The sequence below is a fragment of the Duganella sp. GW821-FHT01E12 genome (genome assembly GCF_059422325.1).
Genome location: NZ_JBWKWR010000020.1, coordinates 1 through 42765 on the forward strand (window position 1 = coordinate 1; position 42765 = coordinate 42765).

At 65.1% G+C, this 42765-nt stretch carries 35 protein-coding genes and 4 tRNA genes; 19 read left to right on the forward strand and 20 right to left on the reverse strand.

Annotation, left to right across the window (positions count from 1 at the left end):
• Nucleotides 1-245 precede the first annotated feature (245 nt).
• Nucleotides 246-330: transfer RNA gene (locus AC07WS_RS29655), tRNA-Leu, on the reverse strand.
• Nucleotides 331-625: 295 nt separating this feature from the next.
• On the opposite strand from AC07WS_RS29655, the gene AC07WS_RS29660 reads away from it, so the two are divergent.
• Nucleotides 626-2137, forward strand: a complete 1512-nt coding sequence (locus AC07WS_RS29660; RefSeq protein ID WP_494732522.1) for an ATP-binding protein — start codon at nt 626-628, stop codon at nt 2135-2137.
• A 14-nt stretch (nt 2138-2151) separates the two neighbouring features.
• On the opposite strand, the gene AC07WS_RS29665 is transcribed toward AC07WS_RS29660, so the two are convergent.
• From AC07WS_RS29665 to AC07WS_RS29675, 3 genes are all read right to left on the reverse strand, one after another.
• Nucleotides 2152-3123 carry a retron system putative HNH endonuclease gene (locus AC07WS_RS29665; protein WP_494732523.1) on the reverse strand — a complete coding sequence of 324 codons (972 nt, stop codon included), beginning with the start codon at nt 3121-3123 and terminating at the stop codon, nt 2152-2154.
• Entirely contained in the window at nt 3116-5248 is a 2133-nt protein-coding gene (locus tag AC07WS_RS29670; protein ID WP_494732524.1) for an AAA family ATPase, read from the reverse strand. The genes AC07WS_RS29665 and AC07WS_RS29670 overlap by 8 nt, the downstream gene beginning before the upstream one ends.
• 156 nt (nt 5249-5404) lie before the next feature.
• Nucleotides 5405-5489 (reverse strand) — tRNA-Leu (locus AC07WS_RS29675).
• Between the two features lie 342 nt (nt 5490-5831).
• On the opposite strand from AC07WS_RS29675, the gene rnr reads away from it, so the two are divergent.
• From rnr to AC07WS_RS29695, 4 genes are all read left to right on the forward strand, one after another.
• On the forward strand, nt 5832-8288 hold the full coding sequence (gene rnr / locus AC07WS_RS29680; RefSeq protein WP_494732525.1) for a ribonuclease R: 2457 nt from the start codon (nt 5832-5834) through the stop codon (nt 8286-8288).
• On the forward strand, nt 8289-9035 hold the full coding sequence (gene rlmB, locus AC07WS_RS29685) for a 23S rRNA (guanosine(2251)-2'-O)-methyltransferase RlmB (RefSeq protein WP_494732526.1): 747 nt from the start codon (nt 8289-8291) through the stop codon (nt 9033-9035). It begins immediately after the preceding gene.
• Nucleotides 9036-9176: 141 nt separating this feature from the next.
• A complete protein-coding gene (cysE, locus tag AC07WS_RS29690) occupies nt 9177-9923 on the forward strand; it encodes a serine O-acetyltransferase (RefSeq protein WP_494732527.1) in 747 nt (248 codons plus the stop codon).
• Nucleotides 9924-9934: 11 nt separating this feature from the next.
• Nucleotides 9935-10612, forward strand: a complete 678-nt coding sequence (locus AC07WS_RS29695; RefSeq protein ID WP_494732528.1) for a YceH family protein — start codon at nt 9935-9937, stop codon at nt 10610-10612.
• A gap of 187 nt (nt 10613-10799) precedes the next feature.
• Here the strand turns inward: AC07WS_RS29695 and AC07WS_RS29700 are convergent, their stop codons facing one another.
• From AC07WS_RS29700 to AC07WS_RS29710, 3 genes are read right to left on the reverse strand one after another with little or no spacing between them, the layout of a single operon-like run.
• Nucleotides 10800-11753, reverse strand: coding sequence for a hypothetical protein (locus AC07WS_RS29700; RefSeq protein ID WP_494732529.1), 954 nt, complete (start codon nt 11751-11753; stop codon nt 10800-10802).
• Entirely contained in the window at nt 11750-12607 is an 858-nt protein-coding gene (locus tag AC07WS_RS29705; RefSeq protein ID WP_494732530.1) for an ABC transporter ATP-binding protein, read from the reverse strand. Before AC07WS_RS29705 ends, AC07WS_RS29700 begins: the two co-directional genes overlap by 4 nt.
• Nucleotides 12604-12975, reverse strand: a complete 372-nt coding sequence (locus AC07WS_RS29710; protein WP_494732531.1) for a GntR family transcriptional regulator — start codon at nt 12973-12975, stop codon at nt 12604-12606. The genes AC07WS_RS29705 and AC07WS_RS29710 overlap by 4 nt, the downstream gene beginning before the upstream one ends.
• A 172-nt stretch (nt 12976-13147) precedes the next feature.
• Here AC07WS_RS29710 and AC07WS_RS29715 point away from each other — a divergent pair, with 172 nt between their 5' ends.
• The gene (locus tag AC07WS_RS29715; RefSeq protein WP_494732532.1) at nt 13148-13705 is read left to right on the forward strand and encodes a DUF1439 domain-containing protein; all 558 of its coding nucleotides are present in this window, start codon (nt 13148-13150) and stop codon (nt 13703-13705) included.
• A 3-nt stretch (nt 13706-13708) separates the two neighbouring features.
• Here the strand turns inward: AC07WS_RS29715 and AC07WS_RS29720 are convergent, their stop codons facing one another.
• Nucleotides 13709-15097 (reverse strand): DUF1501 domain-containing protein, encoded by a 1389-nt coding sequence (locus AC07WS_RS29720; protein ID WP_494732533.1) that lies wholly within the window; start codon nt 15095-15097, stop codon nt 13709-13711.
• Nucleotides 15098-15106: 9 nt separating this feature from the next.
• Nucleotides 15107-16648 (reverse strand): DUF1800 domain-containing protein, encoded by a 1542-nt coding sequence (locus AC07WS_RS29725; protein WP_494732534.1) that lies wholly within the window; start codon nt 16646-16648, stop codon nt 15107-15109.
• A 245-nt stretch (nt 16649-16893) separates the two neighbouring features.
• Here AC07WS_RS29725 and AC07WS_RS29730 point away from each other — a divergent pair, with 245 nt between their 5' ends.
• Together AC07WS_RS29730 and AC07WS_RS29735 are read left to right on the forward strand one after the other, a co-directional pair.
• Entirely contained in the window at nt 16894-17403 is a 510-nt protein-coding gene (locus tag AC07WS_RS29730) for a DUF6622 family protein (protein ID WP_494732535.1), read from the forward strand.
• A 79-nt stretch (nt 17404-17482) separates the two neighbouring features.
• Nucleotides 17483-18235, forward strand: coding sequence for a tetratricopeptide repeat protein (locus tag AC07WS_RS29735; RefSeq protein ID WP_494732536.1), 753 nt, complete (start codon nt 17483-17485; stop codon nt 18233-18235).
• Here AC07WS_RS29735 and AC07WS_RS29740 read toward each other — a convergent pair whose 3' ends face one another.
• Complete coding sequence (locus AC07WS_RS29740; RefSeq protein ID WP_494732537.1) at nt 18236-19012, reverse strand: transporter substrate-binding domain-containing protein; 777 nt, start codon at nt 19010-19012, stop codon at nt 18236-18238.
• Between the two features lie 78 nt (nt 19013-19090).
• Here AC07WS_RS29740 and AC07WS_RS29745 point away from each other — a divergent pair, with 78 nt between their 5' ends.
• Nucleotides 19091-19699, forward strand: coding sequence for a transglutaminase-like domain-containing protein (locus tag AC07WS_RS29745; protein WP_494732538.1), 609 nt, complete (start codon nt 19091-19093; stop codon nt 19697-19699).
• Here the strand turns inward: AC07WS_RS29745 and AC07WS_RS29750 are convergent.
• Genes AC07WS_RS29750 through AC07WS_RS29760 form a run of 3 tightly spaced genes read right to left on the reverse strand, consistent with a single transcriptional unit; the run spans nt 19686 to nt 21620 of the window.
• Nucleotides 19686-20462, reverse strand: a complete 777-nt coding sequence (locus AC07WS_RS29750) for a UDP-2,3-diacylglucosamine diphosphatase (protein WP_494732539.1) — start codon at nt 20460-20462, stop codon at nt 19686-19688. The two genes, AC07WS_RS29745 and AC07WS_RS29750, sit on opposite strands and share 14 nt — an antisense overlap.
• Entirely contained in the window at nt 20462-20956 is a 495-nt protein-coding gene (locus tag AC07WS_RS29755; protein WP_494732540.1) for a peptidylprolyl isomerase, read from the reverse strand. Before AC07WS_RS29755 ends, AC07WS_RS29750 begins: the two co-directional genes overlap by 1 nt.
• Nucleotides 20957-20999: 43 nt before the next feature.
• Nucleotides 21000-21620: a peptidylprolyl isomerase gene (locus tag AC07WS_RS29760; RefSeq protein ID WP_494732541.1), complete on the reverse strand. Its 621-nt coding sequence runs from the start codon at nt 21618-21620 to the stop codon at nt 21000-21002.
• 251 nt (nt 21621-21871) lie between these two features.
• Between AC07WS_RS29760 and cysS the strand changes: the two genes are divergently transcribed.
• From cysS to AC07WS_RS29790, 6 genes are all read left to right on the forward strand, one after another.
• Nucleotides 21872-23263 (forward strand): cysteine--tRNA ligase, encoded by a 1392-nt coding sequence (gene cysS / locus AC07WS_RS29765; protein WP_494732542.1) that lies wholly within the window; start codon nt 21872-21874, stop codon nt 23261-23263.
• On the forward strand, nt 23263-23922 hold the full coding sequence (locus tag AC07WS_RS29770; RefSeq protein ID WP_494732543.1) for a DNA-3-methyladenine glycosylase family protein: 660 nt from the start codon (nt 23263-23265) through the stop codon (nt 23920-23922). The genes cysS and AC07WS_RS29770 overlap by 1 nt, the downstream gene beginning before the upstream one ends.
• Before the next feature lie 64 nt (nt 23923-23986).
• Nucleotides 23987-24961 carry an acetyl-CoA carboxylase carboxyltransferase subunit alpha gene (locus AC07WS_RS29775; RefSeq protein WP_117009956.1) on the forward strand — a complete coding sequence of 325 codons (975 nt, stop codon included), beginning with the start codon at nt 23987-23989 and terminating at the stop codon, nt 24959-24961.
• Between the two features lie 61 nt (nt 24962-25022).
• The gene (gene tilS / locus AC07WS_RS29780; RefSeq protein ID WP_494732544.1) at nt 25023-26432 is read left to right on the forward strand and encodes a tRNA lysidine(34) synthetase TilS; all 1410 of its coding nucleotides are present in this window, start codon (nt 25023-25025) and stop codon (nt 26430-26432) included.
• Nucleotides 26433-26575: 143 nt separating this feature from the next.
• Nucleotides 26576-27823, forward strand: a complete 1248-nt coding sequence (locus AC07WS_RS29785) for an aspartate kinase (RefSeq protein ID WP_494732545.1) — start codon at nt 26576-26578, stop codon at nt 27821-27823.
• Nucleotides 27824-27937: 114 nt separating this feature from the next.
• A tRNA-Ser gene (locus AC07WS_RS29790) sits at nt 27938-28030 on the forward strand.
• Nucleotides 28031-28121: 91 nt separating this feature from the next.
• Here AC07WS_RS29790 and AC07WS_RS29795 read toward each other — a convergent pair.
• The 5 genes from AC07WS_RS29795 to AC07WS_RS29815 all read right to left on the reverse strand — a co-directional run bounded on the left by AC07WS_RS29795 (nt 28122) and on the right by AC07WS_RS29815 (nt 35594).
• Nucleotides 28122-28400, reverse strand: coding sequence for a high-potential iron-sulfur protein (locus tag AC07WS_RS29795; RefSeq protein ID WP_494732546.1), 279 nt, complete (start codon nt 28398-28400; stop codon nt 28122-28124).
• A gap of 30 nt (nt 28401-28430) precedes the next feature.
• On the reverse strand, nt 28431-29705 hold the full coding sequence (locus AC07WS_RS29800) for a cytochrome C (RefSeq protein WP_494732547.1): 1275 nt from the start codon (nt 29703-29705) through the stop codon (nt 28431-28433).
• Between the two features lie 419 nt (nt 29706-30124).
• Nucleotides 30125-30808, reverse strand: a complete 684-nt coding sequence (locus tag AC07WS_RS29805; protein WP_494732548.1) for a hypothetical protein — start codon at nt 30806-30808, stop codon at nt 30125-30127.
• A 26-nt stretch (nt 30809-30834) separates the two neighbouring features.
• Nucleotides 30835-34662: a hypothetical protein gene (locus AC07WS_RS29810; protein WP_494732549.1), complete on the reverse strand. Its 3828-nt coding sequence runs from the start codon at nt 34660-34662 to the stop codon at nt 30835-30837.
• 122 nt (nt 34663-34784) lie between these two features.
• Nucleotides 34785-35594, reverse strand: a complete 810-nt coding sequence (locus tag AC07WS_RS29815) for an oxidoreductase (RefSeq protein WP_494732550.1) — start codon at nt 35592-35594, stop codon at nt 34785-34787.
• Nucleotides 35595-35695: 101 nt separating this feature from the next.
• Here AC07WS_RS29815 and AC07WS_RS29820 point away from each other — a divergent pair, with 101 nt between their 5' ends.
• The 4 genes from AC07WS_RS29820 (at nt 35696) to AC07WS_RS29835 (ending at nt 41955) form a co-directional block, all read left to right on the forward strand.
• Nucleotides 35696-36283, forward strand: coding sequence for a TetR/AcrR family transcriptional regulator (locus AC07WS_RS29820; RefSeq protein ID WP_494732551.1), 588 nt, complete (start codon nt 35696-35698; stop codon nt 36281-36283).
• 70 nt (nt 36284-36353) lie between these two features.
• Nucleotides 36354-37451, forward strand: a complete 1098-nt coding sequence (locus AC07WS_RS29825) for an efflux RND transporter periplasmic adaptor subunit (protein ID WP_494732552.1) — start codon at nt 36354-36356, stop codon at nt 37449-37451.
• Complete coding sequence (locus tag AC07WS_RS29830) at nt 37448-40546, forward strand: efflux RND transporter permease subunit (protein ID WP_494732553.1); 3099 nt, start codon at nt 37448-37450, stop codon at nt 40544-40546. The genes AC07WS_RS29825 and AC07WS_RS29830 overlap by 4 nt, the downstream gene beginning before the upstream one ends.
• Nucleotides 40543-41955 carry an efflux transporter outer membrane subunit gene (locus AC07WS_RS29835; RefSeq protein ID WP_494732554.1) on the forward strand — a complete coding sequence of 471 codons (1413 nt, stop codon included), beginning with the start codon at nt 40543-40545 and terminating at the stop codon, nt 41953-41955. The genes AC07WS_RS29830 and AC07WS_RS29835 overlap by 4 nt, the downstream gene beginning before the upstream one ends.
• A 23-nt stretch (nt 41956-41978) precedes the next feature.
• Here AC07WS_RS29835 and AC07WS_RS29840 read toward each other — a convergent pair whose 3' ends face one another.
• Nucleotides 41979-42611: a TetR/AcrR family transcriptional regulator gene (locus tag AC07WS_RS29840; protein WP_494732555.1), complete on the reverse strand. Its 633-nt coding sequence runs from the start codon at nt 42609-42611 to the stop codon at nt 41979-41981.
• A gap of 77 nt (nt 42612-42688) precedes the next feature.
• Nucleotides 42689-42764: transfer RNA gene (locus AC07WS_RS29845), tRNA-Glu, on the reverse strand.
• Nucleotide 42765 lies beyond the last annotated feature (1 nt).

The following is a 42765-nucleotide window of genomic DNA, read 5'->3' on the forward strand; positions in this document are numbered from 1 at the left end:
GGGACTCGAACCCCCACACCTTGCGGCACATGGACCTGAACCATGCGCGTCTACCAATTCCGCCACGTGGGCACTGTACTGCTTGCTACTCTCTGCCGCGTGTTCTGCAACAGAGGCAGCATCATGCCGCATGGCGGCGCTGCCGTCAAGGGCGGATTGCGAAACTGTGCCGCAGGGGCCGGCCGCGCAATGAAAAAAGCCCCCATCTGCTTTTCAGCTCGATGGAGGCTTTTTGCGGAATTCTGTGGTGCCCACGGAGGGACTCGAACCCCCACACCTTGCGGCACATGGACCTGAACCATGCGCGTCTACCAATTCCGCCACGTGGGCACTGTTACTGCTTTGCTGCTTTCCGCTGCGGCGTGTGCTGCAACAGAGGCCAGAATCATAGGGGAGCGACGCGCCCGCGTCAAGGGCGAAATGCTGATTTTTGAGAAAGATTGCACAAAGCCGCACCGCAGATTTGTTGCTTGCTTGTTTGCTCACACTTTCGTAAGCTCCTGAGTGCTGGCCCCATCATCTGAGGCAAAGGAGGTAGGCAATGGACACGTTGAGCAACTGGTTCGGAAGCCAGGGCTTTATGCCGCACGGGCACTGTTTTTTATGGACGCCGTCCATCCTTTGGATGAGTGTGATCTCCGACGCGCTGATCGCGCTGGCCTACCTGACCATCCCTGTCACGCTGCTGTACTTCATCCGCAAACGCCGCGACATGCCGTTCGACTGGATGTTCATCGCCTTTGGTGTTTTTATCCTGGCCTGCGGCGGCACCCACCTGGCCGACATATGGGTGATCTGGCGCCCCGATTACTGGCTGTCGGTGATCCTCAAGGCGATCACCGCCGGCGCCTCGGTGGTCACGGCCGTGGTGCTGGTGCGGCTGGTGCCGCTGGCGCTGCGCATACCCAGTCCGGCGCAGCTGGCGGCGGTCAACGCCGAGCTGCAGCAGGCCAATAACGACCTGCGCGCCGCCATGGAGCGGGCCGAGGTGGCCAATCGCGCCAAGAGCGCCTTCCTGGCTTCGATGAGCCACGAACTGCGCACGCCGCTCAACGCCATCCTGGGCTACACCCAAATCCTCAAGCGCGACAAGGGTTTGACGCCGTCGCAGCGATCCGGCGTCGGCACGATACAGCAGGGCGGCCAGCACTTGCTGGCCCTGATCAACGACGTGCTCGACCTGTCGCGTGTGGAGGCGGGCAAGATGGAATTCCACCCCAAGCCGGTACTGCTGGGCGACCTGCTGTCGGTGGTGGCCGACATCATGCGCGTGCGCGCCGAGCAGAAGCAGCTGCACTTCGAGCTGGAGCTGGTGGCCGGCCTGCCGGTGGCGATCAGCATCGACGAAACCCGCCTGCGCCAGGTGCTGCTGAATTTGTTGGGCAACGCCGTCAAGTTCACCGATCGCGGCACCGTGCGGCTGCGTGTCGCGCCCTTGCCGGATGCGCCGCCGGACCAGGCGCGGCTACGTTTCGAGGTGCGCGACGACGGCATCGGCATCGCGCCCGATCATGTGGACGCCATCTTCCGGCCCTTCGAGCAGGTGGGCGAGGCATCGCGCCGTGCCGGCGGCACCGGGCTGGGCCTGGCGATCAGCCGCCAGCTGGTGCGCCTGATGGGCGGCGAACTCAAGGTGGAAAGCACGCTGGGGCGGGGGAGCCGCTTCTGGTTCGATGTTTGCGTGCCGCTGGCGGAGGCGCCGGCGCCGGCCGGCAGCGACGGCCACAACGCCACCGGCTATCTGGGTCCGCGCAAAACCATCATGGTGGTGGACGATGTCGCCGCCAACCGCGCCTTGCTGCGCGATCTGCTGGGTGCGCTGGATTTCCGCATGCTGGAGGCCGACAGCGGCGTGGCCGCCCTGCGCCAGATGCAGGCCGGGCTGCCGGATCTGGTGTTGCTGGACATGGTGATGCCGGACATGGATGGCATCGAAACCACGCGCCGCCTGCGCGCCGACGCCCGCACCACCCACATGCCGGTGCTGATGATTTCCGCCAGCTCGACGCCGGAAGAGGAGGAGCGCTCACTGCAGGTGGGCGCCAACGCCTTCCTCAGCAAGCCGGTCGACGAGCACGAACTGCTGCGCGAAATCGGCGGCTGGCTCAAGGTGGAATGGGTGCATGAGCTATCCTGAGCGGCGCCCCGGCCTTATTGGATGGCGCCGGCCGGCAGGTGGAGCGACTTGCCGCCCAAGAGTTTTTTCAGGCTCAGGCCGGCCTTTTGCAGTTCGAGATCCAGGCATTTCATCGACGCGTGCAAGTACTCCTTGTCGTCGGCGCAGAGGTAGTCGTGATAAATCTCGTTCCAGCGGTCCTTGACCATCTTCCTGCTGAATCTCAGCAGCGGCATGAACGCCTTGTCCGCCGACACCTTCTGGTGCAGCCGCGCGGCGTCCAGAAATGCCTTGATGGCCGACCTGAGCTTCCTCAGGTGGGCGTTGCGGCGGTTGACCAGGCCGGGGCGGTTCAAGCCGAGGATGTCGATCGTATCGTCGGCGCGTTGGGATGATGCCGGGCTGGACTTCGCGTGATCCGCCGTGCAGACCGCGGATTCGCCGCGCAGTGTTTTAAAGGTCAGGAAATCGGCGGGCTCGTCGATCCTGGGATTGATCAGAGAGGGGAGTTCGGTGCCCTGCTGCCCCGGGATGGTCGCGCGCGGGCTGCCCGGCAGCAGGGGGAAGTGGTTGCCCTTGCCTGACTTGTAGTGCACCCCGCTCGCATGGTCGATGCCTGGCGAGCGATTGCAATGTATGCAGGCCGGCAGCAGGTTGTCCCAATCCGCGGCCAGCCACCAGTAGCCGCTCTGGTCGGGATTCTTCGCCAGCGTGACTTCCGCCTTGGGGCGATAGTGTTCGGTGTGCAGATCCTGCGTGCCGAGCGACGACTCGCAATAGGCGCATTTGTTGCCGAACAATTGGCTCAAGCCCTTCTTCACCTGCGCGTCGCCGGGCTTGGCGCGGTAAAGGTCGAATGCCAGGATCTTTCGAAAGCTCGGCCAGGCGTGGCCGGCGACCAGATGGTTCTGGACGACGAAGTGGTTATAGTTGTACTCGTTGATATAAGCCTGGCTGGCGGGGTTCAGCGGGGCAGGCGTGGCCACGGTCTTTTTGCTTTTAATCATGGGCGTCCCCTGCGCCGTCGGCCAGGCTCGCCTGCACCTGTTCGGCCAGTTGTTTGACGATGTCCTCATCCCAGACGTCGATTTCCTGCGGCGCCGAGGCCAGTATCTGTTCCATCACGGCCAGCATCAGCTGCTCGCGGCGGCTCTCGCCCAGCATGCGGTGCCGGTTCAGACTGAGCTCCAGGGCGGTCAGCTGGCTCATGTCGGCTGCGCTCAGCGCACCGCTGTCCTCCTTGCGCAGCAGGGCGATATAGTCGGCGAACTCGCGCTCCCACTCGGGCGGATGGGTGCTCAACATGCCAAAGCTGTTCGAGGTCAGCACTTGATCGATGCTCTGCGAATCGGCGTAGGTGCTGGCCCTTTGTCTGAGGTCGCCATTTTCGCCGCGGTAGAGTATGCGCACCTGATCGGCCTCGAGTCCGCGCAAGGTCAACGGGTCATGCGTGCTGAAAATGATCTGGGCTTGGGGGAAGGCTTTCCCGAGACGTTCGACTATGCCGATGCGCCAGCTTGGGTGCAAGTGGGCGTCGAGTTCATCGATGATGATCACGTAGCCGTTTCCCAGGACGCTCTCGGCCGATTCGTACAGCGCCTCCATCAGGTCGGTGCACAGCGACGTGACGCTTTGCATGCCCGATGACAGGGAGTCGATCGGGTGCGGCCTGCCGTTCGTGGTGATCGTCAGCGTGGTGGTGTTGACGGTCACCTTGCTGTCGGCCGACGCCAGCAGTAGTTGCAGCACTTCCGCCAGGTCGTTTTTTTGGTTCGGGTTCAGCCCGGCCAGCCAGCCGTGATGGCCGTTCAGCAGGCAGGTGTCGTCGAACAGCGAGCACAGGCGGATGTTTGCGTCGCGCTTGGACTTGCCCTGTTCCCGCTTGGCCAGCAGGCGATACGGGCCGTAGCCGAACACCTTCGGGTGCACCTGTGTCTGGCCGCCGTAGCGCGCGGCATCCCGGCTAAAGCTGACCCGGTTGTATTCGTCCGTTCCCCAGAAGCGGACCATAATTTCGCCGCTGTCCGCTTTTTCGGCCAGCAAGCCCGCTGGCCTGCCCGCGAGCGCAGTGGCATGGCGGTGGCCTGCAAGACCCAGCGCGATGGCCTGCAGCACGCAGGTTTTCCCGGTGGCGTTTTCGCCGATCAGGGCAAAAGTTGAAGACTCCGGAAACTCTATTGTGAGCGCCTCTATGCCTTTGAAATTCCGGATCTGGATTTGCCGGATCTTGTGGAACGGCTCTGCTGCCGTGATGGCCGGCGCTGCAATTTCTTTCGCTTTGCGCAGGGCGCGGTGGATGTCTTCCTCGCCAATCGGGCCCAGGTCTGCGAGCAGGCGCTCGAGTTCGATTGGCTCGAGCGCGCCGCCCATCATCTGGCGCAGGATTTTTCGCGTAGCGGGCGGCGACACCTGCCACAGGCAAAGGTAGAGGGAGCCGACGTATGGGGAGTCAGCGTGCAGCAGGCTAGCCAGGTGGCTCACCAACAGGTCCGACTTCGTGCTTCCGGGGGAGCATGTCAGATTCCACGCGTAGAGAAATTGTTTCAGCCTGGCCTCGCGCGCATGCAGCAGATCCATCCTATTCAACTGGAACATGTCGATGGTGACGGCGCCCTCGGTGCTGACCGCCAGCAGGCGGGCGTCGGCATCCATGAGGAAGTGTTTTTCCGGCCGGTCGTGGCAAGGGTCCAGCAACTTGGCTTCTTTCTCGCGGCGCAGCTGGTTGATGGACATCCCGTACCGAGCTTGAAAGTGGACGGGGAAACGGTTCGATTTGTAGTTGTTGCAGGCCTTGCAGCTGAGGTAGATGTTGTCCCATTGCGCGATCAGCCAGTGATAGTGGTGCTGGTCTATGCTGCCATCTTCCCGGGCGGCGCCGAAAATGGGGCGGAACCAGTCGGCATCGCCCCGCACGGCCTCCAGCGGGCTCTCGCAATATGCGCATTTTTGCTGGAACTGCGCGTTCAGGGCGGGCTGCAAGGTGCGGCGTATCGACGATCGCAAATGGTAGAGCGCATCGCGTACTTGCTGGCCTTGGTCCATGCTGGTGCGGATGTGTTTGACCGCCGCTTTCGTATCGGGGGCGCTCAGGATGGGCGGCGCCAAGGCGGGATCGCGCTGGATGAATCGCATGATTGCTTCCGTTTGCCTAAATGGGGGAGAGGCCCATCATAATCCCATGATTGTATTTTGGAAAGATGGCCGCTTTGGCAAAGCCGGAACGGGGAGGGGAATGAAAAAAGCCCCCATCTGCTTTTCAGCTCGATGGAGGCTTTTTTGCGGAATTTGTGGTGCCCACGGAGGGACTCGAACCCCCACACCTTGCGGCACATGGACCTGAACCATGCGCGTCTACCAATTCCGCCACGTGGGCACTGATGCTTCTTAACAACTCTGCTATTATAGCGACGGGGAGAGTTTCGCGCCAGATGAACTTTCGTTCCATACTGCACATCAACCCTGTCTAGCAATTCCCGCTTTGCCGCCGTTTTTCAACGTTGTCGCTGCGAGAGACCAAGATTATAGAGGAATTTTGCGGGATGTCAAATGCCCCAACTTAAAAAATCCGTTTGAATTCGCAACGCTGGCCGCAAATTAGTCAATCAGGGCGTTTCCAAGTACACTACGCCTGTCGTCATGCCATATATATGCACCTGACGATTTTGCCAGGCCGGATTTCCTCTGAACACTGTCAATAATAACTACAGAAATACTTTTGAACCAATCTACCCATACCATTCCCAGCCGGGAGGAAATTCTCGGCATCTTCCGCAGCGCCAAGGCGCCGCTCGATCTGCGCGCACTTTCGAAGGCGCTGAAGGTCGCGACCGAGGCCCAGGCCGTGTTGTCGCGCCGCCTGAACGCCATGCAGCGCGACGGCCAGATCGTCTCCGACGACAGCGGCCACTTCTCGCTGGCCACCGAAACGGGCTTCATCTCCGGCCGCGTCAGCAGCCACAAGGATGGCTTCGGCTTCGTGATCCCGGACGAGCCGGGCGAAGACCTGTTCCTGCCTGAGAAGGAAATGCAGAAAGTGCTGCATGGCGACCGCGTGCTGGCCAAGGTGGTCGGCGTCGACCGCCGCGGCCGCTCGGAAGGCACCATCGTCGAGGTGGTGCAGCGGGCCAATACCCACATCATCGGCCGCCTGCTCAACGAAAACGGCGCCTGGATCGTCGCGCCGGAAGACCAGCGCATCGCCCAGGACATCCTGGTCGAGGGCTCGGTCGGCAAGGCCAAGTCGGGCCAGGTGGTCAGCGTCGAATTGACCGAGCAGCCGATGCGCTTCAAGCAGCCGGTCGGCAAGATCGTTGAAATCCTGGGCTCGCTGGACGATCCCGGCATGGAGATCGAAATCGCCGTGCGCAAGTTCGGCGTGCCGCACGTGTTCTCGGACGCCGCGCTCAAGCAGGCCAACAAGCTGCCCGACCACGTGCGCGATGCCGACCTGGGCGAGCGCGTCGACCTGCGCGACGTGCCGATGGTCACCATCGACGGCGAGGACGCGCGCGACTTCGACGACGCGGTCTACTGTGAACCGGTCAAGATCGGCCGCACCAACGCCTACCGCCTGATCGTCGCGATCGCCGACGTCAGCCACTACGTCAAGCCGAACGACGCGCTGGACGCCGACGCGCTCGAGCGCAGCACCTCGGTCTACTTCCCGCGCCGCGTGATTCCGATGCTGCCCGAGAAGCTGTCCAACGGCCTGTGCTCGCTGAACCCTGCGGTCGACCGTCTGACCCTGGTGTGCGACGCCGTCGTCACCGCCAAGGGCGAGATCAAGGCCTACCAGTTCTATCCGGCCGTGATCCACTCGGCCGCGCGCCTGACCTACACCGAAGTGGCCGACATCCTCGGCAACACCAAGGGCCCCGAGGCGGCACGCCGTCCCGGCATCGTGCCGCACCTGCTGAACCTGTACGAGGTGTACCACGCGCTGCTCAAGGCGCGCACCGAGCGCGGCGCGATCGACTTCGAAACCACCGAGACCTACATCGTCTGCAACCCGTCCGGCAAGATCGAGAAGATCATCCCGCGCACCCGCAACGACGCCCACCGGCTGATCGAGGAATGCATGTTGACCGCCAATGTCTGCGCGGCAGACCTGCTGATCCGCCACAAGCATCCCGGCACCTACCGCATCCACGCCAGCCCGACCGCTGAAAAGCTCAAGCAGGTACGCACCTTCCTCAAGCAGGTGGGCCTGAACCTGAACGGCGGCGACAAGCCGACCGCCGGCGACTACGCCGCGCTGATGAAGCAGGTCAAGGAGCGTCCGGACGCGTCGCTGCTGCAGACCATGCTGCTGCGCTCGATGCAGCAGGCGGTCTACTCGCCCGACAACATCGGCCACTTCGGCCTGGCGTACGAGGCCTATGCCCACTTCACCAGCCCGATCCGCCGCTATCCGGACCTGCTGACGCACCGCGCCATCAAGGCCATCCTGCTGGGTAAAAAGTACGAGCCGAAAGTGGCCAGCACCAGCGTGCTGAACACCAACGTCTCGAACGCCACCCGCAAGCAGCAGGCCAAGGACAAGGCCGAAGGCAAAGAGAAAAAAACCGCCGACCTGACCGTGTGGGACGCGCTGGGCGTGCACTGCTCGGCCAACGAGCGCCGCGCCGACGAGGCGTCGCGCGATGTCGAGGCCTGGCTCAAGTGCTACTTCATGCAGGACAAGCTGGGCGAGGAATTCACCGGCATCATCACCGGCGTGACCACTTTCGGCATCTTCGTGCAGCTGGACCAGCTGTTCGTTGAAGGCCTGGTGCACGTGACCGACCTCGGCGCGGACTACTTCCAGTACGACGACGCCCGCCACGAACTGCGCGGCGAGCGCACCGGCAAGAAGTTCCAGCTGACCGACCGCGTCAGCGTGCAGGTGGTGCGCGTGGACCTGGAGGCGCGCAAGATCGACCTGCGCCTGGCCGGGGCCGACGCGCCGCCGCCACGCGCCGAGAAAGGCGACGCGCCGTCCAAGGACCGCAAGACCAACATCAAGCCTGGTCCGGCCGTGCCGAAGGCGCAGCCCGCCAAGCCTGCCGCCAAGCCGGCTGCGGCCAAGCCCGCCGCCAAGGCGCGCGGCGGACGCAAGACTAATGCCGGGGCGGCTGCCCCGGTAGCACCCCGAGCAGCGAAGACTGTCTCAAAAAGTAAAAAGAAGCGATAAATGAGTAAGAATAAAATGATTTTTGGTTTCCACGCCGTGACCTCGCGTTTGCGTCATGAGGCCTCGTCCGTGGAAGAGATTTTTGTCGACATGGGGCGCGATGACCGCCGCATGAAGGACCTGATCGCCAACGCCAAGGCGGCCGGCGTGCGCGTGATGCCGGTCGATTCCGGCCGCCTCGACAAGATCGTCGGCACCCGCCGCCACCAGGGCGTGATCGCGTTCGCCTCGCAGCTGGCGCTGGCGCGCAACCTGGACGAGCTGCTGGACGCCATCGAGGGCCCGCCGCTGCTGCTGGTCCTGGACGGCATCACCGATCCGCACAACCTGGGCGCCTGCCTGCGCGTGGCCGACGGCGTCGGCGCGCACGCGGTGATCGTGCCGAAGGACCGCGCGGTGGGCTTGAACGCCACCGCCGCCAAGGTCGCCAGCGGCGCGGCCGAGACCGTGCCTTACATCACCGTCACCAACCTGGCGCGCACCTTGCGCGACCTGAAGGACCGCGACATCTGGCTGATCGGCACCTCCGACGACGGCGAGAAGGGCCTGTACGAAGCCGACTTCACCGGCCCGACCGCGCTGGTCATGGGTTCGGAAGGCGAGGGCATGCGCCGCCTGACGCGCGAGACCTGCGACATGCTGGTCAGCATTCCGATGTTCGGTTCGGTCGAGAGCCTGAACGTTTCCGTCGCATCCGGCGTCTGTCTGTACGAGGCACGCCGCCAGCGTATCGCCAAGGAAGGCTAACCCCGCGGCGTTCCGCCGTCAGGGTCAGACCCCGTGCGGGGTCTGACCCTCTTCCTTACGGGTTAAGGCCGCCAGGCCTCTCCAGCAACCCCCGACCGAATACGCTACCATTAGCGTTTCCATTGCAATACCGTACACCCCATGTTCCATCACCTGCGCCAAGACATCAACAGCATCATCGAACGCGATCCCGCGGCCCGCAACGCCTGGGAGGTGCTGACCTGCTACCCCGGCCTGCAGGCCATCGTCATGCACCGCTGGGCGCACTGGTGCTGGACGCACAAGATGAAATGGCTGGGCCGCTTCATCTCCTACCTGGCGCGCATCGTCACCGGCATCGAGATCCACCCCGGCGCCACCATCGGCCGGCGCGTCTTCATCGACCACGGCTTCGGCGTGGTGATCGGCGAGACCGCCGAGGTGGGCGACGACTGCACCATCTACCAGGGCGTGACTCTGGGCGGCACCTCGCTGCACACCGGCACCAAGCGCCATCCGACCTTGGCACGCGGCGTCATCGTCGGCGCCGGCGCCAAGGTGCTGGGCGGCTTCACGGTGGGCGAGTACGCCAAGGTCGGCTCCAACGCCGTGCTGTTGAAGCCGGTGCCACCGGGCGCCACGGCGGTCGGCAACCCGGCCCACATCGTGCAGAAGGAGCCGGCCTCGGCGGCCAGCGCCACGGCCAACCTGTTCAGCGCCTACGGCGTCACGCCGAACGGCGACGATCCGCTGTCGAAGGCCTTGCACGGCCTGATCAACCACGCGGTGAAACAGGAAGAGCAGATCGAGCGCATCCTCGCCACCATGAAGGCGGCGGGCTTGCACTGTCAGGGCGTACCCGATTGTGATAAATTGAATTCAGACCAACTCAACAAGCTCGTTGAATAAGGATGCCGCATATGGAATCGTCGCCCGATGGCGCAGAAGTGCTGGACCCGTTTGAAATCCGCGTGCTGGCCGTGCTGGCCGAGAAGGAGGCGCTGACGCCGGATAACTATCCGCTGTCGCTGAACGCGCTGGTCAACGGCTGCAACCAGTTGTCGAGCCGCGATCCGGTGATGGCGCTGTCGGAGGAGACGGTGGCCGACGTGCTGCAGCGGCTGATGCAGCGCAAGTACGTCAACGGCATCACGCAGGCCGGCGCGCGCGTGACCAAGTACGAGCACCGCATGCGCATCAAGTGGTCGCTGGAGCAGGACAAGCTGGCGGTGCTGACCATCCTGATGCTGCGCGGCCTGCAGACCGCCGGCGAGATCCGCACCCGCACCGGCCGGCTGCACGACTTCAAGAGCGTGGGCGACGTCGAGCAGGCGCTGCAATTTTTGATCGACAAATATCCGCCGTTGGTATCGAAGCTGGCGCTGGCGCCCGGCACCAAGGAGCCGCGCTACGGCCAGCTGCTCGGCGGCGAGGACGCGCTGGCGCGGGAAGAGACCGCCGCCAGCCTGGGCGGCTCGGTCAGCGCGGCGGGGCAGGGCGGCCGCGTCGCAGCCTTGGAGCAGGAAGTGCAGCAACTGCGCCAGCAAGTCGAAGACCTGAGCGCGCAGTTCGCCGAATTCCGCAAGCAGTTCGAATAATAAATTTGGGGTCAAGTCTGACATTCGGACACGGCCTGCGCCGTGGGCTGGGGGTCAAGTCTGACATTCGGACACGAGCTCAACCGTAGGCCGCGCCTACGGTTGAGCTCGTGTCCGAATGTCAGACTTGACCCCCGTGCGACAGCTGGGCTCGTGTCCGAATGTCAGACTTGACCCCCGCTGGTTTTTAGCCTTCTTCGCGGCGGCGGCGCATCCAGACCGCGGTGGCGATCATCGCCACGCCGGCCACGGCGCCCAGCCACACGCTGATGCCGCCCAGCGTGCCCCATGAGGCGCTGAAGATGGTCTCGGGCACCGCCATCCGGTGCACCTCATGTTGCAGCGCCACGTGGTCCGCTTCGAACATGATCCACGAACCTGGAATCGCGCCCAGCAGGATGCGGTCGACGATGCGGGTGACGAACCAGCTGGCGTCAAAGCCGAAGTGCAGCATCTTTTCCGCCCACACCAGCAGCAGCGACGTCACCAGCGGCGTACCCACCGCCCACAGGAACACCTTGGAGCGCGCCATGCTCGACACCATCAGCAGCCAGCCCACCGTCGGCAAGGCCCACAGGATGTAGACCGGCAGCAGTCCCACCAGGCGCAGCGGCGTCAGGTAGAGGTCCGGGGCCGTCAGCATGGCGCCGAACAGGTTGGTGCCGTGCGCCATCACCGCGCCGCACGCGGCGAACAGGATCAGCAGCGACAGCACGGTGCCGATTCCCAGCGTGATCAGCGGCGCCACCACCAGCGCCAGCGTGGCCTTGGACAGCACGGTCGACAGGTCGGACACCGGCAGCGATTTCCAGAACAGGATGCTGCGGTCGCGCCGCTCGTCGTTGAGCGCGCCCAGGCAGTAGAAGAACACCACAAAGCTCAGCACCATCAGCACCGGCATGGCCGACACCATATAGGCCTGCGACATGGTCTCGACGATGCGCATGCGCGCCGTGCCTTCGATGGTGACCGAGCCGATCGACATGGTCTGGTCGCCGTCGTTGAAGTTGAGCTGGTTCCCCATGATGATGGAACCGAGCGCCAGCGCCGCGATCAGCGTGGCGATGACGGCGGGCGCCCAGACCAGCATGCCCTTGTGCTCCCACAGTTCGCGCCTGATCAGCCATTTCATCGTTTTCATGCGTAGGTTCCTTTCATCGATGCGACAAACAGGTCGGCGACGCTGGGCGTGCGCAATTCCCCGAAGGTCGACAGTTGCAGGCGCGGCACGCCATCGAACAGCATGATGGGCTTGCCGAACACGGTGCGCTGGCTCATCGGCTGCAGCGCGTTGGCGGCCGCCACGAATTGCGGCTCGACCATGACCTCGGTGAAGCGCTCGCCCACCTCGTCCATCGACGCCGCCAGCGAGATCTTGCCGTCCTGGATGAACATCAGGTCGGTGAGGATGTGCTCGACCTCCTCGATCTGGTGGGTGGTGATCAGGATGGTCTTGTGCTCGTCGAAGTAGTCTTCCAGCAGGTTCTGGTAGAACTGCTTGCGGTACAGGATGTCCAGGCCCAGCGTCGGCTCGTCCAGCACCAGCAGCTTGGCGTCGATCGCCATCACCAGCGCCAGGTGCAGCTGCACCACCATGCCCTTGGACATGGCCTTGACCTTCATGTCCGGCGTCAGCTTGGTGTTGGCCAGGTATTTCTCGGCCTTGCTGCGGTCGAAGCGCGGATGCACGCCTTCGACAAAGGCGATCGCGTCCTTGACCTTGAGCCACTTCGGCAGGATGGCGACGTCGGCGATGAAGCAGACCTCGTTCATCAGCGCCTCGCGCTGGCTGCGCGGGTCCATGCCCAGCACCGTCAGCTCGCCTTCGAACTGGGTCAGGCCCAGGATGGCCTTGAGGGTGGTGGTCTTGCCCGAACCGTTGGGGCCGATCAGGCCGACGATGCGGCCTGCCTCGACCGTGAAGGTGGCGCCGTTCAGCGCGGCCTGCTTGCCGTAGTTCTTGCTGAGCTTGGACGCGGTGATGACGGCGCTCATGACGCACCTCCGGTGGCGATCGGTTTGAGCAGGGTTTCCAGCTCCAGGCCCAGGCGGCGGATACGTTCGAGCATCAGCGGCCATTCCTCGTTCAGGAAGCGTTCGCGTTCAGTGGCCAGCAGTTTGTCGCGGGCGCCGTCAGTTACGTACATACCTAGTCCCCTTCTTTTTTCTACGAGCGTTTCGTCCACCAGTTCCTGGTAGGCGCGAGATACGGTGATCGGATTGAGTTGGTAATCGGCGGCCACCTGCCTTACGGAGGGCAGGGCGTCGCCGGGCTTGAGCAGGCCGTCGAGCACCATGCCGATGACCTTGTCCTTGAGCTGCCGATAAATCGGCGCGTTGTCATTCCAGCCTATCGTGGACATACATGTGGTCCCCTTGATGTGTGTTGATGGAGTGGTGTTGTAGTTAACTATAACACTGAGATCGAAAAAGGCAAGCGTTTCTTGTTATTTTCGATATTTTTTGTCGGTGGCGAGGCTGGCGGCGCGCCTGGGTCATAATGGCGGCGTTACGGTTTTTACGGAAAGATCCCCGATGTCGATATCACGCCCCCTCAAACTGGCCGCGCCGCTGATGCTGGCGGCCCTGCTGGCCGCTTGTTCCACGCTGATCGGCCCGCGCCAGGTGGAGCTGCCGCAGGCGCGCATGCAGCAGAACCTGGACCGCAAGTTCCCCGTGCGCCACCGCGTGCTGGGCGTGTTCGAAGTGGAGCTGAGCCATCCGCAGCTGGACATCCTGGCCGAGAACGACCGCGTGGCGCTGACCTTGGACGTGAACGTGTCGCCGCTGCTGGCGCGCCAGTCTTGGCACGGCAGCATGGCGGTGTCGGGCCGCCTGAAGGTGGACAATGTGCGCAACACCATCTACATCAGCGATGCGCATGTGGACCGCTTCGTGGTCGACGGCATGGACGAGGGCAAGCAGAACCAGATCGCCAGCGTGGCCAATCTGCTGGGCGAGAACACGCTCAAGGATGTACCGGTACACACCTTCCGCCCGGAAGACCTGCGCTACGCCGGCGTGCAGTTCGTGCTGACCGGGATCAGCACCCGGCCCGGCGCGCTGGTCGCCAATCTGCAGCCGGCGCAGTAGGCGTCAGACGAAGCCGAGGTTGCGCGCGCTGGCGTTGTAGTTGGCCAGGTTGGGCAGCATGGCCAGCAGGTCGGTGTTCGACACGCCCAGCCAGCTGCCCAGCGTGGCCGCGTATTGCTCGATCGACGTGGTCGGCAGCAGCCGGCCCTGGCCGACATCGTCCGGGCCGTCGCTGGCCACCACCGGCGCCTTGCCGTAGTAGCGGCCGCCCTTGACGGCGCCGCCCAGCATGAAGTGCATGCTGCCCCAGCCGTGATCCGATCCGTCGTTGTTGCCGCTCAGCGTGCGGCCGAAGTCGGACGCGGTGAAGGCCGTCACCTGGTTGGCCACGCCCAGTTCCACCGTGCTCTGGTAGAAAGCCGCCACCGCGTCGGCCACGCTCTTCAGCAGGCCCGGATGCACCTTGACCAGGCCGTCGTGCGTATCGAAGCCGCCCATCGACACAAAGAACACCTGCCGCTTGGCGCCCAGCGTCGAGGCGCAGGAGATCATGCGGGCCACCATCTTCAGCTGGTCGCCCAGATTGTTATTGGCGGGGAAGGCCGTGTTGATGGCCGGCGCGCCCGCCAGCGCCGAGGTCAGCACGTCGTTGGCGGAGATCGCCCGCTGCGTCACGCGCGCATAGTCGGACTGCATCAGGTTGCTGTGCTGCTGCGTGATCAGCGTGCGCAGCGCGCTGCTGCAGCTGGCCGAGCCGAACAGCGGACTCTGGAACGCGCTGAACGGCACCGAGCCCTTGGTCGACACCTGGTACTGCACCGCCTCCTTGCCGGACAAGTACACCGCGTTGCCGGAGACGTTGACGCAGGTGAAGGTGGCGTTGCCGTTGCCCGCTTCGAACAGGTCGCCCATGCGGCCGCCCCAGCCCGAGGTCGCGCCTTCCGGCATCGACGATTGCCACTCGGACTGCTGGTCGTTGTGCGAGAACAGCTTGGACGGCAGCGGCACCGACCTGGCCAGATACTGGGCCTTGCTGGTCGGCTGCACCAGCGTGCCGACGTTGAGCAGCACGCCCATCTTGCCGGCGTTGAAGATCGGCAGCAGCGGCGCCAGTTCCGGCGCCAGCGCGTACTGATGCGCCACGCCGTTGACGTCGACCGGAGCCGCGGCCGCGTTGAGCACCGTGCCCGACAGCGCGCTCTGCTGGTAGGCCAGCGTGGAGCGCAGCGCGTAGTAGGCGTTGTAGCTGGCGGCGTCGTACGGCACCAGCGTGTTGGCGTAGTCGTTGCCGCCGTACAGGAACACGCAGACGATGGCCTTGTAGTCGCTGGCGGTGGCGGCCGAGGCTTCGGCCATCGCCGCCAGGTTGACGGCCAGCGGCGCGGCCACGCCGCTCATGGCCAGCATCGAGGCGCGTTGCAGGAAGGCGCGGCGGGAAGTATTGGTGGTCATGGCGGCTCCCTAGAGTTGAACGAGGTATTCCGGCGCGGCCATGGCCAGGGTCAGCGCGGCGTAGATGCGGTTGAGCAGCGCGACGTCGGTCTTGGCGGGCATGGTGTCGATGGCGCCGCGTATCAGGCCGACGGTGGCGCTGCTCAGCTGGCCCGCCGCCAGCACCACGTTGATTTCATCGACCAGCGCCTGGCCGTTGGCGGCCAGCGGCAGCAGGCTGCCGTAGTAGGGCAGCACGTCGCCGACGCCCTTGCTGACCGCGCGCTGCATGTAGTTGACATAGCCGACCACCGAAGTCTCGTTGGTCAGCTGGAACTCGGGCGCCACCAGTCCGGCCTTGGAGACGGCGCTGTTGGGCGGCACGTAGCCGGGCCGGTAGAAATTGAACACCGACGGCGAGCGCAGCGGACTCTGGCCCAGGCGGCTCGACGCGTCGCTGGTGTTGCCGATGGCCCAGGCGTCCGAGGCGGAGGCGGCGTTGTAGGCGCGCGCCCAGCCGATGAAGCGCAGCATCGGCTCGCGCAGCTTGCCGGCGCCGGGGACGTTCACGTTCAGGCCGTCGGTGCGCGCCTCGGGATCGAGCAGCAGCGCCCGCACCACCGCCGCCAGGTTGCCCTTGACGCCACGGCTGTCGCCGTTGAACACGGCCGCCACGCGCGCCACGTAGGCCGGCGACGGATTGCTGGTCACCAGTTTCTGGATCAGCTGGCGGCTGATGAAGGGCGCCACGTTGGGATGGGCGTAGATGATGTCCAGCGCAGTCTTCAGCGCGTCGGCGCCGGGCAGGCCGGCCGGCACGGTGCTGCCGAGGAAGGTGGAGGCGCCGGTCTCGTGCCGCTTGGCCACCTGTATCATCGGCCGGCGCAGGAAGTCGGGCGTGCTGCCGTCCTGGCCGGCCATGTCGAAGTCCCAGCCGGTGAACACGCGGGCCAGGCCGGTGATGTCGGCGAGGCCGTAGGTCTCCCTGGGCACGCCGTTGCTCAGCTTGGGCGTGCCGTCGATGTTCAGCTGCACCAGGCCGATGCTGAACAGCTGCATCAGCTCGCGCGCATAGTTTTCGTCGGGCAGGGCGCCGGTGGTGGGGTTTTGCTTGACGTTGCCGCGGAAGGTCAGGTACTGGCCCATCGGCGCGCTGGTCGAGATCGCGCCCAGCAGCGCGCGGTAATTGCCGAAGGCGTAGTCCTCCAGCAGGTCCAGGTAGGCCGCCGCCGAAAACGAACGCCAGCCGGCCCCGACCAGTCCATCGATAGACACCACGCAGATTTCCGACAGCGCCAGCGTGACGCGCTGGCGCAGCGTGTCCGGCGCGCTGATCAGCTTGCGCCAGGCGCAGGCGTCGAAGCCGTTCTCGGAGTTGCGGTTGGTGGCGGCGTTGTAGCCTTTGGCGATCAGCCAGTCCCAGCGGGTGCCGGAGCGGGGCGCGGCCAGCTGGGCGTCGATCCAGCCGGCGTAGCCCAGCGACTGCACTTTGGCGATCTCGGCGCGGTTGGCTCCCATCGAGGCTTGCGCCAGGAAGCGGGCGGCGGCGGCCGCGGTCGGTGTTGGGGTCATGACTGGTATCTCCGGAAAAGGGGCTCAGGCATTGCTGTGTGGTAATTTATGCCGAGTCCGCTTGCCTTGCCACCGAAAATTTGTAACGAACCATTTCGCTGCAACGCCTGGCCGATGGAATGCGCGCGCTTTGCGCCGCACGCTTGCATTTCGCGCCGTTTTGCTGCATTTCGTCGCATCGCGAACCATGGCGGCGCCGCGCCCGGCATAGTGGCTACACCTTAACCAGTCACGCGGAGCAGATCATGATTGTGCAAATTGTCAGCCATACACCGACCTACGTCTGGGCCTTGCTGGCCTTCCTGCTATACCGTGGCGCGCTGGCCAGCCGCGACCGCGAGATCGCGCTGCGGGCGCTGTTCGTCATCCCGGCGGTGATGATAGGGCTGTCGCTGTCGAGCATGAGCGGGCGGGGCGCGCTGGGCGGCGGCATCTGGGCGATGTGGCTGCTGGGCGTGCTGGCCGGCGTGGCGCTCACCTGGCGGCTCGGCAGCGGCGTCCCCGTCGTGGTCGACCGCGCCGCCGGCACCGTGCTCCAGCGCGGCAGCTGGGCGCCGCTGGTGCTGATGATCGCCATCTTCTGCACCAAGTACGCGGTGGCGGTGACGACGGCCATGCATCCCGAGCTGCAGCAGAATCCGCTGTTCGCCACGATGGTCACCCTGCTGTTCGGCCTGTTCAACGGCGTGTTCGTCGGCCGCCTGGCGCGCTATGTGGCCGCCTGGTTCAGCCAGCCGGAACCCATCGCGGCTTAATGGATTTGCAAGTTTCCTTGTGGCGCAGGTCAAGAGCTTCTACAATTCGCGGCATTGATGAAATGTTGGAGCTCGCCTCATGACCATATTTGGAATTGGATTGCACGTGCTGGTGGCGATATTCTTCGCCATCCACGTGATCCGCAGCGGACAGCAGATGTACTGGCTGATGATCTTGTTCATGTTTCCCGGTCTGGGCAGCATTGTCTACTTCATCGCCATCTACCTGCCCGATTCGAAACTGAACCACGGCGCCCGCAAGGTGGTGACGGCGGCGGCCCGCACGCTCGATCCCGGCCGCGAGCTGCGCGAGGCGCGCGACGCCTACGCCTACACCCCGACCGCGCAGAACCAGATGCGCCTGGCCAGCGCGCTGCTGGAGGCCGGCGATGCCGGCGAGGCGGCGGCCACCTACGAAGCCTGCCTGCAAGGGCCGTTCTCCGGCGACCTGGAAATCCGCTACGGCGCCGCGCGCGCCACGCTGGCCTGCGGCCGCGCCGCCGCCGCGGTCGCGCATCTGCAAACCATCCGCGCCGCCGACGCCAATTTCCGTGGCGAGCAAGTGTCGCTGCTGCTGGCCCAGGCCCTGGCCGCGGCCGGCCGCCAGGATGAGGCGAGGGCGGAATTCGAATTCGCGCTGGGGCGCTACAACAGCTTCACCGCGCAGGCCGAGTTCGCGATCTGGGCGGCCGGCGCCGGCGACGCGGCGCGCGCCAACCAGCTGTACGCCGAGCTGCAGCGCACGATGGAGCGCTGGACCCGCCACACCCGCGACCTGAACCAGGAATTGATACGCCGCCTGAACGCGGCGATGGCCGGCCTCAAGCGCTGATCATTTCGGCCGCGCGCTGTGGCCGGGGTTGCTGCTGCCGCCGGTCGCTGCGATGGCTTGGTTGAGCTTGGCCATGGTCTCGGCCGGCACGTCCTTGCTGCACAGGATGTAGCGCTTCATCCCCGGCGGCATGTCGGGGAAATCGCGGCGCACCGCCGTCTGCGGCGCGGTTTCGCGCGCGCGGAAATACTCCCAGTCCTCGCGGTCCACGAACATGAACGAGGCGCGGCCCACCGTGAGCATGCGCATCATCAGCGTCGCTTCCACCGTGCGGCTCATGATGCGGTTCTTGCTGCCCTTGATCATCTGGTCCAGCGCCGGCCCGTAGGACACGCCGTCGACCAAGCCCAGCGTCAGCTGGGGATCGTCCAGCAGCGAGCTCAGGGTCGGATGCGCCATCACCTTGTCCACATAGGCCGGCGCGATCAGCACGCTGTGCGGCAGGTCTTCGTGGATGGCCGCCGTGAACTGCGCGACCGCCTCGCGCTCCGGCAGGCGGTACCAGCTGATCGAGCAGTAGTTTTTGGCGCCGTGCCGGAAGTTGGCCCAGATGCGTTTCTGCGGTTCGGTGATGAACTGCGCGGGGATGCCGGCGACGGTGAAGATGTTTTTCACGCGGTCCAGCAAAAAGCCTTTGGGTTCGCCGTTTTCCTGGTAGTGGTAGGGCGGCTTGTCGCGCCAGACCACGGTCAGCGGCTGCGGTGCGCACCAGGCGCTGCCGACCGAAAGCACAGCGGCGACAAGGAGACTGCTTTGAAAAAAGATGCGGAAGGTCATGCGCCGATTATAGGGCCATCCGCTGTGCCAAAACCATAAGTGTGGCAAACTGTTGCTCCTTTGATAAATGGGAGAGCCATGAACGCCTTGTTGCCCGCATTTGTCGCCGCCAGCGACGTCATCGATTTTCACCATCCCGACGTGGAGCGCCTGGCGCGCTCGCTGCAGGCCGCCACGCCGCGCGCGACGGCGCAGCGCTGCTTCGAATGGGTGCGCGACCGCATCGAGCACAGCATCGATTACCGGCGCGACGAGGTCAGCTGCGACGCCTCCCAGGCGCTGGCGCTGGGCACCGGCCTGTGCACGGCCAAGAGCCATCTGCTGGTGGCGCTGTTGCGGGCCAACGGCATCCCGTCCGGCTTCTGCTATCAGCGTTTGACGCTGCGCGACGCCGGTTCGCCGTTCTGCACGCACGGCCTGGTGGCGGTGTGGCTGGAGGAGGGCGGCTGGTACCGCTGCGATGCGCGCGGCAACAAGGCCACCGTGCATTGCGAGTTCACGCCGGGCGCGGAAAACCTGGCCTTCCCGGTGCTGACGCCGGGCGAGCAGCTGTATCCGCAGGTGTGGGCGCAACCGTGGCCCGAGCTGGTGCGGCGCATGCGCGAGCTGCCGTCGATCGCGGCCTATTGCGAGGCGCCGATCGACGCCGCGCCGCCGGAAGACGGCGTGGCGATTACGCTGGAATGACCGCGCCGTCGAGCGCGTGGCGCGTGATGGCGCCGTGGCTGTCGATGGCGATCCAGCCGCCGCGCGGCGGGCTGGCGTCCGGTTCCCAGTCCGGCAGCACGTAGCGGCGCTTGCCGTCCACCACATGCAGGGCGGGGCGGTGGGTGTGGCCGTGGATCATGACGTCGGCGCCGGTGGCGTCGAACACGTCGCGGATCGCCTGCGGCGTCACGTCCATGATCTCGTAGGATTTTGTGCCGTGGTCCTTGCGGCTGTTCTCGCGCATGCCGGCGATGATGGCCTTGCGCTGCGCCAGCGGCATCGCCACGAACTGCTGCTGCCACGCGGGCTGGCGCACCATGGCGCGGAACTCCATGTACTTGACGTCCTCGGTGCACTGGGCGTCGCCGTGCAGCACCACCAGGCGCTGGCCGCCGATCTCGGTCACATAGGTTTCCGGCAGCAGGGTCAGGCCCGCCGCCGCCGCGAGCTGCGGGCCGACCAGGAAATCGCGGTTGCCGGCGATCCAGTAGACGGCCACGCCCGCGTCGCTCACGCTGCGCAGCGCGGCGATGATCCGTTGGTGAAAGGGATCGCTGATGTCGTCGTCGCCGGCCCAGTATTCGAACAGGTCGCCGAGCAGGTACAACTGCTGCGCGCGCCGCGCGTGCCGCTCCAGGAAGTCGAAGAACGCCGTGCCGGTGGCGGGATGCGCGGGCTGCAGGTGCAGGTCGGAGATGAACAGCGCGCAGGCTTGGCCCGCGCGCATGTTGGCGTCGCTCATTAAGCAGCCAGTTCGATCTTCTCGATGATGATGTCTTCGGCAGGCACGTCGGCGAACATGCCGCTGCGGGTGGTCTTGACCTTCTTGATGGCGTCAACCACTTCGGTGCCTTCGATGACCTTGCCGAACACGGCGTAGCCCCAGCCGTCCTGGCCTGGGTAGTCCAGGAAGGAGTTGTTCTTCACGTTGATGAAGAACTGGGCCGATGCCGAGTGCGGCGCCGAGGTGCGGGCCATGGCCAGCGTGTAGGTGTCGTTCTTGAGGCCGTTCTTGGCTTCGTTCTCGACGGTCTCGTCGGCCGGCTTCTGCTTCATGCCTGGCTCGAAACCGCCGCCCTGGATCATGAAGCCGTCGATCACGCGGTGGAAGATGGTGTTGGCGTAGTGGCCGGCTTCCATGTACTTCAGGAAGTTGGCTACCGATTTAGGCGCTTTCTCGTCGTTCAGTTCGACGGTCATGTTGCCCTTGTTGGTGGTGATGATTACGTTGGTCATGTTGTTATCCTGAGGTAGTTAAAAAATACGGCAGGCCGCTATTTTACAGTTTTGGCTGGATTGGGGTCTTCAAAATCGTCGCCGACTTGATCACGACCGGGATCACCGGGATGTTCTGGAAGATGCCCTTGTCGTCGACCAGCACGCCCTTGATCTTGTCGACCACCTCCTGGCCCTTGATGACCTTGCCGAACACCGTGTAGCCGAAGCCGTCGCGGCCGGGGTAGTTCAGGGCGTCGTTGTCGGCCACGTTGATGAAGAACTGCGAGGTGGCGGAATTAGGATCGCCGCTGCGGGCCATGGCCAGCGTGTAGGTGTTGTTGGTCAGGCCGTTCTGCGATTCGATCGGCACCGGCGGGTTGGTTTTCTTTTGCTTGAGCTTTTCGTCGAAGCCGCCGCCCTGGATCATGAAGCCGTCGATCACGCGGTGGAAGATGGTGCCCTTGTAGAAGCCGGCCTTCACATAGGTCAGGAAGTTGTCGACCGACTTGGGCGCCTTCTCGTGGTTCAGTTCGACCACGATGTCGCCCATCGAGGTCTTGATTTCCACTTGCGGCGTGGGGTTGGCGGCGGCCGGGGTGGCCGCCAGCGCGGCGCCGGACAGGGCGACGCCGGCAAACAAGGTCATCAGTTTGGCGAACAGCGATGGCTGGGTTTGGTGCATTGTTGCTTCCTCGTGGTGGTTTAAACTGGCCGACTTGCCAAAAATCCTCAGTCAGATTGGGTCTCTGCTGTTTTTATCAATGCTATACTTGTTCATTCTACCCCTTAGAAGGTGGAAAGAATAACTACCGAGTGTCAGCTGGTCTCCAATGCGATACGACGAATGCCAGGTGCGCGCCTACCGCGCCGCGCCCGGTTCTCGTATTGCCTTGGGCCGCGGCACCCGCTTAAAAGAGAACAAGCAAGAGCCCGATGAGCAATTTAAAGATTTACAACACGCTGGCGCGTGACAAGCAGACATTCGTTCCCATCGAGGCAGGCAAAGTCCGCATGTACGTCTGCGGCATGACCATCTACGACTACTGCCACATCGGCCACGCCCGCATGATGATGGCGTTCGACGTCATGTACCGCTGGCTGATGGCCTCCGGCTACCAGGTCACGTATGCGCGCAACATCACGGACATCGACGACAAGATCATCAAGCGCGCGGTCGAGAACGGCGAAACCATCTCGCAGCTGACCACCCGCTTCACCCGCTACATGGACGAGGACACCGGCGCGCTGGGCATCCTGCCGGCCACGCTGGTGCCGCGCGCCACCGAATACGTGCCGCAGATGCTGGCGCTGATCGAGACGCTGGAATCGAAGGACCTGGCCTATCAGGGCGCGGACGGCGACGTCAACTACGCGGTGCGCAACTTCCCCAACTACGGCAAGCTGTCCGGCAAGTCGCTCGACGACCTGCGCGCCGGTGAGCGCGTCGACGTCAACACCGGCAAGCGCGATCCGCTGGACTTCGTGCTGTGGAAGGCGTCCAAGGACTCCGAGCCGGACGAGGTCAAGTGGGACTCCAAGTGGGGCAAGGGCCGTCCGGGTTGGCACATCGAGTGCTCGGCCATGTGCTCGGCGCTGCTGGGCGAACACTTCGACATCCACGGCGGCGGCGCGGACCTGCAGTTCCCGCACCACGAAAACGAGATCGCGCAGTCGGAAGGCGCGTTCGGCCACACCATGGTCAACTACTGGGTGCACAACGGCTTCGTGCGCGTCGACAACGAGAAGATGTCCAAATCGCTGGGCAACTTCTTCACCATCCGCGACGTGCTCAAGAAGTACGACGCCGAAGTGGTGCGCTTCTTCATCCTGCGCGCCCACTACCGCAGCCCGCTGAACTACTCGGACGCCCACCTGGACGACGCCCGCGTCGCGCTGACCCGCCTGTACACCGCGCTGGACGGCGTGGAGGGCGACGGCCTGCCATTGGACTGGAGCGAGCCGCACGCGGTGCGCTTCTCCGAGGCCATGGACGACGACTTCAACACGCCGGTCGCGCTGGCCGTGCTGTTCGACCTGGTGAGCGAGCTCAACAAGTCGAAAGCGCCGGCCGTGGCGCGCCAGCTCAAGTCGCTGGCCGGCGTGATCGGCCTGCTGGCCCGCACGCCGCAGCAGTTCCGCCAGGCCGCCGTGGGCGACACCGACGCTTCCGGCGACGCCGCCATCGACGAACAGATCGCCAAGCGCATCGAAGCCAAGAAGGCGCGCAACTTCGCCGAATCGGACAAGATCCGCGCCGAGCTGCTGGCGGCCGGCATCATCCTCGAAGACAAGCCTGACGGCACGACCAACTGGCGCCGCGCATAATGGTCACCGCCAAGGATAACGAGGGCGCAGGCGGCCCGGTATCGGCCGTGCCGCCGTACTGGGAACAGGCCAAGATCGAGCTCATGAAGCGGGACCGCATCATGAAAAAGCTGATCCCGCAGTTTGGCGACCTGCACCTGGTCGGCCATGACGACCCGTTCACCACCTTGGCGCGTTCCATCGTCGGCCAGCAAGTGACCACCAAGGCGGCCGACACCGCCTGGAAAAAACTGCTCCAGGTCAGCCCGAAGTGCACGCCGGCCCAGATCATCAAGGCCGGCGCCGAGCAATTGTCGGCCTGCGGCCTGTCCAAGCGCAAGACCGAATACATCCTCGACCTGGCCGACCACTTCAAGAACAAGCGCGTCCACACCAGCCAGTGGGACCAGATGGACGACGAGGCCGTCATCGCTGAACTGGTGCAGATCCGCGGCATCGGCCGCTGGACAGCCGAGATGTTTTTGATATTTAATCTGCTGCGGCCGAATGTTTTGCCGCTCGATGACCCCGGTTTGATCCAGGGCATCAGCCAGAATTATTTTTCGGGCGAACCTGTGTCCCGCAGCGATGCGCGCGAGGTTTCGGCCAACTGGGAGCCGTGGCGCACCGTCGCCACCTGGTACTTATGGCGTAGCCTGGACCCGGTTGCTGTAGAATAGATGCTCTAATCGCTGTGCGAGGCGTTTTTGTGCCCGCATGGCTGAGAATAATCACGGAGGTACAATGACCAAAACGACTTTCCTCAACTTTGAGCAACCGATCGCCGAACTCGATGGCAAAATCGAAGAGCTGCGTTTCGTTCAGGACGATTCGGCTGTCGACATCTCTGAGGAGATCGACCGTCTGGCCAAAAAGAGCCAGCAACTGACCAAGGACATCTATGCCAAGCTGACCCCTTGGCAGGTCGCGCAGATCGCGCGCCACCCGCAGCGTCCATACACGATGGACTACGTGAACGAAATCTTCACCGACTTCCACGAACTGCACGGCGACCGCAGCTACGCGGACGACCTGTCCGTGGTCGGCGGCCTGGCGCGCTTCAACGGCCAGGCCTGCATGGTCATCGGCCACCAGAAGGGCCGCGACACCAAGGAACGCGCGATGCGCAACTTCGGCATGCCGAAGCCGGAAGGCTATCGCAAGGCCATGCGCCTGATGAAGCTGGCAGAAAAGTTCGGCATCCCGATCTTCACCTTTGTCGACACGCCGGGCGCGTTCCCCGGCATCGACGCGGAAGAGCGCGGCCAGTCCGAAGCGATCGGCCACAACCTGTATGTGATGGCGGAACTGAAAGTGCCGCTGATCGCCACCATCATCGGCGAAGGCGGCTCCGGCGGCGCGCTGGCGATCGCCGTGGGCGACGCGGTGCTGATGCTGCAATACGCGACCTACTCGGTGATCTCGCCGGAAGGCTGCGCCTCGATCCTGTGGAAGACCTCCGAGCGCGCCGCCGACGCGGCCGAAGCGCTGGGCCTGACCGCGCACCGCCTGAAGGCCATGGGCCTGATCGACAAGATCGTCAGCGAGCCGCTGGGCGGCGCGCACCGCGATCCGAAGCAGATGGCCACGCTGCTCAAGCGCGCGCTGGCCGATTCGCTGCGCCAGTTCCACGGCATGAAGACCAAGGACCTGCTGGAAGCGCGTCACGAAAAGCTGATGAGCTACGGTAAGTTCAAAGAAACCACGCCGCAAGAGTAAGCGCGCGGCACGACACCACGACCGGGGGCGCTTGCCCCCGGTTTGCATTTTGGAGCAGCAATTGAAGAAGCAACAGATCCCGACCTTGTCCTCAACCTTCGAACAGGCCGTCACGGCGGCGCTGGCGCAGCGGCAGGGTGCTCCGCGCATGGCAGTGGCCCTCAGCGGCGGCCTCGACTCGTCGGCGCTGCTCCACCTGGCGCACGCCTACGCGCAGGCGCATGGCGTGGCCTTGTACGCCTTCCACGTCCACCACGGCATCAGCGCCAACGCCGACGCCTGGCTGGCGCACTGCGAGCAAGCCTGCGCCGCGCTGGGCGTCACCTTCGAGGCGCGCCGCGTGCAGCTGGCCAACCAGCAGAAGAGCGGCACCGAGGCGGCCGCCCGCAAGGCGCGCTACGCCGCGCTGGGCGCGCTGTGCGCCGCGCACGGGGTCGAGCTGCTGCTGACCGCGCACCACCTCGACGACCAGGCCGAGACCGTGCTGCTGCAGTTGCTGCGCGGCTCCGGCCCGGCCGGCCTGTCCGGCATGGACGCCGCCAACGCCGCGCCCGAGCTGCTGGCCAATCCCGGTCTGGTGATGGCGCGTCCATTGCTGCCGGCCTCGCGCAAGCAGCTGGCCGCGTATGTGGCCGCGCACGACATCGCCTACATCAATGACGAGTCCAACGACGACCCGCGCTTCGCCCGCAACGCGCTGCGCCACAAGGTCATGCCGGCGCTGGACGAAGCCTTCCCCGGCTTCCAGGAACGCTTCGCGCGCAGCGCCCAGCACGCGCAATCGGCCCAGCGCCTGCTGACCGAGCTGGCGCAGCAGGACCTGGCCCTGTGCCTGGTCGACGACTGCATCGACATCGCCAAGCTGCGCATGCTGAGCCTGGACCGCAGCTACAACATGCTGCGCTACTGGTTCGGCACGCGCCAGCTGCGCATGCCGAGCGCGGCGTGGCTGTCCGAGATGCTGGCCCAGCTGCTGGAGGCGCGCGACGGCGCCCAGCCGCTGGTGACGCATCCCGATTGCCACGTCCGGCGCCACCGCGACCGCCTGCACATCACGCCCAAGCTGGCCGACCTGGAGGGCACGCGCGAAGACGAGTTCGACAAAACGCCGGGCACCACCTTCCACTGGAACGGCGAAACCGAGCTGGCCTTCCCGGCCTACGGCGGCGTGTTGCATTTTGACCCCGCCGGCGCGGGCGAGGGTGGGCTGGATGCGGACTGGCTGCGCGGCCAGCCGCTGCTGATCGAATTCCGCAAGGGCGGCGAGCGCCTCAAGCCGGCCCACAACCGGCCAACGCGCGGGCTCAAGTATCATTACCAGGCGCTGGACATCCCGGCCTGGGAGCGTTCGCGCCTGCCGGTGGTGAGCGCCGGCAGGCAGGTGTTGTTCGCGGCCGGGGTTGGCATGGATTGCAATCATCTGGTGGATGAAGGGGCTTCACGCTGGCGCCTGCGTTGGCAGGCTGTATAGACAATCGGGCGCATCTGCCGAATTTTGTATGTAGATATGTCTATTCGGTATGACATTATGAGTTTTTTGACTTGTTATTTTGCAGTGCGGCATGTAGAGTTAAGGGTTCCATTTACCTTTATTTGAGCGGAAAACTCACTGTTATGGCTTTAATCGTGCACAAATATGGCGGTACGTCGATGGGTTCGACGGACCGTATCAAGAACGTGGCGCAGCGTGTCGCCAAGTGGCATGACGCCGGGCACCGCATCGTGGTCGTGCCATCGGCAATGTCCGGCGAGACCAATCGCCTGATCGCGCTGGCCAAGGAAATCCAGGCCCAGCCCGACCCGCGCGAACTGGACATGATCGCCTCCACCGGCGAGCAGGTGTCGGTCGGCCTGCTGTCGATGGCGCTGCTGGCGATCGGCAAGAAGGCCGTGTCCTACGCCGGCTGGCAAGTCGCGATTAAAACCGATTCCGCTTTCACCAAAGCCCGCATCCAGTCGATCGACAGCGAGAAGGTCAACCGCGACCTGGACGACGGCAAGATCGTCATCATCACCGGCTTCCAGGGCGTGGACGAGGGCGGCAACATCTCGACCCTCGGCCGCGGCGGCTCGGACACCTCCGCCGTGGCGATCGCCGCCGCGATGAAGGCCGACGAATGCCTGATCTTCACCGACGTCGACGGCGTCTACACGACCGACCCGCGCGTGGTGTCGGAAGCGCGCCGCCTGAAGGCGATCACGTTCGAGGAAATGCTGGAACTGGCGTCGCTGGGCTCGAAAGTGCTGCAGACCCGTTCGGTGGAATTCGCCGGCAACTACCGCGTGCCGACCCGCGTTCTGTCGTCGCTGACCGACCCTATGCTGGACCTGGAAGTAGAAGCCAACTCGGGCACCCTGATTTCGTTTGAGGAAGACACACACATGGAACAAGCAGTCATCTCCGGTATCGCGTTCAACCGCGATGAGGCCAAAATCACCGTGCTGGGCGTGCCAGACCGTCCAGGCGTGGCGTACCACATCCTGGGCCCGGTGGCCGACGCCAACATCGAAGTCGACATGATCATACAGAATCAGTCGGTCGACGGTAAAACCGACTTCACCTTCACCGTGTCGCGCAACGACTACCAGCGCGCCATCGACGTGCTCAACAGCACCAAGGCGGAACTGGGCGCGGCCAGCATCACCGGCGACGCCAAGGTCTCGAAGATCTCGGTGGTGGGCGTAGGCATGCGCTCGCACGTGGGCGTGGCCTCGCAGATGTTCCGCACCTTGTCGGAAGAGGGCATCAACATCATGATGATCTCGACGTCGGAGATCAAAATCTCCGTGCTGATCGACGAAAAATACATGGAACTGGCCGTCCGCGCGCTGCACAAAGCGTTCGAGTTGGAGAAGGCATAATTTTTTCAAAAAATATCGTCATGTAGCCTTGACCAAAGTGGTCTCGCTCTATACTATGACGGTCGTCTGCTCTAGCGCAGTTTGGTAGAAAAGACATAGTTGAGTAATCGACTAGGAGACGTGGCCGAGTGGCCGAAGGCACATCCCTGCTAAGGATGCATACGGCTTATACCTGTATCGTGGGTTCGAATCCCACCGTCTCCGCCAGAACAAGAGAAGGAGCCCCAGTGATGGGGCTCTTTTTTTTTTTTGATTGAAATGCGGAGCCGGGAGCCGTCAGGGCAATGTTGAATGGTGGTCAATCCGGTGTTTTGGCCGTAAATGCCATGCACCAGCCGTTTGCGTTGATCTCGCCAGCGACGATCCGGCAGTTGCCGGAATGACGGCCTGCATCCGGTGCGATAAACTGCACGCAGTCCGCGCAACGCTGACCGTCTTTTGGTTGATCTTGGTAGTGCAAAGCGTCCTTGGTTGCCGCGCCGGCACGGGCAAGGGTTGCTCCGCCTAGCGCGCTTAATGTCAGTGTGGCGGCAGACACGCCGAGCAGGCGTCGTCGGGCCGTATCGTGTGCGTTCATGATGATCTCTGCTTGAAAAGTGCCGGACGGTCAGAACATGAACCAGCCCAGCAGATATATGGTGTCGTTGGCGCTTGCGGCGCGGCCGAAGCCGTCATAGTTTCGCTTCGCTCCGTTGAACTTGTCGTAGTGCGTGAGCTGGAGCATCAGGCGAATGTCGCGGCGGGGGAGGTAGTTGAACTCCAGGATGCAGCCAGAACTGTCAGGACTGCCGCTGGCGCTGCCTGTGATCGGGTCGCCCGTGCTGTAAAGGCCACTGTCGATGCTGCCGTGGATGTCGAAGCGTGACAGGTTAATGCCGTACTTTTTTTCAAAATAGTAGGTCGCTTTTGCCCGGAATTCATACAGCTTGTCCCTGCTGTTGCTGGTCTGGGCGCCGGCGTTCCAGACCACTGATTCACGCACAAAATTAAGCTGGCCCGTAAGGCGGTGTCGATCCGTGATGTACTGGTATTGCGCATCGGCGCCGATATCGCGGAAGTGATCAGTCGGGCCGGTGAGCACTTTGTTGTCCGGGAAGACATCGGCGACCAGGCCAAAGGTCCCCACCATGGCCGAATGTTTGCCGCCATCCCAGTCATGTTGTAGCGCGAGCCGCCAGTAGGGGTTGTAGCCATCAAGGGCCGCCGCCGTGTCACGCGGGACCCCAAGCCGCAATGGCGAGAACAGCCGATTGCTGGTGCGGTATGCCGTCAGTTCGGCATATAGCGTGTTGCGCCATAAAATGTTTGCGCCCATGCCTGCCACTTGCTGGCCCAGATTGCTCACCAGGGGCGAGGCGGCGGGCGCGTTTGCGGTTGGCGACGACGCGAAGGGAAAGCCCCAGGCGCTCACCGTGTTGTAAACGTCTTGAACTTGTGGGTTGTTATGGAGGGTGAATCCATAGAGCAGGTCGTGCTTGCCGATGTCGATGTGGTTTGCGTAGCGCAGGTCGACGTTATCGATGCTGGTGCGATGCTCAACGCCGTCATAAGTGAACTGTGAAAAGACCCCCATGTGGTCGCTCAGCTTTCCGCTGAAAAATACGCTCGCTGCTTGCAGCACCGCATTCCGATCCTTGGGAAAACCCTGCGCGAAATCTGGTCCAGTGGTTCGTGTTTCCGAGTACGACAGCTGGACCATCCCGGCCACGGGAAACTTCAGGCGCGGCCCCAATGTATAGCCATTTAACTTGAATTGCCGCCCGGTGGGAGTCAGCTCAGGCCAGCTCACGTGGCAGACGAAACAATCTAGCTGGGTTTGACGTGCGAAGCTCGGAACGGCCCTGGCGGAGATCGAAGATAAAGCCAGGATGATGGCTAACAATGTACGCCAGGTGTATCTGCAGGAGCACCTCATGATGATCTCCTCGTGCTGCTTCTGGGTGGATTGAGAAATTTCGCGACCGTGAATGCCTGGCCAGATTCGCCAGGTTCAATCGTACATGCCGTTGTTTCGGATGATGCTGAGGGGCCGCTCGCCTCCGACCCGGCAGACTACTCTGAATGCTTCACGATGGCTCTTGGCTCTATGTCAGGCGATCCCGTAACTCGGCTGGCATTCGAGAGTAACAGGGGAGTCGGAACCAGTCCATGGCAACCCGGCGCGGATTTGATCTGTGTCGTTGTTGCTCCACGCCGGCGAGTAAAGGTCGCTGCTTATGCGGCTTAGTCGTCGCGGCGATTTACAAGGTGGCGCAGCGAGCCGGATGCCCTAAAAGCGGCAGCACAGCTCGCAACGTCGCCCTACTGGTTCTTCGGCACGGCCGGCAGCTGCTCGGCCCACAGACGCGCTGAAGCATCCAGCGCCTGGCGGCGTTCCGCCGCGACCAACGGCATCAGGCGCGCCCGCGCAGCGCGCCCGGAAGCACAACCGGCAGCGCGGTCGCGCCGCCCGAACTGGCGCTTAAGCACGCAGTCGTATTCGTACACGGCCGCCGCGTCCTCATAGGCCGTTTCCAACTGCTGCGGCAGGTCGGTGGCGTAACGCACGACCAGCTCCGCCGCCGCGCCCTTGAGCCCGACGTCGAAGGCGCCTGCCTGATGCCCATACTTCGCGGCCTGGTTCAGCGCGCGCCAGGCGGCCGGCTGCTTGCGGATATTGGCGATGCCGGAAGGCTGGCGCGTTTCCGAGCTGCCGTCCGACGAAGTCATGGTGACGCCCCAGCCATCGTCGCCGGTGAGCTTTTCCTCGTAACAGGCCAGGCGGTTGTGCGCTTCGATCGCGCGCTGGCGAATCGCGTCGCGGTCGCCCGCTTCGGCTGCCTTCTGATTGTCCTTGAGCCAGTCCTTGTAGGCGGCGTTGGATTTCTTGCCGATCAGGATGTCGCAATCGCTCAACTCCAGACTGGCGGCATGCGCGCTGGCGCTGCCCAGGGCGGCCAGAACAAGGGCGCACAGCAAACGGCTGGTGGTTTTTGTGGTCATCATTTTCTCTTTCGTCTTTCTTCAATCAATCAGTGTTTTTCGAATTGCATATCGCGTCCATCGCGTTCCAGTATCAGCTTGCCGTCCCGCGCCTCAAGCGTGAAGTTGAAGCTCGACTGCGGGGCCGCCGGCGCCTCGAAGTCCAGCTGGTAGCTGCCGCGCTGCGCGTCCGCCGCCGGCACGGTGTACACCATCCATTTGTTTTCGTTCACTTCCGGATGGCTGACCGCGATCTGGCGCACCGGTGCGCCGAACGGCGTGCGCCAGCCATGGGCGCTGGTGCGGCCTTCCACCTTGAGTGGCGCGTCGCCCAGCAGCGCGACCTTGAAGCCGGGGATGCTCTTGCCGTGATAACGCATCTCCACCAGCACCTGGCCGGCAGCCACGGTGGCAGGCGGCGCTTCGCTCGAAGGCCGCATCGACGCCGCCTTCACCGGGCCGCTTTCGGAACGGAACACCACTTGCCGGTTCCAGACCTTCCAGCTGCCCTGGGCGAATTCGTCGACCGCGCCGTAGGCCATCGAGTACTGGAATTTGCCGTTCGGGCGCAGCAGGAGCTCGGCGCCAACTTCCGTGACGCCGGTCAGGTAGTAGTGGCCCGGCAGCGTGGCTTGCAGCGCCAGATCGGCGGCCTTGTCCTGTTGCGGGGCCATCTCCTCGGCCGCAGCCTGGCTGGCCGGCGCCTTCCAGCCGGCCTTGGCCAGCAGGCCCGCCAGCGGATCGTTCTTGCTCGCGGCGATGGCTGCCCAGGTGTCGGCGTCGAAGGTTGCGCGGGCCGCTCCAAGCTGCGGCAGACGTTCCACCAGTTGCTGGCCCGGCCAGCCTTCCAGCAGCAGGTCCGGCGTCACGGACAGGTACAGCGCCAGTCTTTGCTGATTGCCGTCGCAGCCGCTGCCCAGGCCATGTTCGCGCAATAGCGTCCAGTAGCTGGCCGGCGACTCCAGCACGACCTTGGCCAGGTGGACCGGGGCCTTGAGGCAGACTTGTTTCAACGGCAGGCTGAAATCCTTGCTCACCAGTCGCAGCATGTCGGCGTTGAGCGAAGCGACGGCCCGGTCCAGCGCCGTGCCCCAGGGTTGGACGGTGCTTGTGTCGATCGTGCCGCCATGAGCCAGCAGCACTTTCAGCGCCTCCATATTCCCCTGCGAGATCGCATAGTCCACCGCGCTGGGCTGCACGCTGCCGTTGTCCAGCTGGTTGCGCCGATTCGGATCCGCGCCATGCGCCAGGATCGAAGGCAGCAGGTCGGCCCGGTTCAGGCGGATGGCGAAGAACAGGAAGCGCGGCTCGCCCGGCGTGCTGCCGTCGGCTTCGGCCGACGCGGTGGCGTTGCCCAGCAAGCCCCGCTGGATCAGCAGGACCGCCAAGGCGCGATCCGGCGCGGAGAACGCTGCGTCGATGGCGTTTCTGCTCAAGCCCTGCACGGAGGCGCCGGCATCGAGCAGCTTGCGCAGGCGCGGCATGTCGATCTTGTCCGCTCCCGCCAGCACTTCTTCCAGCGGCGAGTTGTGCAGGTCCGCCAGCGATTTTTTTTGCACCAGCACGATATGGTCGAGCAGCAGATCGAGTATCGCGTCCTGGCCGCCGGGCGCGGCCAGCGCCAGCGACAGCGCGGATTGGTAGCCGTTCAAGGGGTCTGCGCCCTGTGCCAGCAAGGCTTGCACGCCGTCGGCATCGTTATCGCGCACGGCGTTGGCCAGGTCCTGCTCGCTGCCGCCGGTGTTGACGGGCGCGCCCAGCGCGGCCAGTTTCGGTATCCATTCGAAGCGGTGCGCGCGGGTGGCGTGGTTCAGCAGCGTGCCGTTTTCCACGCGCGCGCTGCCGGCGTAGAGGGTGCGGTAGTTGCGGCTGAAACTATCGTCCTGCGGCCCCTCCACCTTCCAGTTCGTCTTCTTGTCCAGCAGTTGCTGCAGCACTTTGTCGCGCTCCGGAGCGTTGCTGTACATGGCCAGCATGGCGGCATCGAGCCATTGGTCGCGCTTGTCCTTATCGTAGCGTGGCAGACGGCGCTTGAGCCAGGCGATGGCGTCGGCGTTGCCCGCTTCGGCCGCATAGCCGAAGGCGGTTTTTCCGCCTTCGCTGTCGGCCGGGCTGGTGCCGGTTTTCAGCAATGCGTCCAGCACCGCCGTGCCGCGCGTCTGCGACAGCACGGCGGGCCACAGCATATAGTCGGCGAAGGGGCGCGGGAGCTTCTCTTCGCCGGCCTTCTTGCGGCGATTGTCGATGTCGTAGCGGATGTAAGGCCGCAGCGCGCCCGCCTGCAGCAGCGCCAGGATATTCCCGGTGCGCTGCTCCGGCGTGATCAGCTCCGGCATGCCGCGGCCGTGCTCCTTTTGCTCCAGCGCGAATTCCAGCGGCGCCAGCCGGCTGTTCTGGCCGCCGTACTGACGCGGATCGGCGCCATGCTGGAGCAGCAGCCGCACCATGTCGGGCGTGCCGAACATGGCGGCCAGGTGCAGCGGCGCGGCGCTGTCGCGCTCAGTGCCTTCGTCGACGCCGGCGCCGCGCTGCAAGGCCAGCTCCAGCATGCGGGTCTTGGCCGGCAGCAGCGCGGCATGGCGGGCCTGCAGCGCTTGCCAGTGGGCGGTGTCGCGCGGGTTCTTTTCCGCCTTGCGCCAGGCGTCCGCTTCCGCGCGCAGGCTGGCGGCCGGCAGCAGCAGGGCGTGCAGCAGTTTTTCGTGCTCGACCACGTAGTCGTCGATGTGCTCCACCCCGGCCAGCAAGCGCTTGAATTCCGCTTCATCGCCTTCGCTGGCGGCTTTGAACAGGTCCAGCACTTCCGGCGTCGGCGCCAGCTTGCCGCGCCCGCTCTCGACGTAATTGACCTTGCGCTGCATGCCGTAGCGGGACGCCTGGGGCAGGGCGTCGCCCTTCTTCCATTTGCCGATCAGGGCGTTTGCCTCGTTCAGCTGCTGTGCGGTCAGGGTATCGTCCCAGGCGTCCTTGCGCTGCTGCGCGTCCTTGCTGCCGCCGCGGACGGCCAGGCTGTGCAGGAGATACGCCAGCACATAATCCTTCGGCACGCCGTATCCCATGGCGTAAAACTGGCTGAGCTGATACTGGGCATCGGCGATGCCGCCTTGCGCGGCCTTGCGCAGCCAGAGCGCGGCCAGTTCGGGTTCCGCCGTCAGGCCGTAGTCGAATTTCCAGTACAGCGTCCCCAGCTTGTAGGCGGCGTCAAGATCGCCGGCTTCGGCTGCGCCCTGGTACCATGCGCGCGGATCGCGCTTGCCGGTGACGGAGGTGGCAGGCAGCGGCGTGCCCACCTTCCACGCGGACGCCATGCTTTCGGCCTCGGCCAGCTGTTCCGGCGACATTTCCGCCGCGCTGCGCGCCAGTATCGTGGCCAGTTGTCCGCCATCGTCCTTGTCCATGCGCCGGCTGGCCAGCAGATTGAAGGCATGGGCCAGCACGCGGTCGTACGGCACGCCTTCGGCGCGTTGCTGGCGCGTGGCCAGTTCGGCCAGGTCGCTGGCGTCGCCCAGCGCCGCCAGGCTGGCGATCCACATGGTGGACTGCACCCGGTCCTTCTCGATGAAGTCGTAGTCGTAGATGCCGATCAACTGGCGCTGCGCCGCCGGATTGCCCGAGCGGGCCGCCAGCAAATACCAGGGCTCCGCTTTGCGCGGATTGCGCGCCATGCCCTGGCAGTGGCGATCCTGGTCCAGATAAAGGTCGCCCAGCGCGGTCTGCGCCGCGGCGTCGCCCGCTTCGGCCAGCGGCGTGAGCGCATTGATCGCTTCGTCGCAGCGGCCGTCCTCATAAGCGGCCAAGCCGCCCGCCAGATCGGCGCGGGCGGCGCCGGCCAGGCCGATACCCATGCCCAGCAAGGCCAACGCAAGGACTTTTTGTTTCATAGATGCTTTCATAGTGCTGCGGCCAGGCCGCGAAGGGCGCTATGATAAGCTGGAAACGTATATTTATGGCAACACCATTGAAATCTGCCGGCAGTGCAGGGGGAGGGCGGCGCCAGTCCGGTTCAGGTCTTCATGCTCAGTTCTTTCCTGATCGCGGAGTCCACCGGCCCGGCCGGCATGAAGCGGCGCAGCTTGCTCAGCAGCGATGCCTGGCCTTTGGGCGTGCGGCGCATTTTCCACGCACTGAACGCGGCCGCGACGATTGTTTCCGCCACGCCGTCCGGGGTGGGGGCGTTGGAGACATGTCCCGTGACCGCGCGCATGACCGTCTCGCGCTCGGCATCGTAGGCGGCGAGCTTGCCGGCCGCCACGGGCGCATTGGTGTCCAGGCTGGTCCTGGTGTAGGACGGCTCGACCAGTACCACGCGCACGCCGAACTGGCGGGTCTCGTGGTCCAGGCTTTCCGACATGCCTTCGACCGCGTGCTTGGAGGCGGCGTACCAGCCCATGTAGGGCGCCGGCAGGAAGCCCAGAACCGAGCTCAGGTTGACGATCCAGCCCGCGCCCTGCTTGCGCATCTGCGGCAGCACGGCCTGGACGGTGCGCAGCAGGCCGAAGACGTTCACCTCGAACAGCGACTGCGCCTCGGCCACCGAGGTCTCTTCCACCGCGCCCACCAGCGCCAGGCTGGCGTTGTTGACCAGCACGTCGATGCGCTGAGCGCGCACGATGATCGACTGCATCGCCTGCGTCACCGACTCGCCGTTGCGCACGTCCATCTCAACCAGCGTCACGCCGGGGATGGGCGCCATGCCGGCGGCACTGCGCACCGTGCCGTATACCTCGCAACCGCGCGCGGCGAATTTCTGCGCCGCCGCCCGTCCTATTCCCGATGAAACGCCGGTGACGACCACTACCCATGGCTTGGACATTCTGCTTCTCCTTAGTTTATAGAGTTCAATTAAACGCTAAAAATAGATTATACTAAAACTCTAAATATGGCAAGAAGAATGGCAAGACAGGAGCGACAAGCATGAAAAAGTCAAGAAGCGAAACGATCGACACGCGCAGGCGCATCGTGGCGGCCGCGACCAGGATGTTTTTGGAGCAAGGGCTGGCCGAGACCGGCATCGCCAGCATCATGGCCGCCGCCGGACTGACCCAGGGTGGCTTCTACCGCCATTTCCGCTCCAAGGAGCAATTGATCGTCGAGGCCAGCATCGCCGCCAGCGACCGCATGCGCGAGGTTTTCAGCGAGGCGATCCGCGGCAAGGCCGGGGCCGAAGCGCTCGACATCGCGGTGGCCCTGTACCTCGCCCAGTCGGGGCAGCAGGACCGCGAGAGCCTGTGTCCGCTGCCCAATCTGGGGAGCGAACTAGGCCGTTCAGACAGGCAGGTCAGGGATGCCGCCATGGCCGGCTATCAGCGGATGGTGCGGTTCTTTGCCGCGCTCACCAGGCAGGCGGGCTACGCCGAGCCGGACAAGCTGGCGGACGCCATCGTCGCCACCATGGTCGGCGCGGTGATGCTGGCCAGGCTCGCGCCCGATTCCGATGCGGCCGGCCGCATCCTGCTCAACGCCAGGCAGGCGATCCGCCTGATGCTGCCGGCGCAAAAATAGCTTGAATTTTTTAGATTGCAGATGTACTCTATTTTTAGCGTTTGTTAAAACTCTAAATTACGAGGGCCATATGAAAACAATATTCCGCAGATTCCCCCGGCGCACAGCCGTCGCCGCCGCGCTGCTGCTTGGGCTGGCCGCATGCAGCCACCCGGCGCCGCCGCAGGACACGGTGGCCAGGGTCGCCTGGTTCACCGCCCAGCCGGCCGCGTCCGGCGTGGCCAGCTTCACCGGCGTCGTGCACGCGCGCACCGAAAGCACACTGGGCTTCCGGGTGGCCGGCAAGATCGTCGAGCGCCTGGTGGACCCCGGCCAGACGGTGCGCAAGGGCCAGCCCCTGATGCGCATCGACGCGGTCGATTACGACCTGGCGCTGGCCGCAGCGCGCTCGGCGGTCGACGCCGCGCAGGCGCGACAGGTGCAGGCGGTGGCGGAAGAGGCGCGCCTGCGCAATCTGCTGGCCCACGGCGCCACCTCGAACCAGGCCTACGAACAGGCCAAGGCCGCCGCCGACGCCGCCATCGCGCAGACCCGCGCCGAGAGCGCCCGGGCGCGCGAGTCCGAGCACCAGCGCGACTATGCGGTCCTGCTGGCCGATATGGATGGCGTGGTGCTGGAGGTGCCGGCCGATGTCGGGCAGGTGGTGGCGGCCGGCCAGAGCGTCGTCAAGCTGGCGCGCCAGGGCGCGCGCGAGGCCCAGGTCTACCTGCCCGAACAGGAGCTGGCCCTGGCCAGGCGTCCGGCCAGCGCCTCCCTGTACAGCGAGCCGGGCAGCGCAGCGCCGGCCACCTTGCGCGAGCTGGCCGCCGTCGCCGATCCGCAGACCCGCACCTACCTGGCGCGCTACACGCTGGGCGGCGCCGCCAGCCAGGCGCCGCTGGGCGCCACGGTGACGATCCGCATCGCCACGACATCCGCCGCCGCGATCAGCGTGCCGGTCAGCGCCTTGACCGACCAGGGCAACGGCCCGGCCGTCTGGGTGATCGACAACAAGACTTCCACCGTCAGCCTGCGTCCGGTGACGGTGGCGCAACTGGGCGAAGAGCAGGCCAGCCTGTCGCAGGGCCTGGCCGCCGGCGAGCGGGCGGTGGCGGTCGGCGGCCATCTGCTGAAGGCCGGCCAGAAGGTCCGCCTGCTGGCTGAGACCAGGACCGGGAGCGGATCATGAGCGGCTTCAACCTGTCCGCCTTTGGCGTGCGCGAGCGCGCCATCACGCTGTTCCTGATCATCGCCATCAGCGCGGCCGGCCTGTTCGCGTTCTTCCGGCTGGGGCGGGCGGAAGATCCCAGCTTCGTGGTCAAGGTCTTGACCGTGGCCGTCAGCTGGCCGGGCGCGACCGCCACCGAGATGCAGGAGCAGGTCGCCGACCGCCTGGAAAAGCGCCTGCAGGAACTGGAGGCCTACGACCGCGTGGAAACCAGCGCGCGGCCGGGACTGGCGACCATGAAGGTCTACCTGAAGGACGACGCCACGGCCAAGACGGTGGAGGAGCAGTTCTACCAGGTGCGCAAGAAGCTGGGCGACGAGGCGATCAACCTGCCGCGCGGCGTCATCGGCCCCTTCGTCAACGACGAATTCTCGGACGTGTATTTTTCGCTGTTCTCGTTGAGCGGCAAGCAGCTGCCGCACCGCCAGCTGGTGCTGAAGGCGGAGCAGGTCCGCCAGCGCCTGCTGCATGTGCCGGGTGTGCAGAAGGTGAACATCCTGGGCGAGCAGCAGCAGCGGATCTTCGTCGAGATTTCGCATGAGCGCCTGGCCACGCTGGGCATCAAGGCGCAGGCCGTGATCGACGCGCTGGGCCGGCAGAACACCGTCACCTCGGCCGGCTTCGTCGAGACGCGCGGCCCGCGCGTGCAGCTGCGCCTGGACGGCGCCATCGACAGCGTGGACAGCGTCAAGGCCATCCCCATCGTCGGCGCCGGCCGCACGCTCAAGCTGGGCGACATCGCCGACGTGCGGCGCGGCTACGAAGATCCGGCCAGCTACGCCATCCGCACCCAGGGCGAGGCCTCGTTGGTGCTGGGTGTGGTGATGAAGCGCGGCTACAACGGCCTGCAGCTGGGCCAGGACCTCGGCGCCGCCCAGCAGACGCTGCGCGGCGAACTGCCGACCGGCATCGAGCTGGACCAGATATCCGACCAGTCGCTCGCGATCAAGGCCGCCGTCAACGAGTTCATGGTCAAGTTCGTGGTGGCGCTGGCGGTGGTGATCGTGGTCAGCCTGGTCACGCTGGGCTGGCGCGTCGGCCTGGTGGTGGCCGCCGCCGTGCCGCTGACGCTGGCCGCGGTGTTCGTCATCATGCTGGTGACCGGGCGCGTGTTCGACCGCATCACGCTCGGCGCGCTGATCCTGTCGCTGGGCCTGCTGGTGGACGACGCCATCATCGCCATCGAAATGATGGTGGTGAAGATGGAGGAGGGCGTGGGCCGCATCGCCGCCGCCACCCATGCGTGGACCGCCACGGCCGCGCCCATGTTGTCGGGCACGCTGCTGACCATCATCGGCTTCCTGCCGGTCGGCTTCGCCCGCTCCACCGCCGGCGAATACGCGGGCAACATCTTCTGGGTGGTGGCCTTCGCGCTGATCACCTCGTGGGTGGTGGCGGTGCTGTTCATTCCCTACATGGGCGTGAAGATGCTGCCGGACATACCGGTCAAGGCCGGCGGCCACGATGCCATCTACAACACGCCGAACTACCAGCGCCTGCGCCAGCTGGTGCGCTGGTGCGTGGACCACAAGTGGCTGACCGCCGCCGTCACCGTCGCGCTGTTCGCGCTGGCGGGCGTGGGCATGGGCGCCGTGCAGAAGCAGTTCTTCCCCAATTCCGAACGTCCCGAACTGACGCTGGAAGTGAACCTGCCGCCGGGCAGCGCCTTCGCCGCCACCGACGCGGCCGTGCGCCAGATCGAGGCCGCGCTGCGCAAGGAGCCGGAGGCCAAGCTGGTGTCGAGCTATATCGGCCAGGGCACGCCGCGCTTCTTCCTGTCGGTCAATCCCGAGCTGCCCAACCCGGCCTTCGCGCAGCTGATCGTGCTGACCGCCGGCCCGCAGGAGCGCGACATCCTGAAGCAGAAGATCCGCACCATGATCGCCGAGGGCCGCTTCCCGCAGGCGCGGGTGCGCGTGAGCCAGTTCCTGTTCGGGCCGCCGGTGCCGTATCCGGTGCTGTTCCGCGTGGCCGGTCCCGACCTGGACCGCGTGCGCGATCTGGCCGGCCAGGTGCGCGCCATCATGGCGCAAAACCCGGACATGCGCGACGTCCACCTCGACTGGGGCAACCGCACGCCGTCGCTGCACCTGGCGCTGGACCAGGAGCGGCTGCGCCAGGTCGGCCTGTCGCCGCGCGACGCGGCCAACCAGTTGCAGGCGCTGTTGAACGGCATCCCCGCGACCCAGGTGCGCGAAGGCTTGCGCACCGTGGACGTGCTGATCCGCAGCCCGCACGCCGAGCGCAACAACCTGGCCGACATCCGTAACCTGACCCTGACCAACGACAGCGGCGCCAGCGTGCCGCTGTCGCAGGTGGCGCGGCTGGAGATGCGGATGGAGGACTCCGTGCTCAAGCGCTATGACCGCGAGAACTACATCGCCGTGCAGGGCGACATCCGCGACGGCACCCAGCCACCGGACGTGACCAAGGCCATCCTGCCCAAGCTGGAGCAGCTCAAGGCCGGCCTGCCGCCCGGCTACCACATCGACACCGGCGGCGCGGTGGAGGAGAGCGCCAAGGCCGACACGGCGCTGGCCAAGCTGTTCCCGCTGATGATCATCCTGATGCTGGCGGTGATCATGGTGCAGGTGCGTTCGTTCGCGACCATGTGGATGGTGTTCGCCACCGCGCCGCTGGGCCTGGTGGGCGCGGTGCCGACGCTGCTGGTGTTCCATCAACCGTTCGGCTTCAACGCCATCCTCGGCCTGATCGGTCTGGCGGGCATCCTGATGCGCAACACGCTGATCCTGGTGGACCAGATCCAGCACGACCTGGCGGCCGGCCTGACGCCGTACCAGGCCGTGATCGAATCGACCGTGCGCCGCGCGCGGCCGGTGATCCTGACGGCGGCGGCGGCCATGCTGGCCTTCATCCCGCTGACCCATTCCAGCTTCTGGGGGCCGCTGGCGTATGTGTTGATCGGCGGCGTTGGCGTCGGCACGGTGCTGACCCTGCTGTTCCTGCCGGCGTTGTATTCGCTGTGGTTCAAGGTCAGCAAGCATGCCGCTCCGGCGGCTGAAAAAATCGATATCGAATCCCGGGAGGCAGCATGAACATTGTCGTCAAACATTTAGCGGGCTTGCTGGCGGTGCTGCTGGCGGGCTGTTCGCTGGCGCCGACATACGAGCGTCCGGCGCTGCCGGTGGCCGCCGACTGGCCGGCGCCGCAGCACGCGGACGACGGCCCGTCCGCCCGCAGCGTGCCGTGGCAATCGTTCTTCACGGACGAGCAATTGAAGCAGCTGATCGGCATGGCGTTGGAGCACAACCGCGACCTGCGCGTGGCGACGCTGAACATCGAGCGCGCCCGCGCCCTGTACCAGGTGCAGTCGGCCGACCGGCTGCCGGGCGTGAACGCCGGCCTGAGCGGCGCGCGCCAGCGGGTGCCGGACCAGGTGGCGCCCGGCGGGCGGGGCGGACTGTCCACCAGCTACACGGCGGGCCTGGGCGTGACCGCCTTCGAGCTGGATTTGTTCGGCCGGGTCCGCAATCTGTCGGGCGCCGCGCTGGAGCGTTACGCCGCGACCGAGGAGGGGCAGCGCGCCGCGCAGATCAGTCTGGTGGCGCAAGTGGCCTACAGCTACGAGGCGGTGCTGGCCGACGAGCAGCTGCTGGCGCTGGCGCGCCAGACGCTGGACAGCCGCGGCGCCTCGCATCAGCGTCAGCAGCTGCTGCGCGCCTCGGGCGCCAATTCGGACTACGACCTGCGGCAGTCGGAATCGCTGCTGGAGGCGGCCAGGGTCGCGGTGCTGCAGGCGCAGCGCCAGCGCGCGCTGGACGAGAACGCGCTGGTGGTGCTGATCGGCCGACCGGTGCCGGCCGCGCTGCTGCCCGGCCCCGGCAAGCGCTGGGACGGCGAGGCGATCGCGGCGCTGCCGGCGGGGCTGCCGTCGGACCTGCTGACTGCGCGGCCCGACATCCGCCAGCAGGAGGCGCTGCTGCGCGCGGCCAACGCCAACATCGGCGTGGCGCGGGCGGCGTTCTTCCCGCGCATCAGCCTGACCGGCGCGTTCGGTTCGTCGAGCGACGAGTTGGGCGGCCTGTTCGACTCGGGCAGCCGCGCCTGGAGCTTCCTGCCCCAGGTGACGCTGCCGATCTTCGACGGCGGCCGCAATCGCGCCAACCTGGGCGCGGCCGTGGCCGAGCGCGATAGCGCGGTGGCGCAATACGAGAAGACGGTGCAGGTGGCGTTCCGCGAGGTGGCCGACGCGCTGGCCGGCCACGCCACGCTGGGCCAGGAGTTGCAGGCGGTGAGGGCGCAGGAGCGTGCCGAGCAGGCGCGCCACGATCTGGCCAGGCTGCGCTACGACAGCGGCGAGGCCAGCTACCTCGAATATCTGGACGCGCAGCGCGCCTTGTTCGCGGCGCAGCAGCAGGCCATCCGCGCCGGCCTGGCCGAGCTGCAAAACCGCATCGCCCTGTACAAATCGCTGGGCGGCGGCTGGAGCGCGCCGCAGGGCTAGCCGGCGCGCCTGCCGGGCTGCCGTTACGCCTCGGCGGCGGCCCGCTGGTCCGGCTCCAGGCCGGAGCTGGTGGCGGCGTTGCTCAGGATCAGGTTCACCGTGTTCTGCGCATTGCGCAATATGGTTTCGGACAGGACAGGGTCGGTGACCACGCGCGACACCGACACGGCGCCGACCAGGACGGAGACGATGGATTCGGCCACGCCGACGTAGTCGCTGTAATCGAGGCGCATCAAATGCGAGGCCAGCAGTTTGACCAGCCGCGCATAGCCGTCGGTGACGACTTCCTTGATCTGCTCGTCCGCATCCCTGAGTTCGCTGGCCAGGTTCGCCATCGGGCAGAGGTTGCCCAGCGCGGTATCCTTGTGCTGGTTGAGGTAGTAGCGCACGATCAGGTCGATCGCCTCGCGCGGCGGCTTGCCGGCCGTGGCGGCGTCGAACAAGGCGCGGATCTGCTCGAACGCGGCGGCGCTGGCGGCCGCCACCAGATGTTCTTTCGATTGGAAATGGCGGTAGAAGCCGCCCTGCGTGAGTCCGGCCGCGACCATGATGTCGGCAATCGCCGTGGCCGAAATGCCGTTCCTTAGAAACATGCCGGAGGCGGTCGACAGAATACGCTTACGTGTTTCCGCCGCCTCCGCATTCGATTTGCGCATGCCAACCCCCGAAACTGATCGTCAATATATAGATGATCATTGTACGCCAAATTGGATGCGATCGAGAGTGGAGCGGATGGCGTCCCCAGGGGGATTCGAACCCCCGTACTCACCGTGAAAGGGTGATGTCCTAGGCCTCTAGACGATGGGGACT

Coding starts and splice junctions, on each gene's coding strand:
- AC07WS_RS29670 (WP_494732524.1), bottom strand. CDS start 5,248: ATGCGATTCATCCAGCGCGATCCCGCCTTGGCGCCGCCCATCCTGAGC.
- cysS (WP_494732542.1), top strand. CDS start 21,872: ATGAGCAATTTAAAGATTTACAACACGCTGGCGCGTGACAAGCAGACA.
- AC07WS_RS29785 (WP_494732545.1), top strand. CDS start 26,576: ATGGCTTTAATCGTGCACAAATATGGCGGTACGTCGATGGGTTCGACG.
- AC07WS_RS29810 (WP_494732549.1), bottom strand. CDS start 34,662: ATGAAACAAAAAGTCCTTGCGTTGGCCTTGCTGGGCATGGGTATCGGC.
- AC07WS_RS29720 (WP_494732533.1), bottom strand. CDS start 15,097: ATGACCACCAATACTTCCCGCCGCGCCTTCCTGCAACGCGCCTCGATG.
- AC07WS_RS29730 (WP_494732535.1), top strand. CDS start 16,894: ATGATTGTGCAAATTGTCAGCCATACACCGACCTACGTCTGGGCCTTG.
- AC07WS_RS29820 (WP_494732551.1), top strand. CDS start 35,696: ATGAAAAAGTCAAGAAGCGAAACGATCGACACGCGCAGGCGCATCGTG.
- AC07WS_RS29835 (WP_494732554.1), top strand. CDS start 40,543: ATGAACATTGTCGTCAAACATTTAGCGGGCTTGCTGGCGGTGCTGCTG.
- AC07WS_RS29740 (WP_494732537.1), bottom strand. CDS start 19,012: ATGACCTTCCGCATCTTTTTTCAAAGCAGTCTCCTTGTCGCCGCTGTG.
- AC07WS_RS29795 (WP_494732546.1), bottom strand. CDS start 28,400: ATGAACGCACACGATACGGCCCGACGACGCCTGCTCGGCGTGTCTGCC.
- AC07WS_RS29755 (WP_494732540.1), bottom strand. CDS start 20,956: ATGACCAACGTAATCATCACCACCAACAAGGGCAACATGACCGTCGAA.
- AC07WS_RS29725 (WP_494732534.1), bottom strand. CDS start 16,648: ATGACCCCAACACCGACCGCGGCCGCCGCCGCCCGCTTCCTGGCGCAA.
- AC07WS_RS29775 (WP_117009956.1), top strand. CDS start 23,987: ATGACCAAAACGACTTTCCTCAACTTTGAGCAACCGATCGCCGAACTC.
- AC07WS_RS29735 (WP_494732536.1), top strand. CDS start 17,483: ATGACCATATTTGGAATTGGATTGCACGTGCTGGTGGCGATATTCTTC.
- AC07WS_RS29710 (WP_494732531.1), bottom strand. CDS start 12,975: ATGTCCACGATAGGCTGGAATGACAACGCGCCGATTTATCGGCAGCTC.
- AC07WS_RS29805 (WP_494732548.1), bottom strand. CDS start 30,808: ATGATGACCACAAAAACCACCAGCCGTTTGCTGTGCGCCCTTGTTCTG.
- AC07WS_RS29760 (WP_494732541.1), bottom strand. CDS start 21,620: ATGCACCAAACCCAGCCATCGCTGTTCGCCAAACTGATGACCTTGTTT.
- cysE (WP_494732527.1), top strand. CDS start 9,177: ATGTTCCATCACCTGCGCCAAGACATCAACAGCATCATCGAACGCGAT.
- AC07WS_RS29830 (WP_494732553.1), top strand. CDS start 37,448: ATGAGCGGCTTCAACCTGTCCGCCTTTGGCGTGCGCGAGCGCGCCATC.
- AC07WS_RS29825 (WP_494732552.1), top strand. CDS start 36,354: ATGAAAACAATATTCCGCAGATTCCCCCGGCGCACAGCCGTCGCCGCC.
- AC07WS_RS29705 (WP_494732530.1), bottom strand. CDS start 12,607: ATGAGCGCCGTCATCACCGCGTCCAAGCTCAGCAAGAACTACGGCAAG.
- AC07WS_RS29665 (WP_494732523.1), bottom strand. CDS start 3,123: ATGATTAAAAGCAAAAAGACCGTGGCCACGCCTGCCCCGCTGAACCCC.
- AC07WS_RS29840 (WP_494732555.1), bottom strand. CDS start 42,611: ATGCGCAAATCGAATGCGGAGGCGGCGGAAACACGTAAGCGTATTCTG.
- AC07WS_RS29745 (WP_494732538.1), top strand. CDS start 19,091: ATGAACGCCTTGTTGCCCGCATTTGTCGCCGCCAGCGACGTCATCGAT.
- AC07WS_RS29695 (WP_494732528.1), top strand. CDS start 9,935: ATGGAATCGTCGCCCGATGGCGCAGAAGTGCTGGACCCGTTTGAAATC.
- AC07WS_RS29815 (WP_494732550.1), bottom strand. CDS start 35,594: ATGTCCAAGCCATGGGTAGTGGTCGTCACCGGCGTTTCATCGGGAATA.
- AC07WS_RS29770 (WP_494732543.1), top strand. CDS start 23,263: ATGGTCACCGCCAAGGATAACGAGGGCGCAGGCGGCCCGGTATCGGCC.
- AC07WS_RS29750 (WP_494732539.1), bottom strand. CDS start 20,462: ATGAGCGACGCCAACATGCGCGCGGGCCAAGCCTGCGCGCTGTTCATC.
- AC07WS_RS29715 (WP_494732532.1), top strand. CDS start 13,148: ATGTCGATATCACGCCCCCTCAAACTGGCCGCGCCGCTGATGCTGGCG.
- AC07WS_RS29700 (WP_494732529.1), bottom strand. CDS start 11,753: ATGAAAACGATGAAATGGCTGATCAGGCGCGAACTGTGGGAGCACAAG.
- rlmB (WP_494732526.1), top strand. CDS start 8,289: ATGAGTAAGAATAAAATGATTTTTGGTTTCCACGCCGTGACCTCGCGT.
- AC07WS_RS29660 (WP_494732522.1), top strand. CDS start 626: ATGAGTGTGATCTCCGACGCGCTGATCGCGCTGGCCTACCTGACCATC.